Genomic DNA, 57,671 nt, shown 5'->3' on the forward strand with positions numbered 1-57,671 from the left:
CAGCTTGTAGAGAAAGTGGGTGTTTTTTCTCTACAAGCTTTTTTTGTTCTTGTATTTTCGAGATATTCAATTATTTTTTCATCCTAAATAAATGGGAAAAAGACTCCCTTACACCTAGTCCTGTCTGTCCAGGTGTAAGGCAATCTTCTTCATGTTCTGGCAGGCCGTCGTGAGTAGCACCTGCTCGGCTGCCTTTTGTATTCCCCTCAACCGGCAATAACGAAGCCCATGCAGTTCTTTTGAATCTGCGAAGCTTCGTTCAACTTTCTCTTTTCTAAATTTGTATAGTAATTTTCCTTCCGATGATAAGCGGTTCAGACGGATTTGATCTTTATGTTCCTCCCAAACATGGCGGGTGACCACCTTTTGATGATTTTTAGACCGGGTACATTTTTCCAAGAGAGGACAGGCCGCACACTTTTTCCGATTCGATTTATATTCCCTGTAGCCATCACGGCTTGTGGTGGAATAGCTTAATGTTTCTCCATTGGGGCAGATATAGACATTATGTTCTGCGTCATACTTAAACTTCCATTTTGGAAATAACCCTTGTGTTGGATGATACCTGCGATGGGCAATGACCCCGAAAATACTCCGGTCAAACAAGCCTTTACAAATAGGGTTTGTCAGGTATCCAGAGTCTAGTGCTACGGCTTCCACTTCAAATCCAAACCTTTTTATTTGGCGGTCCAAACGTTCAAGATAGGGAACAGAGTCATGAACATTTCCAGGAGTGACAAAGGCATCCGTGATAATATTAAATTTCATGTCTGTCGTACGGTGGTCCAAATAGCAGAACATCTCTTGTTTATTGTCCCGGGACATGAATCCACTGTCAGGGTCTGTATTACTTTTTCGGATCTCTTTTGTTTCCTTCACTTCCCTTCGAGCCTTTAAAGGCTTTTTTCCATGCTTTTTCCGATCTTCTTCTATAGCTTGATTTAAATCTTCTATGTAATCACGTGTCTCCACTTTAACGACTTCTTTTGTATATTTATGTTTGTTCGCACTGGCCTTTAAGTGGGTAGAATCAGTAAATAGCGCTCTCCCGCCAACCATACGGTGGTTGATCGCTTGAAGAACGATTTCATCAAAGACCTCTTGGAAGATGTCTGTATCTTTGAAACGATTACACCGGTTCCAACTGATAGTAGAGTGATGAGGAACAGGGTCGGATAACCTCAATCCCAAAAACCAACGGTAAGCAACATTCGTTTGAATTTCCCTTTCCAGCTGGCGTTCCGAACGAATACCAAAAAAATAGCCGATGAACATCATTTTAAACAGGATCAATGGATCTAACGAGGGACGGCCGTTATCTTCACAGTAGTAAGGTCTAACCTTCTCAAGAATAAAAGAGAAATCAATATGCTTATCAATTTTTCTCAGCAGATGGTCTTCGGGAACTAAGTCTTCAAGACAAACAAATTCCATCTCATTTTGAATACTCGATCTTGTATGAAGCAATTTCATCACCGCCATTTTTGTTATCTACATTATAACAAATTAACATGACAATATTTATATAATTCAAAATATCGAAAAAGCTGTCGAGGGTTTCTCGACAGCCTGAGCAGCCTGACAAGGCTGCTTTTTTTAGTGGAAAACGCTCACAAATCATGTATAATGGAATTATCGGAATGAACAGGAAGTGTATGGAAATGTTGTCAATTGGAATGGATTTGACTATTGAAGCGGATAAAAGCGGGATTGCAAAAAAATTCAAGAGTAAAGTGGCCGATTTGCATGAGCAGAAGCTGTTCATCTACTATCCTCTAAGTATTGCGGATAACAAACCGGTGTTTTTGCCTGTTGGGTCAAAGGTCATGGTAAATTTCACTTGTGAAAACTCAGATGTATATTCGTTTGAATCGGAAGTCATGGGTCTGCAAAAAAACACTGTTCCATTACTTGAATTATTTTTGCCTGAGGAAAAATTTTTCAGTAGAGTGCAGCGCCGTGAATATGTCAGAGTGTATGCGGCGGTCCGTGCCACCCTCGATTTTCCAGAATCATCCCAAAAATTCACCTCAGTAACAAGCGATATCAGTGCTGGAGGGTGTGCAGTCACTTTGCCGCCTGATACCGAAATAGAGCCTGGTGAATCCGGGACTATTGGACTCTCACTTCAGATGGAATCTGGGGAACAATTTCAATTAACTCTTTTATGTAAAGTAATTAGAATATTCCAGAAAAACAAAATTGACCTTATTTCTCTCAAATATATAGAGCCATCCCATGCAGACCAGCAGCTGCTTACCCGTTTTTGTTTTGAAAAACAGCTGTCCGACCGAAAGAAAGGCTTGCGTAACTAAACAGGAATAAAATTCCCGTTTTTTTACATACTAAGAAAAAAACGAGGAATGAACTATGCTTGAAAGAATCCTTTATAAACTGATCGTTTTCCACCTTGTTATCCTCATTATTGTTCAAGGTTTTTTTAAGCAGACCCCCATTGTGAAAAGTTTGAATAAAATTTACTTGTATGAAGGGGTAGGTGCAGACATCGAAGAAAAAAAGCTGGATGTTTTTGACCATCAATGAAGGCAATTCTCCTGTATTCATTTTTATTTGAATAAGAAAATCAATGCCATAGTCTGTTTCCAATTATGGTAGAATAAGTGGTGGTATATAAACAGACAAGCAGGTGAAAAGTTTGACAAAGAAAATTAGTATAGCCATTGATGGACCGGCAGCGGCCGGCAAAAGCACTGTGGCGAAAATTGTCGCAGAAAAACTCTCATACATATATATTGACACAGGAGCCATGTACAGGGCATTCACCTTAAAGGCATTGATGGAAGGGACGGATATCCATGATGAAGCGAATCTGTTCCTACTTCTAAAAGACACTAATATAGAGTTGATGCAGGAAAGCGGCAGCCAGTCGGTCTTCCTTGACGGGAAAGATGTCACTAAAGAAATTCGTGAATCGAATGTGACGAACAGTGTTTCCGTTATAGCTGCTCATGGATCAATTCGTGAAAAAATGGTTTACCGGCAGCAACAACTGGGTAAAAAAGGCGGAGTGGTAATGGATGGCAGGGATATAGGCACGAAAGTATTGCCGGATTCCGAGTTGAAAGTTTTTCTTTTGGCAAGTGTTGATATACGTGCTGAGCGCCGTCACAAGGAAAATTTGGAAAAAGGCTATCCTTCTGATCTCGCTCAATTGAAGGAAGAAATTATCCTTCGTGATAAAAGTGATTCAGAAAGGGAAGTATCTCCACTAAAAAAAGCAGATGATGCTATTGAAATAGATACTTCATCACTCTCTATCGACGAAGTGGCAGCACGTATCATTGCCTTGGCGGAAGAAAGGATCGAAAAGCTGTGACATTTTATCATTTTGCTAGATCAGTGGTTAAAACCATCATAAGACCACTCTACAGAATTGAAGTGATAGGGCTAGAAAACTTTCCGGAATCTGGTGGAGTCCTTTTGTGTACGAACCACATTTCTAATTTGGATCCCCCTGTTGTTGGCATCACTTGTCCACGTCCGGTTTCTTTTATGGCAAAAGAAGAGTTATTCAGGGTGCCAGTCCTTAAAACGATCCTGCCTAACGTCAAGGCTTTTCCGGTTAAAAGAGGCATGAGTGATAGAGGGGCCTTAAGGAAAGGATTGTCTTTGTTGAAAGAGGGGGAAGTCCTAGGCCTGTTTCCTGAAGGTACACGCAGCAAGACCGGGAAAATCGGAAAAGGACTTGCTGGTGCAGGATTTTTTGCCTTACGGTCCGATGCTAAAATCGTACCGTGCGCAATCATAGGTCCTTATAAGCCATTCAGAAGGTTGAGAGTCGTTTATGGCAAACCGATTAATTTTACAGAGATAAAAGAAGAAAAAATCTCTGTAGAGGATGCCACCCAAATGATAATGGATGAAATAAAAAAATTAGCCGACACTCATCAGGACTGACGTGTATTGCTTGACAAAGAACCTTATTTGTAAGAAGTTAATAACAAGATGAATTTATAAAATGTGAGGCTTTTTCATTTCTTTCCAAATGAATTTGAGAGGAATGGATTCTTGCACGATTTCATTAGCTGGATAGGAGGAGTAAACAGTGTCAGAGGATATGAACAATATTGAAGTGGAAACATTTACTGAAGGTGAAAAAGTAAAAGGAACTGTTACTAAAATCGAAGAAAAGCAAGTGCTTGTGGATATTGAAAACAGCAAGCTGAATGGAATAATTCCAATAAGCGAACTTTCCAGTCTCCATGTGGAAAAAGCATCTGATGTAGTGTCCGAAGGAGACGAACTTGATTTGATTGTTACAAAGGTGGAGGAAGATCTCCTTGTCCTTTCCAAACGTAAAGTAGATGCTGAAAATGCATGGGAAACATTGGAAAAGCGCTTCGAAAATAATGAAGTGTTCGAAGCAGAAGTGAACGAGGTGGTCAAAGGCGGCCTTGTTGTTGATTTAGGGGTTCGCGGATTCGTTCCTGCCTCTTTGGTGGAAGACTATTATGTCGAGGATTTCAGCGGCTACCAAGGAAAGACGCTCTCCTTTAAAATTGTGGAACTTGAAAAGGACAAAAATCGGCTAATCCTTTCCCACCGTGCGGTTATTGAAGAAGAGAAAGAGAAAGAGAAAAAGGATCTTCTTGAAAAATTGGAAGTCGGACAAACAATGAAAGGGACCGTTCAAAGAATTACGGATTTCGGTGCGTTTGTTGATATCGGCGGAGTCGATGGATTGGTGCATATTTCCCAGCTTGCCCATCATCATGTTGAAAAACCTTCGGATGTTGTAAGCGAAGGTGATGAGGTAGAGGTTAAAGTCCTTTCTGTAGACCAGGACAATGAAAGAATTTCCCTCTCCATCAAAGAGACTCTTCCTGGCCCATGGACTGACATTGCAGAAAAAGCCCCCAGAGGAGCGATTCTGGAAGGGACTGTGAAGAGGCTTGTATCATTCGGTGCATTTGTGGAGGTCTTTCCTGGAGTAGAAGGGCTTGTTCATATCTCACAAATTTCCCATAGACATATTGGAACGCCTCATGAGGTTCTCCAAGAGGGGCAGACTGTGAAGGTAAAGGTGCTTGATACGAACGAGCAGGAGCAGCGTATGTCCCTAAGTATGAAAGAACTGGAAGAGGATCATTCACAGCAGGAATACGAAGCTCCGGAAGAAACAAAAGGATTCCAGCTTAGTGATATGATTGGCGATAAGTTGAAAGACTTTAATAAAGAGTAAAAAATCCGACCTTCCGTTTTTGACGGAAGGTCTTTTTCTTGATATAAACATTTTAAGTAAATGTTCAGATTCGAAAGCGGATTTTGTTCGCAGGCCGAAATGAATCTAGGAACTGTACTATTGCAGCTTGACTCTCCGGCATTCATATGATTAAACTTTCATTTTATTTCCCATAATGGAAAAAATGGAGGTGATTTTTATGCCGGGTATTTTATTTTTATTTATGGCTTGGGGAGTATGGATCACAGCTACATTTATTTTAGATAAAAAGGAACCTTTACGCCTTCCTGCTGCAATGGTGTCATTGATGCTGATCATCCTTCACCCCAAAACACTAACAATATCTTTTTTTCAAATCGGCGCGTCTTCTTTTATTCTTATGTGTTCGGCTTATTTGCTCGTATATCAGGGAACATGGTTAAAAAAGATTTATTTGTTTTTTTCTGTTATGATCATAATGTTTGGATATGTTGGATTTTATCTCCTGGAACTCTATGACCCGGTATGGGTGCTGGTTGACCGGAAATTCTTGCTGTCCATAGGACTATTCTGTATTGGATGGATATTGTATCCTGCCTCCATTCAATATAGGTGTGCCGCTATTGTTATTGGATCGTTGCAGGGAGAAGTGTTCTTATCAATTTTTTTATCTAAGTGGAAGATCCCCTATACGATAGGTTCAAATGATTACTTAGATGTATTTGCCTTAACAGTTTCTGCTTTTTTTACAGTCCATACGGCGGGAAAGATTCTACTTGCAGTCAAACGGAGTATTGAGGGAAAATTCAAGGGGAAAAAGCAAATGGTTCATTAACAGTGCATGATAATTGCTTATTTAGCTTAAGCTTTTTAAATAAACGAAGAAACGTCCTTTTCTACGATCAAGTTTCATACCTTTTGTTATTGGCGCATGGTATTACACTGTGATACGATTAAAAAGAATTATAGAGGGATATATGCCTGGCTTAATACCGGCATGAATGTATAGATGATTAAAATGTTTGAAGCGAGTGATGAAAATGGCATTACCGACAGTGGCTATTGTCGGCAGACCAAACGTTGGAAAATCAACTATTTTCAACAGGGTAGTCGGCGAAAGAGTTTCTATAGTAGAAGATGAACCCGGAGTAACGAGGGATCGTATATATGGGACTGGAGAGTGGTTGACAAACCGGTTTCATGTCATAGATACGGGCGGAATTGATATCAGTGATGCCCCTTTTCTGGATGAGATCCGACAACAGGCTGAGATTGCAATCGAAGAGGCGGATGTTATCATCTTCATTGTTAATGGTCGTGAAGGAGTCACTTCTGCCGATGAAGAAGTGGCAAAGATCCTGTTCCGCTCAAAAAAACCGGTCGTGTTGGCGGTGAACAAGGTAGACAATCCAGAAATGAGAGCTGATATTTATGAATTCTACTCATTGGGTTTTGGAGAACCATATCCTATATCAGGCTCCCACGGTTTGGGGCTTGGTGACATGCTGGATGAGGTAGTTCATAAATTTCCTGAAAGTAAGGGAGAACCGTATGAAGAGGATGTTGTGAAATTTTCCCTGATCGGCAGGCCGAATGTTGGGAAATCATCCTTGGTGAATGCTCTTCTTGGAGAAGAAAGGGTGATTGTCAGCCCGGTTGCGGGAACAACCCGCGATGCCATTGATTCGGTTTACAGATATGACGGACAGGATTATGTCATTATCGATACCGCGGGCATGAGAAAAAAAGGGAAGGTTTACGAAAAGACGGAAAAGTACAGCGTATTAAGGGCTTTAAAGGCTATTGAGCGTTCCGATGTTGTGCTTGTTGTTTTGGACGGGGAAGAAGGGATACGTGAACAGGACAAAAGAATAGCGGGCTATGCACATGATGCAGGCAGAGCGATTATAATTGTCGTTAATAAGTGGGATGCAGTCGAAAAAGATGATAAAACGATGAGGAAGTTTGAACAGGAGATCAGAGATCAGTTCCAATTCCTTGATTATGCGCCAATCGTCTTTTTGTCGGCAAAAACACGCCAGCGTCTTGGAACGTTGTTACCGGCTATCCACATGGTCAGCGAAAACCATTCCATGAGAGTACAATCGAGTATATTGAACGAAGTGATTTTGGATGCCGTATCAATGAATCCTGCGCCTTCTGATAAAGGACGGAAGCTTAAAGTCTATTATGCAACCCAGGTTGCAGTGAAGCCTCCTACTTTTGTTGTTTTTGTAAATGATCCAGAACTCATGCATTTTTCATATGAGAGATTTCTTCAAAATACTATCAGGCAAGCTTTCACTTTTGAAGGCACTCCTTTGAAGATTATTGCACGGAAGAGAAAATAATCAGGAAACGGGTGAAAGATTTGGCAGAATATAAAAAGAAAATTGCCTTAATTGGTGCTGGGAGCTGGGGGACGGCATTGGCACTGGTGCTCGCCGATAATGGTCATCAAGTCAATTTGTGGATGCGTTCCAAAGAACAACAGGCTGAAATAAATAATCGCAGGACCAACCATAAATACTTGCCTGGAATTTCCCTCTCGGACAATATTAGAGGCTTTAACGCTTTGGAAGAGGCCCTCGAAGGTACTGATACTGCAATCATTGCAGTCCCGACCAAGGCAATCAGAGAAACGATGAGGAATATCATCAAGTTGATCAACGAACCAATGACGTTTGTTCATGTCAGCAAAGGCATTGAACCTGATTCACTTAAAAGAATATCAGAAATGATTGAAGAAGAGGTTCCGGCAGATCTGTTAAAAGCTGTTGTCGTCTTATCAGGCCCAAGCCATGCCGAAGAAGTTAGTCTGCGTCATCCGACAACCGTTACGGTTTCTTCAAAAGACATGGCTGCTGCGGAAAAAGTTCAGGATTTGTTCATGAATCAGCACTTTCGCGTATACACAAACCCCGACTTGCTTGGCGTGGAAATAGGGGGAGCGTTGAAAAATATCATTGCTCTTGCGGCGGGCATATCTGACGGTCTCGGTTATGGGGATAACGCTAAAGCTGCTCTGATCACAAGAGGATTGGCTGAAATTTCACGTCTCGGTACGAAAATGGGAGCGAACCCGTTAACATTTTCTGGCTTGGCGGGAATCGGGGATTTAATTGTTACATGTACAAGCGTACATTCCCGAAATTGGAAAGCCGGCAATATGCTTGGAAAAGGGCATAAACTTGATGAAGTCTTAGAAAGTATGGGGATGGTTGTTGAGGGAGTCCGCACAACGAAAGCTGCCCATCAGCTTGCTCAAAAATTTGAAATAAACATGCCCATTACAGAGGCGCTGTATCATGTATTGTTCAATAGTATAAATCCGAAAGAAGCAGTTGATCAATTGATGCAGCGTTTAAAGAAGAACGAAATGGAAGATTTGGTGGATATATTGAGTGAACAAATGGAACAAAAATAATCAACTAGGCATACGATGATGCGTTATTTATAAAATTCCATATGCTGTTAGAGAGAACATTCGCATAACCGGGGGACAGGGTATTCATTGTCTTCATTTCTTTTTTGAAGCAAAAATATTGCTTCATTTTTTTATGGAGGATAGCTATCAGCGTGAATGTGCTATAATAATTTCGATTGTTTACTCGGTAATGGAGGGGAAAAAATGTCTGTATCAATGCAAAAAATGTGGATTTCCATAGTGGCAATGGGACTGTTGGCTCTTGCAATGTTGACTATCTACATAAGCCGTTTCAAGTTGAAAAACGGTTTTTTTAAGGTGACAACGGCCCTGGCTGCCTGGGCATTTATGATAATTGGCGGGCTACTCATGCTCTTTGTTGTTTTGACAGGACCGACGAATTGAATTGAAGCTGCCGCCATAATAGACAGATAAGGAGTGGATCACTCAATGAAAAGATGGATGGCAGGATTATATTTTATATTAACTGCATTGCTATTAAGCGGATGTTTTTATCCGCAGGATCGGAAAGTTGAAAATAACATACCATATGAAGAACAAATCTCAAGTGTTCAAAAATCCGTAGAAAAATTCCAGGAGGACAGTGGAGGATTACTGCCGATAAAAACAAAAGAAGCGGACACGCCTATATATCAAAAATACCCGATCGATTTTAATAAACTGACTCCGCAATATTTGGAGGCGCCTCCGGGCAACGCTTATGAAAGCGGCGGAGTATTTCAATATGTCTTAATTGATGTGGAAACTAACCCGACGGTGAAAGTTTTTGATTTAAGGCTGGCGGAAAAAATCAATGAATTTTATATACGGATCAAGGCACAGGGCTACCCGCCATTTAAAGAAGAAATTGCGGATAATGTGTATTCGCTTGATCAAAAAAAATTGGGTTATAAAGAGGAACAGTATTATATTTCACCATATACAAACAATAATTTGCCTTTTGTGATTAACGGTAAAGGTGAAATATATGTTGATTATATTACTGATCTCTATCAAGCTCTGAAAGATGAAAAAAATAAAAAGTTTTCACCCGGGGATGATATAAGAAAGGCACTCTATGAAGATTCCCCTATTGTGCCTGCGTTTTCGATGCCCTATACAGTCGATGAAAACAATGAACCTGTTTATATGGGGAAATAGTCATAATCCTTCTTCTGCAAAATATACTGTGGAAGAAGGATTTTTATTATTGAAGTTATATTTGATTAGGACAACATCATACAAATATATTGACTTTGTAATATACGGGCATGGGATTATGTTGTCCCTTGAACTTAAAGTTAGGAGGGAATCTCTTGGAAAAGGTGGATATTTTTAAAGATATCGCAGAAAGAACGGGCGGGGATATTTATCTGGGGGTCGTTGGGGCCGTCCGAACAGGTAAATCCACGTTCATTAAAAAATTTATGGAGCTCGCCGTTTTGCCTAATATAAAAAGCGAAGCAGACAGGGCCAGGGCACAGGATGAACTGCCTCAAAGCGCAGCCGGAAAAACAATCATGACGACTGAACCTAAATTTGTTCCGAATCAAGCAGTTGCCGTCCAAGTGGATAACGGATTAGAAGTGAATGTCCGGTTGGTTGACTGTGTCGGATATACTGTACCCGGTGCTAAAGGATATGAAGATGAAAATGGACCGCGGATGATTCATACACCATGGTACGAAGAGCCAATCTCCTTCCATGAAGCAGCCGAAATTGGTACGCGAAAAGTAATTCAGGAGCATTCAGTTCTGGGAATTGTGATTACAACCGATGGTACAATTGGGGAAATACCAAGAAATGACTATGTAGAGGCAGAAGAGAGGGTGATTGCTGAACTTGATGAAGTCGGGAAACCATATATTATGGTCTTGAATTCTTCAAGGCCGCATCATCCAGAAACTGAAACTCTACGAGTTCAACTTGCAGAGAAATACGATATTCCCGTTTTAAGCATGTCGGTGGAAAATATGAGGGAACAAGACGTGCTGAACGTACTAAGAGAAGCGCTCTATGAATTTCCTGTGCTTGAAGTTAATGTGAACCTGCCAAGCTGGGTAATGGTACTAAAGGAAAATCATTGGCTCAGGACTGATTATCAGGAGGCGGTAAAAGAAACTGTCAAGGATATAAAAAGACTCAGAGATGTCGACCGCGTTGTCCAGAGCTTCAATGATTTTGAGTATATTGAAAGTGCCGGGTTGGCAGGAGTTGATATGGGCCAGGGGATTGCTGAAATAGATTTATTTGCACCAGATGAGCTCTATGATCAGGTGTTGACAGAAATTGTCGGGACAGAAGTGAGAGGTAAAGATCACTTGCTGGAGATGATGCAGGAATTTGCCGATGCCAAAAGGGAATATGATCAAATATCCGATGCTCTAGTCATGGTAAAGCAGACAGGTTATGGGATTGCCGCTCCTTCCCTGGAGGATATGAGTCTTGATGAACCGGAAATTATTAGGCAGGGGGCACGATTTGGAGTTCGGTTGAAAGCGGTCGCTCCTTCTATTCATATGATTAAGGTCGATGTCGAATCCGAATTTGCTCCCATAATAGGGACTGAAAAACAAAGTGAAGAGCTTGTCCGCTATTTAATGCAGGATTTTGAGGACGATCCCCTTTCTATTTGGAATTCTGATATATTTGGTAGAAGCCTAAGTTCACTTGTACGAGAAGGCATTCAGGCAAAACTTGCCATGATGCCTGAGAATGCACGCTATAAACTAAAGGAAACATTGGAAAGAATCATCAACGAAGGGTCCGGCGGTTTAATCGCCATTATTTTGTAAAGATATTCTATGAAAATGATCAGAAAAATTCAGAAAAAATGCTTGTAAATATGGAAAAAGACGCCGAAATGAAAGTAATTCGGTGTCTTTTTAATTATTCCGCTGTTTATTCTTGCTATCATTATTTGATTATGATAATCTTTTAAGCAGAAATGCTCCTTGAGCATTGATTCAAAAGCATTTCTTACGATTTCTGGCATGGATAATGTTTAGAAATCTGAAAATTTGATTACACATGTAATAGAAGTGGTAAAAGTAGTTTATCCTTTTGGAGGAGGTGAACAGAATGAACAAAACAGACTTGATCAATTCAGTAGCTGAAGCAGCAGAGCTTTCTAAAAAAGATGCAACAAAAGCTGTAGAAGCTGTATTCCAATCTATTCAGGATACACTGTCAAATGGCGACAAAGTTTCCTTGATCGGTTTTGGCAACTTCGAAGTACGTGAGCGTGCTGCCCGTAAAGGCCGCAACCCTCAAACAGGTGAAGAAATTGATATCGCAGCAAGCAAAGTGCCTGCATTCAAGCCAGGTAAAGCTCTTAAAGACGCTGTGAAATAATTACATACATTGTTTGAGTGTCTAAAAAGGAATTGCCTAATGGCGATTCCTTTTTATTTACCCATCATATATGTTAATATTGCTCTATTAGTGTTTTATTTTAGCGGGAGGCTTATACATGGGTAAATTTGATCGTAAGCAAATTGAAGAAGCGGTTCGAATGATATTGGAAGCCATTGGAGAAGATCCCAACAGAGAAGGATTGCTTGATACTCCGAAGCGGGTAGCTAAAATGTACGAGGAAGTTTTTGCAGGAATCAACATTGATCCGGAACAATATTTTGAGACAATTTTCGGAGAGGATCATGAGGAACTAGTACTTGTAAAAGATATACCATTTTACTCATTATGTGAACATCATCTTGTTCCCTTTTTTGGCAAGGCACACGTAGCCTATATACCAAGGAACGGTCGGGTAACTGGATTAAGCAAACTGGCACGTGCCGTTGAAGCGGTGGCGCGCCGTCCACAGCTGCAGGAACGCATCACCTCGACAGTAGCGGATGCCATTATGAAAAAGTTGGAGCCTCATGGTGTTATGGTCATCATAGAAGCAGAACATATGTGTATGACAATGCGCGGTGTGAAAAAGCCTGGTTCCAAAACAGTTACATCGGCTGTGAGGGGGATCTTCTTGAAGGACAACCAATCCCGCAATGAAGTTCTGTCATTGATTAAGCAATAATTTTTGAGGTGAAGGAATGAAAAAGCCGAACAATCAAAATGAGTATGTTGTAATCAAAGCAATCGAGAACGGGGTAAACGTGATGGGATTGACAAGGGGAACTGACACTCGCTTCCATCATGCAGAGAAACTTGATCAAGGGGAAGTGCTCATTGCCCAGTTCACGGAGCATACTTCAGCCATAAAAGTCAGGGGAAACGCAAAAATTTTTACAGCATTTGGCGAAGTGGACAGTGAAAAAAGCAATTGATATTGAATTCATTGCATAAATACAAAAGAGCGCTTGCGCTTTACTTATGATATAATGAACAAATTGATGTGGGAATTAAAATGCAAAGAAATGGGGATTACGGAAATGGCTCTATGTTTGTATGAACAAAAGACGGATTCGATAAGAAAAATGGTAGAAAGTAAAATGTACAACCATTTTCTTTTTAATCATATCGAATCACCGAAAATAGACGATGACCGTATCCTTATGCTGTTAATTGCTATGGAAGATACAGGGATCCCCGTTGAGAGATACAAGCATCAAATCACTTCTGCCATCCTTGTTCAAATAGCGCTCGATATACACGACAAGGTTACACTTCAGCAGAAAACACTAACGGAAAGGCAGCTGTCTGTGCTTGCGGGAGATTATTTCAGCGGTTTGTATTATCAAACCCTTGCGGAAATTGAAGATATGGATTTGATCAGGACCCTTGCCAATGCGATTAAACTGATTAATGAATATAAAATTTCAGTCTATAGGCTGGATGTGTCTGATATAAATGCGTTTATGGAAGCTTTCAAAAGGATTGGAACTACTGTCATCGATAAATTTTGCCATCATTTCCAATCAACTCGGTACATACAACTTTTTGTAGAACTTTTATTTTTAAAACATCTGCTTGCGGAGATGCAGAAATTTAGCAAGGGCCGGTACTCAATACTTTTTGAAGGCCTTAAACATTTCTGTCTGCCTCAAAAAAAGTCCATTCCTCTATCTGATCTGTCCCAGCGCGACCAACATTCCCTAAGAGAGATATGTTCGCGCTTCATAGACCAAAGTAAAAAAACGATGATGGAAGAATTGTCACGTGCTCCAGAGCTGCCGGGCATTCTTTCTGGGCGCATAAGGGAATTAACTATCAATTATAAGCATTTAGCAACATAATCAGTCGGAAGAAGGTCTCGAAAATGCAGTCTAAAGAAGAACGAGTACATAATGTATTCGAGAAAATACACAAAAATTATGACAAGATGAACTCAATCATCAGTTTTCAACAGCATAAAAAGTGGCGGAAGGTTACAATGGAAAAGATGAACGTCCAAGAAGGAAGCAGTGCTCTTGACGTTTGCTGCGGAACCGGTGACTGGACAATTGCCCTTGCAGAGAGAGCAGGGAAAGAAGGCCGTGTTGTAGGGCTTGATTTTAGTAAGAACATGCTAGCCGTTGCCAAAGAAAAAATGGAACAAAAGGGCTTGGAACAAGTAACTCTGATCCAGGGTAATGCGATGGAGCTCCCATTTGATGATGACAGTTTTGATTTTGTAACGATAGGCTTCGGACTTCGTAACGTACCTGATTACATGCAAGTGTTGCAAGAAATGTTCCGTGTAACAAAACCGGGCGGAATGGCTGTTTGCCTGGAAACGTCCCAACCGACCCTCCCGGTATTCCGGCAAGTTTATTATACATATTTCCGTTTTCTTATGCCGCTGTTCGGAAAAATCTTTGCCAAAAGCTATGAAGAGTATTCATGGCTTCAAGAGTCTGCACGGGACTTCCCTGGTATGGACGAGCTTGCTCAAATGTTCTGGCGTGCCGGATTTGTCGATGTCATTTATAAGCCTTTCAGCGGGGGAGCTGCTGCAGCGCATATCGGCATCAAGCAGAAATTAGATTAACTGGGTGGAAATTTTATGAAACTGACTTGGCTTTATAGGAATTTTAAATCTGATCTGGATTTAATTGAAAACGAGTTGGAAGAAGCTGTCTCTTCTAATTCTGAACTGGTGCAGAATGCATCACTCAAGCTGCTTAAAGCAGGCGGCAAACGGATACGCCCGGTGTTTGTATTATTGTCTGCGAAATTCGGGGATTATCGTATTGAGACAGTCAAGAATGTAGCACTTGCTCTTGAATTGATTCATATGGCATCTCTCGTTCATGATGATGTTATCGATGATGCCGATATGAGACGAGGACTGCCTACGATCAATTATATATGGGATGATCGAGTTGCCATGTATACCGGGGATTACATTTTGGCAAGGTCATTGGAATATATGACGGACATACCCAATCCGTTGGTACATAAGAAATTATCCAAAACTATTGTTGAAGTTTGCATTGGGGAGATCGGGCAGATAAAAGATAAATACCGGTTTGATCAGTCGTTAAGGGATTATTTAAGAAGAATCAAAAGAAAAACCGCCCTTCTGATTGCTGTCAGCTGTGAACTCGGCGCCATTGCAGGACAGACCGACGCATCTATATATCGCCGACTGTACAGGTTCGGTTATTTTATTGGAATGTCATACCAAATAACAGATGATATTTTGGATTTCACTTCTAGTGAAGATGAGTTGGGTAAGCCCGCTGGTGAAGATTTGCGCCAGGGAAATGTAACTCTTCCAGCTTTATATGCTATGCGTGATCCGCATGTGAAGGCGGAAATAGAAAAAGTCAACCATGAAACCAGCAAGGAAGAAATGTACCGTATCATCAGGATGATCAAAGATTCAGGGGCCATAGAGCAGTCACATCGACTAAGTAGGAGATACTTGGTCAAAGCTCTTGACATTTTGGAAGAGCTTCCTGAAAGTAAGGCCAAAAGGCCGCTGAAAGAAATAGCAAATTATATAGGTAAAAGAAGATATTAAGCATCTTTTCAATATTTGCCAGCAGAATAAAAAAATGATATTATCTTTCTTGAGTTTTGGAAAAAAGATACTGATATTATGGCAGGAGTGACATTCATGGAAAAAACATTTTTAATGGTAAAACCAGACGGAGTTCAAAGAGAGCTGATTGGTGAGATTGTTTCAAGATTTGAAAAGAAAGGCTTCCAGTTGATCGGGGCAAAATTGATGAATATATCAAACGAGTTGGCAGAGGAGCATTACGGTGAACATAAGGAGCGTCCGTTCTTTGGCGAATTAGTAGAGTTCATCACTTCAGGACCAGTTTTTGCAATGGTATGGCAAGGTGAGAATGTGATTGCAACTGCCCGCCAAATGATGGGATCAACAAATCCTTCAGATGCTGCTCCTGGTACTATTCGTGGAGACTTCGGTGTAACTGTAGGAAAAAATATCATTCATGGATCCGACTCGCCTGAAAGCGCGAAAAGGGAAATCGGTTTGTTTTTCAATGAAAGCGAGCTTGTCGAATATTCCAAACTGATCAATAACTGGATTTATTAATATTTTACAACCGCCTGCTTCGTGGCAGGTGTTTTTTTATTTCAAATTTTGCCGGAAAGTCGTAAAATAAAGAGAACGATCGAGGTGATCCGAATGGAAATTACAGTTCAAACAGCATCAAAAAGCTATCCAATTTTTATCAAATCCAATGCTTTGGATGAACTTGCAACAGTGATCCAAAAAAACAAATTCACAAACCTTTTGATTATTACAGATGAGACAGTTGGGCGCCTGCACTTGGACACGCTGCGTTCTGCTTTGAAGGACACTGTTGATTATTCGGTGTTTACAGTCCCATCAGGAGAAGAAGCAAAACAGATGTCCGTCTTTGAATCATGTTTGACTTTTGCGCTTGAACAGGGGCTTGACCGAAAATCATGCTTCATTGCTTTTGGAGGCGGTGCAGTGGGAGATCTGGCCGGGTTCGTTGCAGCTACTTATATGAGGGGCATTTCTTTTATCCAGGTTCCGACAACAATTTTGGCTCACGATAGTGCCGTCGGAGGAAAGACTGCCATCAACCATCCACTCGGGAAAAATATGATTGGCGCATTTCACCAGCCCGAGGCCGTCATTTATCATACAGAGTTTATCAAGACCCTTCCGGACCATGAAGTGCGGTCTGGATTTACCGAAGCGGTGAAGCATGCATTGATTGCAGATCCTGTCCTTTTAAGCATGCTCATGGATAACATAATAGATTTGCATGAAATGACAGACGAGCAGTTGATTCATGTTTTGCAAAGAGGGATGGAAATAAAGGCAAACATTGTATCAATAGATGAAAAAGAGAGCGGGCTTCGAGCTGTTTTAAATCTAGGCCATACACTGGGCCACGTTATCGAATCCCACCTCGGTTATGGAAAAACGACTCATGGCGAGGCTGTCATGATAGGAATCATTTATGCTCTTCATGTCAGTAAGGAGATGCTTGGTCTATCTTTTCCCGTAGACCGGTTTGAAGAATGGGTGAAAAGGCTCGGTTATAAAATTGAACTCCCGCAAGATTTAACTTTTGAAAAAGTGTATGAGGGCATGCAGAGGGATAAAAAGACAATTGCAAAATGTCCGAGATTTATTTTGTTGGAAGCTCCGGGGAAACCTGTTTTAAAGGAAGTGGAAGAAAATTTGCTTGAAAAAGTGTATGAAGTGATGATTGAACAATCTTGAAAAAATTAATGTTCGTTATTTAACATGATTTTCAATAATAAAAAGAGGATATTTCACTTATGTTGTAGAAATATTATTAAACATTCACTTTCCCTGAAAGGACCATTTGAATGAATGATGCCGAATTGGTGATCAAATATATTGAATTACAGGATTTATCAAAGGCTGATAAAGCTTTTAACAAGGTTAAGGAATCTGGATCTCCCGAAGAAAAATTCTATCTGGCAGAGAATCTGTCACAGTATGGATTTTTGGAGGAAGCGAAGGAACTTTACGAGAGGCTGCTTGATGAGTTTCCAGAGGAAAATGAATTAAAGATCCTGCTGGCGGAACTGCTGATAGAATTGGGGAAAGATGAGGAAGCTTATCCTTATCTGGAATCGGTTGATGCGGCCGACCCGAATTATGCAGCCGCATTACTTCTGGAAGCAGATTTATATCAATCACAAGGGCTTTATGAAGTGAGTGAACAGAAGCTGCTCAAGGCAAAAGAGTTGTATAATCAAGAACCTGTGATCGATTTTGCACTGGCTGAATTATACATGTCGCTTGGCCGGTTCCTTGAAGCAGTCACTTCCTATCAAAGATTGTTAAAAGCAGGAGAGGAAACGGTAGCCGGCAATGATATATATGCAAGATTGGCTGAAGCCTATAGTGCCGGAGGCGCTTTTGATGACTCCATCCCATATTATGAGAAGTCTTTGGAAAACCATAAAGATCTGAATGTGTTGTTCGGATATGGATTGACTTCTTTTCAAGCAGGCCTTTACAAAAAAGCAAAGGATGCCTTCGAAGAATTAAAAGCGATGGACCATGAATATCACGCGCTCTATCTATATTTGGCAAAATCCCATGATCAGCTGGGGGATCTGGATAAGGCAATTGAAACAGCCGAGCAAGGATTGGCTGCTGACGAATACAATGTTGGTTTATACATTTATATTGCCGGGCTCTTGATGAAAGCTGGCCGGACAGAGGAAGCAGAAAACGCCCTTCGCCAGGCGTTGGCTGTAGACCCCGAATCAACGGAAGCAGCCAGCCTGCTTAACAAACTTCTTTTGCATCAAGAGAGGTACGATGACATCCTTGATGTCCTATCGAATCTCAGGGATGTCGATGATCCCCAGCTTCACTGGGATGCGGCATATAGTTACCAGCAGACGGAACAGTATTCAGAGGCATTAAATGAATACAAGCTTGCATATAATGAACTTAAAAACAATCCTGATTTTTTAAAGGATTATGGATTTTTTCTGATGGAAGAAGGTAAGAGCCGCGAGGGGGCAGCAGTATTCAAACGTTTAAGCTCGTTGGACCCTCTAAACGAAGAGTGGCATGAAATTATTGATCGACTTGAGGAGTAGACGTGGAATAAAAATCGCAGAGGAGGGATTATGATGGCCACCCCTGTATCTGTCAACGAGAAAAAAGATTTTATTCGCTGGTTTTTAAATCGGTATCAATTAAAAAGAAGGGAATCTGTCTGGATTCTGAACTATCTGATGAGTCACGATCAGCTTATGGAAAAAGTCCACTTTGTCGAGGAAGCGCAATTTTGTCCGCGGGGTCTGATTATGTCTACCCATTGCACAAAAGAGGTTCCATTCCGTTTTTACAAAGATAATATCATGACGACAGACGCGGAGAAATCGTTCCATGATATCCGTTTGAACAGGGATGAGGACATTTATATCCAGATTAATTTTCGCTCATCCAATACAAGCCATCAATACGCCGCAGTTTTGGAAGAAAATCCATTCGTTAAGAAAACGGTTTATATCAGTGAGAAAGATAAATCGATTGCAGAACAGTTTTTAAAAGAAAGCCTGAGAAAATATCAGGAAAACAAACTGTTAAAAGCAATTGATGAAGCGCTCGATCAATATGATAAAAAGAGCTTTGATGAATTGTCATTAAGGCTGAAGGAATTAAGAGAACAGCAATAAATCCTCCGGTGTAACTGGAGGATTTATTGCGTTCTAAAAGAAAAGCGAAAGCGCCTGTCCATCGACGTATGTGCTGGACTGAGACGAGTGAGATAAAGGAGAGCCGAAAGACGACAGTCTTTCGTTCTCGACTTATCGTAAACGAGTTGAAGGAAGCACACTAGTCGATAGGCGCTGTAGCTGGACAAAAGAAAAGCGAAAGCGCTCGTTTAGCGACGTACAGACTGGACGAATCCTGACGAGATAAAGGAAACACGGTGAGCCAAAGGCGAAACGATGTTGACTTATCGTAGGAAGGAAGAGGAAGTCTGCTAGTCGCTGAGCGCTGTAGCTGGACAAAAAGAAAAGCGAAAGCGCACGTTTAGCGACGTACAGGCAGAAATGCGTAAACGCCTTGTTCAGCCCCGACAAGCATAAGGCGATTCCCGAGGAGGCAGTTTTTCAGCCACCACAGGGAAAAGGCTTATGACCTCGAGGGGCTAGGCGTTGTAGCTAGACATGGACGAATCCTGATGAGATAAAGGAAAAAGAAATGCGGAGAGTGCCTGCTTATCGGCGACAAGCATAAGATGAACGCAGAAGAAGGCGTAGTTTGCCTTCAACAGCGTTTGGCTTATGACCTCGAGCCGATGGCACTCGAAGCTGGACAACACGGTGAGCCAAAGGCGAAACGATGTTGACTTATCGTAGGAAGGAAGAGGAAGTCAGTCGTTTAGCGCTGTAGCTGGACAATAGAAAATCTTAAGCACTTTATTTGAACAGCTATGAACTTTTGAAACATGCTCCATTCCAAAAGCACATTGCTTTTTTTGTTTCATATTTATATTTCTGTTAGAATGATAAACAGTAATCAAGAGCATACTAGGGAGTGTGGAAAATGTTATGGAAGGCAAAAGACATTGATGTCTATCTGGAAGAGAAGGAATATATCGATACAGCTGTTATTCCGCTCATTCCAATTTCGTTTGGCCGGAATATGAAGCAAACAGTTGAAAAAGGGGAGTTCGTTCAGCTGCTTTCTTTGCACCTTGAAAGACAGTTCAAGGGCAGGATGCTCTTTCTGCCGGCGTATACATATCTCAGCGATGAAGATGAATTCAAGAAAACCTCAAATCTGCTTGAATGGGAAAAAACCATTAAGGAAAGCGGGTTCAAATATGTCTTTTTTCTGACATCTGATCCGGTTTGGCGAAATATGGAGCAAATTGCGTCCGAATCATTACTGTTCATCCCATCCATTCCGCTTCATGACATGGATGAACAATACAAGCAATCCATCATGGAAGATCAGGTTAAACAACTGATGAAAGGGATTGTCAATGGCTGGCAGGCATCCGTATAGGGTAATCGCCACATAGTTGACAAGTATTGCAATGGTATTTTATTGACCTTCCTGTAGTATTGATATATCATAATTATGTCCCAGTTTGTAAATGTGCGCAATATATTGTCCGATGGACTTACCTTACTGACAGAGGGGGGAAAAGGATGAGCAAGAATCCTGTAACAAGACGCCAATTTCTTAGCTATACACTGACTGGAGTGGGCGGATTTATGGCAGCAGGCATGTTGATGCCAATGGTTCGTTTTGCAGTGGATCCTGTATTGAAAGCGGAGGCTTCAGGCGATTTTAAAATGACTGACAAGAAAGTTGCCGATATTACTGATGAGCCTGTCCGAGTTGACTTCAGTTATGAACAAAAGGATGGATGGTACACTTCCGACGTTACACAATCAGCTTGGGTATATAAAGATGCGAAAGGTGAAATCGTTGCCCTTTCTCCGATTTGTAAGCACTTGGGCTGTACTGTTAACTGGGAAGGCAGTGAGGATCACCCAGATATGTTTTACTGCCCATGCCATAACGGTCTCTACACAAAAGACGGCAACAACGTCCCAGGAACACCGCCGAGAGGGCCGCTTGACGCTTATCCGGTCAAGGAAAAAGACGGCTTTTTAATGTTGGGTAATCCGGAAGAAAACCCATTTGTAAGAAAGAAGTAAAGGAGGCGTAATCATTGCTGAACAGAATGTACGACTGGATTGACGAGCGATTGGATATTACGCCGATATGGAGAGACATCGCAGACCATGAAGTGCCAGAGCATGTTAATCCGGCACACCATTTTTCTGCGTTTGTTTACTGTTTTGGCGGATTGACATTCTTTGTTACAGTCATCCAAATTCTATCAGGCATGTTCTTGACGATGTACTATGTGCCTGATATTAAAAACGCATGGGAATCAGTATATTATCTTCAAAATGAAGTGGCTTTCGGCCAAATCGTTCGCGGGATGCATCACTGGGGTGCCAGTCTTGTTATCGTTATGATGTTTTTACATACGTTGCGTGTGTTTTTCCAAGGAGCATATAAGAAGCCTCGTGAACTTAACTGGGTCGTAGGAGTCCTTATCTTTTTTGTCATGTTGGCCCTTGGATTAACAGGCTACTTGCTTCCATGGGATATGAAAGCATTATTTGCAACGAAGGTTACATTGGATATCGTTGAATCACTTCCATTTATTGGAGTACCTATGAAAACTTTAATAGCAGGAGATCCAACAATTGTTGGGGCTCAAACATTGACTCGATTCTTTGCGATTCATGTTTTCTTCCTTCCTGCTGCATTGCTTGCCTTAATGGGTATCCACTTTGTATTAATCAGAAGACAAGGGATTTCCGGTCCTTTGTAAAAAACGGCTCATTATTGCAAATTAATATTATCGATGTTTTAAGGAGGGGACAATGTGAAACGAGGAAAAGGGATGAAGTTCGTCGGCGATTCCCGTATTTCTGCGGAACGTAAGCCGAATATTCCTAAAGACTATTCCGAATACCCGGGTAAAACCGAGGCATTCTGGCCTGACTTCCTTCTAAAGGAATGGATGGTCGGTGCTGTATTCCTTATCGGCTTTTTATGTTTGACGGCTGCTCACCCAGCACCGCTTGAACGTATTGCCGATCCGACGGATACAGGTTATATTCCAATGCCTGACTGGTATTTCTTGTTTCTTTATCAATTAATCAAATACCAATTTGCTTCGGGGCCATATAACATCATTGGTGTTGCAGTTATTCCTGGCCTTGCATTCGGTGCCTTATTGCTTGCACCATTTTTGGATCGTGGTCCAGAACGCCGTGCGTCAAAACGCCCGTTTGCTACCGGATTCATGTTATTAGGTATTGCTGCGGTTTTTTATCTAACATGGGAATCCGTTGTGACCCACGATTGGGCTGCTGCTGAACAGCAAGGAAAGATCGTTGAAGGTCCAGAGGTTGAAATTGATCAGGAAGCGGAAGGCTATCAAGTGTACGCCGGACAAAGCTGTATTAACTGCCATGGTGAAAACCTGGAAGGCGGTCCAGCTGCACCACCTTTAGTCAATCTGGATCTTTCTCCCGATGAGATTAAAGACATCGCCCATAATGGTGTTGGAACGATGCCTGCTGATCAGTATCAGGGATCTGACGAAGATCTGGACAAACTGGCAGAGTTTATCACCTCATTGAAACCTGAGGAATAATATGGAAAGTGCAGACGCATCGGCGCTGCACTTAACCAAAATAGAAATTTACAAAAGCCGGCATCATGCCGGCTTTTATTTTTTCGGGAGCCGATATATGAACTATCTTACTGCTTATTTAATGGATCGCCGCTTTTTATGGCTGTTATTAATTGTAAACATAGTTGGAACAATTTACGGTTATTATTGGTACCTGCCACAGTTGGATGTCACACCTTTGATTTTTGTTCCGTTTGTGCCTGACAGTCCAACGGCAAGCTTATTTTTTGTCTTTGTATTGATCGCCTTTATTCGTTATAAAAACTATCCTCTTATTGAAGCGCTTGCATTGATCACACTGATTAAATATGGAGTTTGGGCGGTTGTGATGAATCTTCTTACACTAAAGGTAACCGGCTACCTACCGTGGCAAGGTTATATGCTGATCGCTTCTCATGGAGCGATGGCTGTCCAAGGAGTTCTTTATGCAAAATTTTATAGATTTAAACTCTGGCATGTCCTTGCGGCAGCTGCATGGACGCTTCATAATGATGTGATAGACTACGTCTTTATGCAGTACCCAAAATATCCTGGCCTTGAGTTGTATGTTAGAGAAATTGGTTACTTCACGTTTTGGTTAAGCCTATTTTCAATAGGTGCAGCTATGTATGTCTGTCTAAAAGCGAAGCGTGAATCCGAATGAGTTAACAAGTTGGGACAGGTCTATTCTTGTCCACTTCCTCATACCTTATTAACAGGAGTATGAGGAGGGGGGACCCTTATGAAACCATTTGCCGTTATTCTACTATTTTTTTGCTTAACCTTTGGCGCATGTTCTGCATACGCATCATCCGATTCCACACTAGCCGAGTTGGACCAAATGGCTGATGAAGCTTTGCAGTTGACTAAATTCTCGCGGCTGGAGGAAGCTAAGTCCATCCTTGAAAGATTTGCTGTACGGTTTTCAGAACAGGGAGTCAAAGACGGCAAATTTACAATGGATGAGCTGAGAGTGCTCACAGCCTCCCATCATGAAGCGTTGAGAGCAGTAACGAATATTAATATGAATGTAGATGAGAGAATTAGACTGGTCACTTCTTTCCGGCTGGCTGCAGATGCCATTTCTTCCACTCATCAACCGATGTGGATTGAAATGGAAGCCTCAGTCATGAAAGACTTTCAGGAGGTCAAAAACGCAGCGTTGGAAGGAGACAAGCAGGCCTACAATCAAAACCTTAACTCGTTTCTAGCGACTTATACCGTCATTCAGCCTAGTTTAAAAATCGATCTGGCTGCTGATAAGTTACAAAAACTCGATTCAAAAATAACTTTTATAGACCGGTACAGGTCCGATTTTTCCGAGCAAGAATGGGCGGAGCACCTGGATTCACTGGAACAAGACCTTCAAAAAATATTCTCCAATCCCGATGAGGATGAAGCTGATCCTTCTCTTTGGTGGGTCATCTCTATGACCGGAAGTATTATCGTTTTGACTCTTTCGTATGTCAGCTGGAGAAAGTACAAAGGAGAGAGACAACGAAGGAAACGGAAAGACTCAAATAATTGACCATTGCATTGAAATGAAATAGAATAAATAGTAGAGAAACAGTTACTGGAGGGTGAAAATGGGAGGTTATTTAATCTACTTTCTCATCATCATGATTGTCCCAATTTGGGCACAATTCAAGGTGAAAAATACTTACAATAAGTATGCGAAGGTTGCAACTGCAGAAGGAATGCCTGGAGCTGAAGTTGCAAGAAGAATATTGGATGCAAACGGCTTGTACAATGTCCAAGTCAAAGAGACACCGGGAGTACTGAGCGACCATTACAACCCGATGACAAAAACAGTAAACTTGTCTTCGGAGAACTTCCACCAGCCATCCGTTGCAGGTGCAGCTGTTGCAGCCCACGAGGTAGGGCATGCCATTCAGGACCAGCAGGGATATGCAGCGCTCCGTTTTCGTCATGCATTGGTTCCAGTGGCCAATATCAGCTCAAACGTGGCATGGATTTTCATTATTCTTGGTTTGATTTCATCGGCAATGTCTAATATGCTTTTGATTGGGATAATCCTTATGGCAGCCGGAGTTTTGTTCCAGGTTGTCACCTTGCCTGTTGAATTTAATGCTTCATCCAGGGCTATGGATCAGATGGTGTCTCTGGGATTGATCGACAATAGAGAAGAACGGGACGCAAGAAAAGTATTGAATGCAGCAGCCATGACATATGTTGCGGCAGCGGCAGTGGCAGTATTGGAACTGCTTCGTCTCATTTTGATTTTTGTCAATAGGGATGATTAAAAACGAGGAAAGTTCCTTACAGTAAAAATAAAAAAAGCCTAAACAGTCCTATTGATTGTTTAGGCTTTTCTCATGGTATAGGAATAGATGGAATCATATTATGGATAATATTATCTCGTTAGGAATCGTCCCATTTGTTTCGCTAGACAAGCGCCTTAAAGTCAATGAAATTTCCTGTGGGAGCTCAACAGCTGCTTCTTCGGGAATTGGCTTAAAAGTTGCGGTGATGAAAGGTGCTTCTATATATCAATCGGACGCTTGTTTTCATCCAGTGTGAATCCCTCCCCCATAACATCATGAACGACAATGACCGAAACGAAAGCATGTGGGTCAATGGAATGGATGATTCTTTTTAAATTCACTATTTCATTTCGGCCGACAACACAATAGAGAACCTCTCTATTCTCTTTTGTGAACGAGCCATACCCTTTCAGCATGGTGACTCCTCTACCCATTTCTTTCATGATGGCAGCTGCCAATTCGTCATAATGCTTCTCAGATATGACCATAGCCCCTCTTGCAGCGTAAGCCCCTTCTTGCATAAAGTCGATTACTCGGGCGCCGACAAAAACAGCAACCAGGGTATACATAGCTTCCTTATGATCCAAATAAGTTAAAAGGGAGACAAGAATAACGGTCGCATCAAATGTAAACATTGTCCTTCCCATGCTAATTCCTTTATATTTAAAGATGAGTCGTGCGATAATATCTACACCGCCGGTTGTTCCACCAAAACGAAAAATGATTCCAAGACCGATACCGGCGAATACTCCGGCGAACAAGGCTGCAAGAAAAAGATCTCCTTCTAACGGAATGGCGATTTGAAATCTTTGAAAGATGAAGAGGAATATAGAAACCGCTACGGTTCCTATTACTGTATATAGAAAGGATTTTTTTCCAAGCAGCTTCCACCCTATCGCAAAGAGAGGAATGTTCAATACTAAGTTACTATACGAAGGGTCAATTTGGAATAAGAAGTACAAAAGAAGGGTAATTCCTGTAAATCCGCCTTCGGCTAAGTTATTTTGCATATTAAAATGTACTAGTCCAAATGCAAAAATTGCTGCTCCCAAAAGAATCAAAAGAATATTTTTTATTTTTAATTGGAAAAGCACCACTACGCCCCCTGGCCAAAATGTTTTTGGAATTCTAATTATAACCAATACAGGATTATATCAGCAACTTCCACCAATTGAGCGCTTTCGTTTGTATATGAAAAAAGAATTAGCTAACATATGGTAAGAAGGTGAGGAAAATGAAAGAAAACAAAACAGTTAGGCAACTCCAAAATGAAGTGGATGAATATATCGGACAGTTTAAGGAGGGGTACTTTAGCCCGCTCGCAATGACTGCCAGGTTAACAGAAGAACTTGGTGAGCTAGCCAGAGAAGTCAACCACTATTATGGAGAGAAGAAGAAAAAAAGCGACGAAAAAGAAAATACAGTTCAAGAAGAACTGGGAGATTTGCTTTTCGTCATCATTTGCCTGGCGAATTCGCTTGATATTGATCTGCAGACAGCTCATGATCAAGTGATGCATAAATTTAAAACTAGAGATAAAGACAGATGGACAAAAAAGGATGAAGGTGATTTTGATGAGTGAAACGATCCGAGTAATAGTAGCGGGCCCGCGCGGCCGTATGGGAAAAGAAGCTGTTCAGCTTGTAAAAGAGACACCAAATTTTGAACTTGCGGCAGTGATTGATAGAAAAAATGAAGGCAAACTCCTTTCAGAAGTGGAAGGTTTTACTGGTTTGGATGTTCCTGTATATACAGATCCACAGGAATGCTTTCAACATGCGAATGCGGATGTATTGATTGATTTGACAACTCCTGAAAGAGGATATTTACATACAAAAACGGCACTGGAACATAATGTACGCCCTGTTGTCGGTACAACAGGCTTTTCTTCCGAGCAGCTCGACGAATTAAAGGGAATGGCTGAACAAAGGGGGATTGGATGTATCATTGCCCCAAACTTTGCAATCGGCGCCATATTGATGATGAAGTTTTCAGAAATAGCGGCTAAATATTTTGATGATGTTGAAATAATAGAGTTGCATCATGATCAAAAGCTTGATGCACCATCAGGTACAGCAATAAAGACTGCAGAAATGATTGCTAAAAACAGAGAAGCGAAAAAACAGGGCCATGAAGATGAGAAAGAAACGATTGCAGGAGCAAGAGGCGCGGATTTTGAAGGCATGCGCATCCACAGTGTAAGGCTTCCCGGATTGATTGCCCATCAACAGGTCTTGTTCGGTGCAGGGGGACAGACATTGACTATCAGGCATGACTCATATAACCGTGCTTCTTTCATGTCCGGGGTAAAAGTATCCGTCGAAACAGTCATGGCATTGGATACCCTAGTTTATGGACTTGAATCTATTTTAGATTAAGGTGGGATCCTGTTGATTCAAGAGAAAATTGATGTACTTGCCTTTGGAGCTCATGCCGATGATGTGGAAATCGGAATGGCCGGATCCATACGCAAATGGACAACTTCCGAAAGGAATGTAGTGATTTGCGATTTAACAAAGGCGGAGCTTTCCTCAAACGGAACAGTCGAGACAAGATTGCAGGAAGCTTTAACAGCTGCGAAAAAACTGGGCGTAATGGAAAGAGTGAATTTGCAATTGCCTGACCGTGGACTATTCCTTAAAGATGAATATATCCGGCAGATTGCGGGTTTAATCCGAAAATTTAGACCTACTCTTGTGTTTGCCCCTTTCCCTGAGGATCGGCATCCAGATCATGGACATTGTGCCGAACTCGTCAAGGAGGCATTTTTTTCGGCTGGAATTAGAAAATACGAGACTTCTGGCGACTATGCTGCTCATAAGGCAAGAAATCTGTTTTATTATTTTATAAACAGCCAACCCCCTCCGGATTTTGTAATAGATATATCCAAATTCATGGATTATAAGCTGGCTGCTCTTCAGGCGTATCGGACGCAATTTCTTCCAGGTGAATCGGGTGTTCAAACACCGTTGACGGAGGGATATTTGGAAAGGATAGAAGCAAGGGAAAGGATATATGGCTTGGAGGCCGGAGTCACCTTTGCAGAAGGATTTAAAACAGATCGTCCGCTTTTAATTAATCAAAACATTTTTGGGGAAGAATTATGAAACTAAAAATTGGCATTACCTGTTATCCAACGGTAGGGGGTTCCGGTGTAGTGGCAACGGAACTTGGAAAGCTCCTTGCAGAAAAAGGACATAAAATTCACTTCATATCTTCAAATATACCGTTTCGACTGAACCTGTGGCATCATAATATTTTTTTCCATCAAGTGACTGTCAATCAATATTCGCTTTTTCAGTATCCTCCTTACGATATTGCATTAGCCAGTAAAATGGCGGAGGTTATAAAAAGAGAAAAACTTGATATATTACATGTGCATTATGCTATTCCACATGCGGTCTGTGCTATTCTGGGAAAGCAGATGGCAGGAACAGATGTAAAGGTTGTGACTACCCTGCATGGAACAGATATTTCCGTTTTGGGATATGATTCAACCTTGGCAGAAGCCATTAAGTTCGGAATCGAGAAATCAGACAAGGTTACCGCTGTTTCTTACGCGTTGGCCGATCAGACAAAAGAATTGGTGGCGCCCGAACAATCAATAGAAGTGATTCATAATTTCATCGATGACAGGATCTACCAAAAGGTAAATATAGAAGGTCTGAAAGAAGCTTATGGTATTTCTGGCGAGGAAAAAGTGCTCATTCACGTATCCAATTTTAGAAAAGTGAAAAGAGTTCAAGATGTTGTGATGGCTTTTTCCAAGATAGCATCTAAAATAAAAGCAAAATTACTCCTTGTAGGCGATGGTCCGGAAATGACGGATATTTGCGGGCTTGTAGAAAAGCTGTCTCTTGAGGAAAATGTGTTGTTCCTTGGCAGGCAGGATCATCTGGAAGAACTTTATTCCATGAGTGACCTGATGCTTCTTTTATCGGAAAAAGAAAGCTTTGGTCTTGTAGCCCTTGAGGCGATGGCATGTGGTGTCCCTTGTATTGGAACACGGGTTGGAGGTATTCCTGAAGTGATTGAAGACGGATATAACGGCTTTTTATGCGAACTTGGCGATATAGATGATGTTGCGGAAAAAGCACTGATTTTACTGCAAAACGATAAATTGCTTGAACGTTTTTCCACTCAGGCAATGTCTGTTCCTGCACAACGATTTGATTCCGAAATGATTGTTTCTCAATACGAAGCTCTGTACGAATCCGTCCTAGGCGGTAAGAAAGAAGGCTGAAATCATGAAGGAACCATTCTTATCGGCACTGCCGATTATCGAGGAGATCGAAAACGCAGGATTTGAGGCTTATTTTGTAGGAGGATCAGTAAGGGACTATTTGCTAGGAAAAGAAATCCACGATGTTGATATCGCCACCTCTGCTACACCTGCAGAATTGAAAACCATATTTTCAAAAACCATAGATGTCGGGATTGCTCACGGTACAATTATTGTAATAAGACAAGGGCAGGGTTTTGAGGTTACAACATACAGGACAGAGGCTGAATATAAAGATTACAGGCGCCCTGAATCGGTGTCATTTGTCCGTCATTTGGAAGAGGACTTGAAGCGCCGTGATTTTACAATGAATGCGATAGCAATGAATAAAACTGGTTCAATTGTTGATCCGTTCGAGGGACGTCATGCTCTGAAAAATAAAGTGATTGAAACCGTCGGCTCAGCTGATGAGAGGTTTCAAGAGGATGCTTTGCGGCTGATGAGGGCAATCCGTTTTGTAAGCCAGCTCGGATTTCATCTGGAAATGGAAACGGAAAAGGCAATTGACTCCAATGCCCATCTTCTCCTACATATCTCTGTGGAGCGAATCATGGCTGAAATGGTCAAAATGCTCGAAGGGCCTTACAAATCAGAAGCATTTAAAATTCTTTTGAGAAGCGGGTTATATAAGTATTTGCCTGCCTTATTCAACAAAAGGGAGGTCCTCCTTGCTGCGCTTGATTATAGAATTTCTCCATTGAACGAAAATCAGATGTGGCTTCTGTTTTTGTATCTTTCGCAAACGACCTGCACTGACAGGGAGCTTAAGAAATGGAAGCTGCCTACCAAAAAAATCAAGGCTTTGACCCGAGCTTTAGATTATTTAAAGCTGAGACTTCTTCATGAATGGACAGCTTATGAATTGTTCAAGGCAGGTAGGGAAACAGGTGTCCTTGTCGAAACAGTTTACGAAACCATTCAACATAGGCCAATCGGAAGTGCCGCTGAGCGGATATATGGCCATTTTGATAAGCTTGTCATCAAAGCGAGGAATCAGCTCGCTGTTACAGGCAATGATCTGTTAATATGGGCGGGTGAACCAGGCGGCCCCTGGGTTAAAGAGTTGTTGGAAGAGATTATTAAAGCTGTTTTGAACGGAGATATTCCCAATGATAAACAAGAAATCAGGAGGTGGGTAACGGCTTGCGGACTACTATAAGACAGCAATTGATTGAAGCACTTTCCGATGCGGAAGGAGAATTTTTGTCCGGGCAGGCTCTGGCAGAAATCATCGGTTGTTCCAGGACAGCCATTTGGAAACATATCGAGGAGTTAAGGAAAGACGGTTTTGTACTGGAAGCTGTAAGGAACAAGGGCTACAGGATTGTCAGCACCCCGGAAGAAATGACAGAAAATGATATTCTTTACGGGCTTGAGACAGAGCGGTTTGGAAGAAACATACACTATTATGAATCTCTTGGATCTACTCAAAAGGCGGCCCACCAACTTGCACATGACGGTGCACCCGAAGGTACACTCGTGATCGCTGAAGAGCAAACTTCCGGGAGGGGAAGGCTTGGTAGGGAATGGCATTCCCTTAGCGGAAAAGGTATATGGATGAGCCTTATTGTAAAACCTGATCTTCCACCCCAAAAAGCCCCTCAATTCACATTGATCTCCGCGGTCGCTGTAGCCCGTGCCGTCGAAGAAATAACGGGGATCACACCGGAAATCAAGTGGCCGAACGATGTATTGATACGTGGAAAAAAAGTGGTTGGAATATTGACTGAACTGCAAGCGGAATCCGACAAAATTTCTTCTTTGATCATTGGGATCGGAATGAATGCCAATCACGGGCAGGAGGATTTTCCGGAGCATGTTGCACATACAGCTACTTCACTTTTTATTGAAAAAGGAGAAAAGATTTCACGTGCAGCCCTTATTCAATGCTTTTTAAAATATTTTGAAAGATATTATTCAATCTATATATCTGATGGGTTTAAGCCAATCCGTCTCTTATGGGAAAGCTATGCCATCAGTATCGGAAAGAGAATCAGGGCAACAACGGTATCGGGAGTGATTACCGGCCGTGCAATTGGGATTACCGATGAAGGGGTCTTGAAAATTGAGGATGATGAGGGAATCATTCATCATATTTATTCTGCCGATATACAACAGACTTGAGTTCCTTTAGTGAGGTGAGTGTTTTCACTTTTGTTGGTCATTCGGCGAAATATTTGCTATACTTTTTTTGGGCGGTATCATTTTTGAGCTGCACCACAAATTATTAGGAAAAACAATTAATTCTGCCTTGATCCTCTAAAAGGACGGGGACAGAGGACCGGAACGAACGAGTGACAGTTGCGGAGTCCTTCTGCCTTTTTTAGGGAGGACTCCTTTTGGTTTTATAACTGCCGCTCTGATTCATTTCGTCTCCTCTAAAGAGATAGGAGGATGAACAAAATGAAGTCGACAACAGATTTTTTGAAAATGAAACAAGCTGGGGAAAAGATTGTCATGCTTACCGCATATGACTATCCACAAGCAAAACTTGCTGAAAAAGCCGGGGTGGACATGATTCTTGTCGGTGATTCGCTTGGAATGGTTGTGCTGGGCTATGACTCTACGGTACCTGTCACAACCAATGATATGATTCATCACACAAAAGCGGTGAAACGTGGAGCGAAAGATACTTTTATTGTCACGGATCTCCCTTTTATGACTTTTCATATAAGCAAAGAAGAGGCTCTGAGGTCTGCAGGGAAAATCATGCAGGAGAGTGGAGCACATGCCGTAAAGATTGAAGGCGGGGGAGAAGTGGTAGATACGATCAGGGCCTTGACAAATGCCGGTGTGCCTGTCATGGGACATCTAGGATTGACACCGCAGACTGCGGGGGTGCTTGGCGGTTACAAAGTACAGGGGAAAACGGCGGAAGCGGCAGTCAAACTGATTGAAGAGGCAAAAAAATGTGAAGAAGCAGGTGCTTTTGCCATCGTATTGGAGTGTATTCCTCACCAGCTTGGCAAAGAAGTCTCTGCCAAAATAAACATACCGGTAATCGGAATTGGCGCGGGTCCTGAAACAGATGGACAAGTTCTCGTATTTCATGACGTTGTTACATTTGGAGTTGACCGTGTCCCTAAGTTTGTCAAACAGTTTGCAGATATAGATTTTGCAGCATTATCAGGTATCGGGAAGTACGTGGAGGAAGTTAAAACAGGCACGTTTCCCGATCCGCAGAAACATACATTTAATATGAAGCAGGAAGAACTGGCTTCTTTGTACGGAGGAAAGTGAATTGATCACAGTCACAACAAAGCAGGAAATGCAACAATTGGTGATACAACATAAATCAAGCGGAAAATCCATAGGCTTTGTTCCGACAATGGGTTACTTGCACGAGGGACATTTGACGCTTGTCAAGGAAGCCAGTAAACAAAATGATATCATTATCATGAGTATTTTTGTCAATCCTTTACAATTTGGACCTGGAGAAGATTATGATTCCTATCCCCGAAATTCTGCAAGGGACAAAAAGCTTGCTAAAGAGTCCGGGGTTGACATTTTATTCATGCCAAGCCCGGAAAATATGTATAACAGCCAAAAATCAATAGGGATGACAGTCTTAAATAGGACTGATATCCTATGTGGAGTCAACCGGCCGGGCCACTTTGACGGAGTTGTCATGGTATTGTCGAAGCTTTTTAATATTACAATGCCTGATCGGGCTTATTTCGGCTTAAAAGATGCACAGCAATTTGCGGTTGTATCCGGTCTTGTTGAAGATCTTGATTTCCCGATTGAGCTCATTCCTATCGAAACGGTCAGGGAATCTTCCGGATTGGCAGTCAGCTCAAGAAATGTCAAATTGACGACAGAAGAAAGAAAACAGGCGCCTGCCTTATACAGAAGCTTGCAGAAGGCTGAAGATTTAATAAAAGAAGGCGTTCAAGATATTGATGCCATCAAAGGTGTAGTTGAAGATCATATGAGATCCCAAATGCAGGCTGAGATTGATTATGTGGAGATATTGAGTTTCCCCGAACTGGCGCCGGTTTCCATCCCCAATGGAAAGTTGATCGTCGCTGCCGCTGTCAAGTTTTCAAAAGCAAGACTTATTGACAATATCATCATTGAAGTTTAATTGCTCTTATTTTCGGGTGGAAAGAGGACTCATATGTGGTAAACTAACTAAGAGTAGCGATTGTTTATTGGATTAAAGGTGTGAAGAGGATGGCAGGCAAATATGTCGTTGTAGATGTTGAGACAACAGGGAATTCATATGTTAAAGGATCCAGGGTGATACAAATTTCTGCAGTTATTGTAGAAAACTCCCGTATCACGGATCAATATACTTCTTTTGTCAATCCCGAAGTGCCCATCCCGTCTTTTATAAAAGATTTGACAGGCATCGGTGAGGAAGAGGTAGCCAAAGCGCCCCGATTCGGAGAGATTGCTGGTGAGATCCATTCCATATTGGATGGATCGATTTTTGTGGCTCATAACGTAAAGTTTGACCGCAGTTTTGTTGCAGGGGAATTGGAAAATGCCGGTTTTGTTAATCCCATTGAAAAGACCTTGGATACGGTCGAGCTGGCGAACATTCTCCTACCGGAGGCGAACAGCTATAAATTGGAAGAACTTTCGGATCAAATGGAGCTTGAGCATATCACCCCGCACCAGGCGGACAGTGATGCCCTTGCTACAGCGGAATTGTTTTTAATGCTGTTGGAAAAAGCAAAAAATCTTCCTGTAGCGACATTGCAAAAACTTTGTAAATTATCCAAAAACCTTAACGGAAGCATATTATCTTTTTTTGAGTCGATTTTGAAGGAAAAAGAGGGCCGTATGGAAAGTATTCCAGATGAACTTGAATTCTATCGTGGCATCGTGTTGAAGAAAAAGCAATTTTCAGACAAAGAGGCCCCAATTCAATCACTGGCTTATCCTAAAGGAACAGAAGATAAAATCGAACTCCTGCAGCCACTGATTAAAGAGTTTGAGTCACGGAACGGGCAGTTCGAAATGATGGATACAGTTTATGAATCATTCCGGACTAATACCCATGCTGTTATAGAGGCAGGAACAGGCGTCGGCAAGACCATCGGATATTTGCTTCCAAGTATATATTTTTCAGTTGACCTTAAGGAAAAAATCATTATTAGTACTCACACGATTCAATTGCAGCATCAGATACTGGAGAAAGAAATAAAAGTCTTAAAAGATGCTGTTCCTTTTTCCTTTAGGACAGCTTTAATCAAAGGCAGAGAGCATTATATTAATATGCTTAGGTTTGAGCAGACGCTTTGGGAACCTGACTCCTCGTATGATGAAACGATCACCAAAATGAAAATATTGGTTTGGCTGTTGCAGACGGAAACTGGGGATATGGATGAATTGAACCTGTCAAGCGGAGGAAAGCTTTATTGGAAGAGAATATGCAATGACGGATCTTTTGTCGATAAGGGCAATGATCCTTGGACTTATCATGATTTTTATTTGCATTCCAAAAATCTTGCAGCGAATGCGGATATTATTGTAACCAATCATTCCATGCTTGTCGCTGATTTGAAACATCATGTACTGCCAAAAAGCCCTTACATTGTTATCGATGAGGCTCACCATCTGGAAAAATCAGTAAGGACTAAACTCGGAAGGATGCTTGATTATAATCATATAAAGTTTTTGCTGGGGAAATTGGGAACAACCGAGAAAAAGAAAAAATTTTACATCCTTGACAGGTATACTGCTAAAGTTTCAGAAGTTCCTTCTGTTCATTCCTTCATAGTGGATAATGCTATAGATGGTCTCGAATCAGAAACAGATGATTTATTCATCTTGCTGAGCCAAATGCTTAAGAGTACCCGGTCGTCGAATAAAGTGAAGAATAGAAGAGCCAAGTTAAGGGTTTCTGACCAAATCAGATCCGGGGCAGGCTGGCAGAAAGTCATGCTGTGCGCCGAGCGCTTTTTGGATTTTCATAAGCTGATCTCCCAGGGTGTTGAGGAACGGCTTGCGCTTATCAATAAAAACCAGTCTTCACTTTCGACTGCCGAATTGGCATTCCTTGAAGAAATGACAGGCTTTCATGAAGAATGGAGTGAAATGGGCTCTCAGGTCAAACATTTGCTTTCAACAAAGGAAAACAGTGAAGTGACATGGCTTGAGAGTGATCACCAATGTATGGCAAACAGAACGAGTGTTCATAGACAGCCGTTGAATATTAACCAGTTTTTATCCGAAAGGCTTTTTAAAGAACACAAGAGTGTTGTTTTGACGTCTGCATCGCTTACTGCCAATAATACATTCAAATTTTTTAACGAGGAGATTGGAATTAATTCTTTTGAACGGATTGAAAAAAGATATGACTCTCCTTTTTCTTATGAAGAGCAGGTTAAGCTGCTTATTCCGACAGATCTTCCGGAAATCAATTCTGTTTCCATGGAGGAATATACCGAGTCGATTGCCTGTCACTTAATCGCTGTTGCAAATGCTACAGAAGGGCGGATGCTTGTGCTGTTCACTTCCCATGAGATGCTTCGAAAAACCTATGAATTACTTGATGACAGTAATGAACTCAGTGATTTTATCCTGCTGGCTCATGGTGTTTCTTCAGGCAGCAGAAGTAGGCTTGTAAAAAGCTTTCAGCAGTTTCAAAAGGCAATCCTGCTGGGAACAAGCAGCTTTTGGGAAGGAATCGATATCCCGGGAGAAAACTTATCCTGTCTGGTCGTTGTCAGGCTCCCATTTTCTCCAATAGATGATCCGGTTACGAGTGCAAAATTGGAATCCGTTCAGAAAAGCGGAAGAAACCCATTTTCAGCTTTCTCTCTCCCAGAAGCGATTATTCAGTTCAAACAAGGATTCGGACGTTTAATCAGACAAAAGACAGACCGTGGTGTTTTTTTCGTATTTGACCAGAGAATCATTACATCCGTATATGGAAAAGCTTTTCTAAGGTCTATCCCTTCCATAAAGGTTGAAAAAGGTCCTTTGGATGATCTAATCCCTTCGGTTGAAAATTGGCTGAGGAAAAAGTAAAACGCCGCAAGAAGCGACGTTCACAATGTGGACTAGATTTTTTTAAAAACAACGGCCTCACCATCATGTTATAATGAGGGTACCGCGTTACTTACTTATATTGTGGCAAAAAACAGATCGGTTATAAGTAACAAAATATGTGTATTGAGGAACGAGTGCACAATAAAACGAAGATTTTCTGCATTAACGAGGGATGTACATGTATAAATGGCTCGCGGTTATTCTTGCTTGCATTTTAATTGCTGCGGGGATAACCGGATGTGTGTATAGCAAGGCAATGACGCCAGTGAAAAAGGCAAGGGATGCCGCCGAGGCAAGGCTAAAGTCGGAGACGGATATAAAAAGCGTGGACGAGTTTTATTTATATAATGGTTCTAGCACGTATTTTGTAGTGATTGGAAAAAACAGCAAAGGCAAGGAAACTGCTGCATGGATACCAGAAAATAAAAAAGACGAAGTCCACGTAAAGAAAATGTCAGATGGTGTCTCGAAACAGGACGCAGTCAATAAATTACTTAGCGAAAAAAAGCCTAAAGAGATTCTTGGAGTTAGACTTGGAATGGAAAAGGAACTTCCTGTATGGGAATTGTCCTATCTGGATGAAAACTCAAATTTGAATTATTATTACATCCATTTTGACTCAGGAAAATGGTGGAGAAAAATAGAAAATCTATAGAGGAAGAAGGGATTGCAGATGATTGAATTATCAAATCGGGTATCCAAAGTTACACCTTCATCCACGCTGGCGATAACAGCAAAAGCAAAAGAATTAAAAGCGAGCGGTCTTGATGTGATCGGGCTGGGAGCGGGTGAACCGGATTTTAACACACCGGAAAATATTATTCAGGCGGCATACCGTTCCATGGAAGAAGGACATACAAAGTATACACCTGCGGGCGGTCAGGCTGAATTGAAGAAGGCAATCATCGGAAAATTCAAAAGGGATCAAGGACTTGATTATAATGCTTCAGAAATTATCGTTACAAACGGTGCAAAACATGCCCTTTACACACTTTTCCAAGTAATACTGAACGATGGCGATGAAGTGATCATTCCGACACCATACTGGGTAAGTTATCCTGAGCAGGTAAAGTTGGCAGGGGGCGAGCCTGTGTTTATCGACGGTGAAGAAGCAAATCATTTCAAAATCACCGGCAGACAGCTTGAAGAAGCTATAACATCCAAAACAAAGGCTGTTATTATCAACTCACCCAGCAACCCGACTGGGATGATTTATTCGAGAGAAGAACTGGCCGAGATTGGGGAAGTTTGTAAAGTACATAATATACTGATCATCTCTGATGAAATATATGAAAAACTTCTATACGATGGTTACGATCATGTTTCAATAGCTCAACTATCGCCTGAACTTAAAGAGTTAACCGTCATCATCAATGGTGTGTCAAAATCACATTCCATGACTGGCTGGAGAATTGGATATGCAGCAGGAAACGAAAGAATTATTAAGGCCATGACGGATGTCGCGAGTCATTCAACTTCGAATCCAACAACAACATCCCAATACGGAGCGATTGAGGCTTACACGGGAACTCAAGAGCCTGTTGAAAAAATGAGACAGGCATTTGAAAAAAGAATGAACATCATCCATGAAAAACTTACGAACATTCCAGGTGTATCATGTCTGAAGCCACAGGGCGCATTCTATTTATATCCGAACGTGAAAGAAGCCGCCGAAAACTCTGGTTTTGATGATGTAGACAGTTTTGTACAGGCATTGCTTGAAGAGGCGCTTGTAGCTGTTGTACCGGGCTCCAGCTTCGGCTCTCCGGAAAACATCAGACTATCCTATGCCGCATCTCTTGAATTGCTGGAGGAAGCGGTCAACCGCATTCATTCATTTGTGGAGTCCAAAAGACAATAATTCATTTTGAAAATAAAGGCCACGTGCAATCTGTGCGTGGTTTTTCCATCGAAAGACACAGCGGTTTCCACGCTAGTAAAGAAGAGGTGCTGAATATGGATAAAAATATAATAGTGTCATGGATGGAAGCCGGTATGATTCAAGTCCCAAATCTGTTAATGCAAAAGTATAAGCAAATCGGGTTAGACGAAAAAGAATTGACACTGCTATTACAAGTCCTATCGTTTATTGAGACAGGTAACGAGTTTCCTACACCTGAACAATTGGCTGAAAGAATGACAATAAGCAGCGGTGAATGTTCCGGGGTGTTAAGAAAACTGGTTCAAATGCAGTTTCTTTCGATAGAAGAAGGTGTTTCGGAGGATGGAATCCGTTTTGAAAAGTATTCGATGAGCCCATTATGGATAAGGCTTGCCGACGAATTGAAATTCGAGAAAAAGCAAAGCGACTTGAAACTTACATTGCTCGAGGAACATGACCTATATTCCCTTTTTGAGCAGGAGTTCGGAAGACCGCTATCACCAATGGAATGTGAAAACCTAGCCATGTGGCTTGATGAAGACGGACAAGACCCTGTTATCATCAAGGCTGCATTAAGGGAAGCAGTTTTAGCTGGTAAATTGAGCTTTCGTTACATAGATCGCATTTTATTCAATTGGAAGAAAAATGGGGTCAAAACTCTCGAACAGGCACGAATGCAGGGGATACAATTTAGGCAAAAAACGAAGCAGCCAACACAGCCAACAACGGGAACATCGTCAAAGACCATTCCGTTTTATAATTGGCTTGAACCGTGACTTTGACAACTGGAGGTGAGGTATATGTTGAATAAGCAGGAAATCCAACTTTGTATTGACACAATGGGGGAAATGTTTCCGGAAGCCGAATGTGAATTAAATCATTCGAATCCGTTTGAACTTGTCATCGCTGTTTTACTATCTGCCCAATGTACCGATGTCCTTGTCAACAAAGTAACCAAATCCCTTTTTAAAAAGTATAAAACACCTGAAGATTATCTTAATGTGCCTATTGAGGAACTTCAGCAGGACATACGTTCCATTGGTCTTTATCGTAATAAAGCGAACAATATTCAAAAACTGTGCCTAATGCTATTGGAGGATTACGGGGGAAAAGTGCCATCCGATCGTGATGAGCTTGTCAAGCTTCCAGGGGTTGGGCGCAAGACTGCCAATGTAGTTGTATCTGTGGCTTTCGGCGTTCCTGCTATTGCAGTTGATACACATGTGGAAAGAGTCAGTAAGCGTTTGGCTTTCTGCCGGTGGAAAGACAGTGTATTAGAGGTTGAGAAAGCATTGATGCGTAAAATTCCGAAAGAACTTTGGTCCATCAGCCATCACAGAATGATCTTTTTCGGAAGATACCATTGTAAAGCGCAAAATCCTCAATGCCATATTTGTCCTTTACTCGATTTGTGCAGAGAAGGGAAGAAAAGAATGAGGAAGAAAGATGCTGCTTCAACAAAATAGCTAAAAAAATGGATGACCTTTTTGGTCATCCATTTTTATTATATCAGTTATTTTCCCTTCGGCCTTCAGGATTGTCATCGGCTGGTGGAGAAGCAGGGGTATCAGGGTTTTCCTTCTTATCATCATTGTCGTTATTTCCAGGATCTTCATTTCCGGAATTTCCATTCCCGTCATTCCCAGGCTGCTGCCCATTGTTATTATTTTGCTCATTATTATTTTGATCCTGCCCCTGATTCTGATCCTGATCCTGATCATTTTGTTGATCATCGTCTTTGTTTTCCTGGTCGTCTTGGTTTTCAGAATCCTGATCCTCGTCTTGAAGTTCTTCCTCTTCTTCATCCTCATTTTCTTCCTGAGAAGGGACTGATACGCTGGCAGATCCCGGAGCGCTCTTTTGAGAGCCTGATACGGCAACAACTTGAATTCCGTATGTTTCACCAGGTTCAACTTCATTAATGGTATAGCTTGTATCTGATGTTGAACCGATATCTTTTTGTTTGCCGCCTCCAAGGTTGACTTTCACTTCAAATTTCATATCACCTTTATCCATGTCCGGATGGCTCCACGAGAAGACAATCTGGTTTCCTTCCTCCTGATATTTACCGGATACTGAAGGGGCATCCAGTTTGTCATAGGCCTGCGATACTTCTTTCGGTTCAGTACCTGCGACAAACAATTCATAAACAATATTGCTTTCAGGAGTATGCTTACTTGGTTTTTTGGCAGGATTGGATCCTTTTTCGACTGCAGCTCTTACTACACTCTTGGGCATAGTAAAGTCAGGTGTTTCAATATCTGCTGACACATGGGTCATCAGATTTTTGAATAACTGCTGAGAAATGGTCAAATCCTTTGGTAGGACTGGATTTTTTCTGTTCTCATAGCCTGTCCAAACGGCAATGGTATAGTTCGTAGTATAACCGGCGAACCAAGAGTCTGGGGAACTTCCATCAGGAATGTTATTTTCAAGCATCTCTTCTTGAGTATAATTCGTTGTTCCCGTTTTGCCGGCAACAGGGAGTCCTGGAATAGCTGCTGCGCTGCCTGTTGCACCTGCTTTGCCTGAGAGTACGTCTTTTAGCATATCTGTCACCATATAAGCTGTTGAATCTTTCATGGCAACTTCCGGTTCCACTTTATTTTTGATTTCCGTTTCGCCGTCCATGAGAACAATCTTTTTCACGGTATGCGGCTTATTGTACATCCCGTTATTGCCGAAGGCTGCATATGCACCGGCAAGCGTCATAGGGGAGGGGTGCTGTTCTCCGCCTCCAATTGCATCAGATTCCACTATTTTAGGGTCATCCAATCCCAGTTTTTCCGTAAATTCTTTGACTTTTTCTTGTCCTACTTCATGGAACGCTTTTAAAGCTGGAATGTTTCTTGAACGATATAATGCTTCCCTAATCGACATTTGTCCCAAATGAGACCTGTCGAAGTTATTGATCGGTGTACCGGTATGATATGAGTATGGCTCATCTTTGACTTGTTCATATGTCGACCAATTTAAATATTCAATTGCAGGACCATAATCAAAAATCGGTTTTGCCGTAGAGCCTGGGGTTTTGTCTTTCAGCTGAGTAGCGAAATTTCGCCCGCGTTTGACATCCTGGTTCCGGCTTCCGCCAATTGCCCTCACTTCACCGGATTTTGTATCCATCAAAACAATTCCTGCCTGGAATTTTTCATCCGGATATTGGACAACTTCATCCGTAAAGAGCATATTTTCGGTGTATTTCTGTGCATCCGGATCAAGTGTTGTATAAATTTTTAATCCGTCTGCAAAGACATTATAGTCTCCCATTTCTTCAACTTCCCTAATGACTTGATCCACAAAAGAATCATATTTATAAGATTCTTTTTGGTTCTCATCTTGAGGGACGAGTGTTTCGGAAACTGAAATTTTCTGTGCTTTTTCCATTTGTTCTTTACTGATCTTGCCATGCTGATGCATTAGGGATAAAACGATGTTTTTTCTTTTATCCGCTTTTTCTAGATGTTTATATGGATTATAATTGTTCGGACTCTGCGGAAGCCCCGCCAAAAATGCTGCTTCCTGTAATTCCAATTCATCCAGTGTTTTATCAAAATAGAACTTTGAAGCTGTTTCAATCCCGTGAATGCCATTGGAATAATATATTTTATTCACATACATTTCAAAGATCTGGTCTTTCGTGAAATTATTCTCAAGCTGGATGGATAACCATGCTTCCTGTGCTTTTCTTTTCAACGTTTTTTCGTCGGAAAGGAAAGAGCGTTTAACCACTTGTTGAGTCAAAGTCGAAGCACCTTCAGAACCGAAACCGCGCGAAACATTGGCAAGTACTGCTCCGGCAAGTCTTTTGACATCAATCCCGTGATGTTTATAAAAACGGACATCTTCGGTAGCCAAGACAGCATCTTTTACCTGCTTGGGAATATCATCAAATTCAACATAGTCACGCCGCTCCGCTCCCAAAGTCGTAAACACTTCGCCGTTAATATCCAATAATTCCGAAGCGACGGGATCAACAAGCAGCTTTTTGTCAAGCTTGGGGGCATCTTTTACATACCAGGCAAACGTACCGGCACCTGCCGCCAAACCTACAAAAGCAAGAACTAAAAAAAGTACCACTATTTTTTTGAACAGGCTGTTTTTCTTGCCCTTTTTTTGTTTTTTATCGGCACCCAGTTTTCGGCGCCGTTCTGTACGAGATTGATAGTTCTCTCCCATGAAAAATCCTCACTTTCCATACCGCAGTTTCTATTTCATCATTAAAATGAATATAGATTCCGTATGACTTTTAAATAATCGATCCTAGGTGCCCATCCTATTTCGATGGAATGCCCGTAGGTTGCCAATTCTTCTTTTGTGATTGATTTACGACCGCCATTTTCCATGCGGTCCCAATAGCGAAATAAATACTCGCCTTCAAGCAAAAAAATCTCCTCAGATGTTGAAAAGCGGATGATGACAAAGGCAATCCCATTTTGGTTTATTACATTTTTCATATGCTCTATCTGATGCACATGAAAATTTTTCAATGGGAAGGATGTTGGATTTTTTGTCTCTTTCGCTTCAAAATCAATATATCTGCCATTGGATATCCCATTGTAATCTGTAGTTGATGCCTGGCGGAAGTATGCTTCTTTTATGACTGCCGTGCTCCTCTTTGCATAATCGACATGGACGATTTGGACAGGCGTGGGCTTCTTATGGATGACAGCCAGTCCATTGGCTAAATAATATTGATTTGTTTCATTTAAATCCTCTTCAAGAGTCATCCCCCTATTACTATATATAATCTCTTTATTAGGTGAATCGGCTTTTTTTTCTTTTTGAGGCCGTGCCACATATTTCCGGCCTGTAGGATAATGAAATTCCATTTTTTATCCCCCTTATGAATCTAAATTATATCACAGGCTTTGAATAAAAATGTGGAACTTTAGTACATATTAAAGAGAAAATGAAGTAGGAGCGCAATGTGATGAACCTCAGCAGCTCGTTTTGCAGGATCCAATCCAAAGAATATTTTATTATAAATCGGATTCGACAGGAAGAGTTTAAAGGCAATAAAGATAACATTTCAAGGACAAAATGTTACCAGCGCTTCTTTTTGCAAAACCCGGAAATCGCATGGTCTTTTTTGGCATCCATGGTTTCAAGAAATACGGGTTGGAATATGAGTGATCTTTTCGGAGAAATAATCCCCGAAATCCTTGATGAGGAGACAAGAAAAAGACTTTTTCTGACACTTGAAAGGGGAAATTGGCTCATCTTTAAAGATGCCTATCCCCAGTTGTTACTATACCAATATTCCAAAAAGCTGCAACGGCCGATGTTCCATTTGCTGGGTCACTTTTTTGTTTCAAATTTCATGCAATCCGAATGGAGACATTTTTGGGAAAATGGGGATAGGAAAAGACTGTTATATGCATTGATCGTCAATGAACAGCATGTGATTCAACAATCGGTTGTTTCGCATCCATTTTATAAAAGTAAAATTTTTCAATCCGCATTTTTTGCATTTCATGAGTTCCTTCACTTCAACTGTATTGTTTTTCCTACAATGAACGGTGAGCTATATGGAGAAAGCGTCGTTCAGTTTAAAAAGGTGTGGAAGAGGATTGATTTGGGTAAACGTCTATCATCCATTTTGTTTGATGAAGACTTGTATCCACACTTTTTGTATTTTGCAGTTAATACAGAACCAACAGGATCACGCCTTGATTATGAACGTTATGCATATGCCTCGAGGAAGCGAAAGAGCCCCTTTATCAGGGCTGTTTCGCCCATTATTGAGCATAACGAAAGGCCGGTGGAAGATTGGTCTTTGAAGGCCCCTCCCAAACTTGGATGGATGGAAACTCCCTGCCTGAAAAAACCGGCTGCTCTAACGCACTGGTTTTATCAAAAACAGGATCAACTCCGACTTTATTTTCTCTTAAGGAAGATGCTTTCAAAAGGAAGTTGACAAAATGTCGAATTGAAGTGCTGGTAAAAAAGATTATACACTTTGTTTGCCGATTCGCTTCTAGTTTTGTCAGCATAGCAGGAAGTTCTTTCAGAAGAGAGAATACGTTATCAAATAAGTCGGACGGAGGAGATAACGATGAACAAAAAAGACTGCCTCGGAAGACTGGCGGAAATTAAGGCCCAATTGGATCTGCTGGAAAGGCAAATTGCTGAAAGAGTCAAAGACGAAGAATCTAGTGAAGCAGCTAAAATGACTCGTGAAAGCAAGGACATGGACAGAAAACTTGCTCAATTGGAACTGAAAGATGCAAGGGAGAGAATAAGACATTATCATGTTTCTTAAACTTTATCATTAAGACCTCTTGATAAGCTGCTTATAAGGATATAAGATGATTATTGCAGTTAGAAGATCAGACAGCAGCTTTATATTCAGCTGTTTTTTAATAGAGGGGCTGTAGAATGATGGAGTATAGTCAATTAAAGGAAATGACAAGGGAATTGCTCGAATGCAATCGCCAAGCAGCTGAGTCTTTCCGTTATTGCCGGAAGACAGGCAAACAGGGAGATTTCTATACTGAGGTGAAGCCTTTTGCCGATAAAGTGAAGGTATTGAGTGAGGAATGGGAACCGACAGCTGTCAAATGGGTGACTGATATCAGGCCAAAAAACCTGTATCCGCTGCAGATTAAAAATACCGCGGAAAACATACAGATGGTCTCCATCAGGGCATTTTTTCCCGATACAAGCATAAAAAGATTCAAGAGTCACATTCAATCGATTGAGTATGTACTGGAGCGGATTCTGGAAGAAATAGAGCAAAACAAATCCCCGGATCAATAATCCGGGGATTTGTTTTGCTCTAGGCTTCAGTTTTTATAGCGCTTTCAAAGAACACATCAATGTTTTGGGCTCCAAGTGCTTCCAATTCACGAATAACGTTCCGGAATTCTTTCAGGGATATTTCATTATTGATATAAGTCTGTTTAGCAAAGTCCAGCAATTGACAAGTGTCTTCAATTGAATATGATCTTTTCTGAAAAAACCTTTCCTTTAATTCGTGAATTGTCATGAACATACCTCCCAGGCTTTTTTTACATATTACCATAGATTTTTTGATTTCCTTTTTAATAGAAAAGTGAGACTTCCGACAAAGGAAGAGAAAAATCGACAATTTTTGTATGCGCTTTCAACTTATGACTTTATCACCTTTGCCAGCAATCACCATATTTTATATGTAGAGTAATTTTGATGAAGGAGGAAACATGGATGTATCACATGAGAAGGGTTACAAGTTATGTCCCTCCTTATCCCAACACGCCCCCGCTTTATCACTCGGGCTTTGGGATGTATCCCCCCAATGGAATTTACCAGGCTCCAATGCAAATAAGTCATATGCATCCTCAACACCTTATGAGTCCGCCGTACGGAGGAAATAACATGCCCAACCAGTTATTTCATAATCCTCTTCAGACAGAGGAAGATCATTTGCAGAATCAATATAATGATGGTTATGCTCAGCCTTATCAAATCCCAAATTTGCCCAAACTGCCGCAAACAGGGCATTTAAACTCATTTGTCAATTCATTCAAATCTCAAAGCGGCTCTTTTGACTTAAATAAAATGATGGATACTGCAGGCCAAATGATGAATGCTTTAACACAGGTTTCCAATATGGCAAAAGGGCTTGGAAGTCTTTTCAAAACTTAAAATAGGTATCGGTCTTTTAAGGCCGATACCCTTTTTTGGCTCCAACTTGGCGAATAGGATGTCCAATGCAATTGGACGGATGGCGCCATAAGTGCTTTATGGCGCAGCTTGTTGCAATTTGCAGAAAATTTAGTTGAAAATTATTAACATAAAGATGATTCGGGGGGCAACTATAAATAAAAAGGCATGTAAATTTTGCTCTGCCGAAACAAGAGGAGCTTGTGCTGCTATTACGTGATATCGATTCTTTTTCCTTTCAGTTTATCGATGGAGACTGTCAATAGGCCGTTTTCATACACAGCCTTTACGTTTTTTGTATCAATGGCTTTTGTCAGCGGAATGGTTCTTGAAGTTCTTCTCATAGTGTCTTTATGTTGATATAAATCCTGTTGCTTATTTTCGGTAGTGATTGTTTCGCGATGTCTGACCGTGATTGTGATGTATTGCTGTAAAACGTCAATTTCGATTTGTTCCTTTTTAATTCCTGGCAGCTTAGCCTGAACGATATATTTCGAATCAGTTTCTTTTAACTCTACTGGAAAGCTGCCAGCAAAAGGCGAAGACATAAATAATTCATCCAAATTTTCCAAAAAACCTTTGACTGGACGATGTTCGAAAAAGTCATTCATCGCTTTCATTAATTGATTAATGGGCTCCGGACTTTTATCATTTGATTTGTCCTTTGAAAAATTTTCCGACATTACAGGTCTCCCTCCCAAGATGAATATATGGTATAGTATGTATGAATAAAATAAAAAGTTCGCATGGCACAACCCTCTTTTCACACCAATTAAGGTTCAAGGGCCATTTATCAGAAATAATTTTGGTAAACATTTCCCGGGCAAGCGCAACATTCGACTTCATTAAAGAGTCAAATAGCGCAAATTGTTTGGAAATGTCGTATATTATACAAATATTTTTGCCTGCGGCCAATCAGCAAAATAGGTATTTGTATTAGTACATGTATGGTTATTTTACATAGGTTGTTAGTGTAAAGAATCTTTTGGTGGAAAGGAGTATAATAAAATGTATATAAACTGTGGTACAAAGGTATGTCCGCCAGTAGTGCACCCGACTAAATGCTGTGTAGTCAACAAATGTTATAATGTCGTTGTACCTGAAATTCACCCATCTCACACAACTACAGTTAATCACATTAATTATAATCATGTGCACAGCTTCCCGCACACTGAATCATGTGCTACTGAAGTGACGAATACCGAATCGATCGCTCCTCCTGGAATGGGATATGGAATGCCTCCAGGACCGGGATTTGGCCCTGGTCCGGGACCAGGACCAGGAATGGGTCCGATAGGTCCGATGGGTCCGATGGGTCCAATGGGAGGGCCGATGTTTCCTTATTAATTATCTGGAACAAGGATGAAAAGCACAGGAATCATCCTTGTTTCCGTACATAAACAATTACTGAACTGATTATTTTAAAGGTTAAATTGACAAATAACCAATATTTTGAAAGAATGATATTAATGTCGTTTGAATTTGAGGTGGTCTCGAATGTTGGCTGAGAAATTGAAACTTACTGCTAAGGAAATATTAGAAAAAGAATTTAAGACAGGTTTTCGAGGATACAAACAAGAAGAAGTAGATAAGTTTTTAGACTTGATTATCAAGGATTATGAATCCATGCATTCCATCATTGATGAGATGCAGCAGGAAAATATGAGGTTGAAAAAACAGTTGGAAGAGAGTTCACGCCGTCAGCAGATCCAGCCGGCAGGCACGACTAACTTTGACATTTTAAAACGGCTGTCGAACTTGGAGAAACATGTATTTGGAAGCAAACTTGATGAAAATGTATAAAGTTCCTTTAATTGCTACTTGTAAAAATATCAATAAAATATTATAATGATCATCCAGTTAAATAACATTCGGGTAATCGCTGCCCTTTTTTCAGAGTGGCAGAGGAAAGTCCATGCTCGCACGGTGCTGAGATGCCCGTAGTGATCACGCCTGGTGAAACAATAAGCCAGGGCAGCCGGATCCCGGCTGACGGCAGGGAAAACATCTACGTCTAACCGGATATGATGTGAATACCTTGAAAGTGCCACAGTGACGAAGCTTTGCCGGAAACGGCAAAGGTGGAACGAGGTAAACCCCGTGAGCGAGAAACTCAAATTATGGTAGAGGCACTCTTATAGCGGAAATGAACGCAGCAAGAGGCAGACAAAACGTCTGCAGATAGATGATTACCGCCCGAGTACGAGATCGCCTATGATCGCCTGTAGTACAAAGGTACAGAACATGGCTTATAGAATGTTATTTATAGGTAAAGCAAAGAGTTATGCCTTCCAATCCAGGAAGGCATTGATTTTTGCTTATTATGAAAGCCTTTACAAACCAGAATATAATTTTCGGTTTTGGAATATACTTTTGTTATAAATTCTATAAGGGAGTGATTTACCGTTATGCCGCATGTGATGAGCGATTTCAAAAGGATATTCGAAGCATTGTATTCCTCCAATGAAATGCTGCGGAAAGAGCACTTGCCCGATAAAGCGAAAAGACGGCTTCAAGAGGCTGAACAAAGTTTGAGCAAGGCGATTCATCATGCTCTATCGGAAAAAAGGAATATCGCCCAGAAATGAGACGCAGGTGTATTGATTCACTTGCGTCTTGCTATGCTCAGCCTGACAATATTCTGGAATAGTCTATTCAGGTAGTATAAGATTGATATATTCATACATATTGGAGGCGTTTACATGCAAATGAATCAAACAGAGACTGCTTTTATGGAATACGTAAAAAAGATGGAGTCATTCAATGAAGCGCTCCAGCTTATTTACTGGGATTTGCGGACGGGCGCGCCAAAAAAAGGGGTAAAACAGAGGTCTCAAGTGATCGGCATGCTGTCCAACGAATACTTTCAAATGTCAATTTCCGAAGAAATGGCTGCTTTTATTGCGAATTTATCCGGAAAGAAAAGCGAGTTGCCTGAACTGGTCCAAAAAACATTGGAAGAGTGCAAAAAGATTTATGACCGCAACAAAAAGATACCGCCTAAAGAGTATAAAGAATATGTCATTTTACAAACAGAAGCGGAGAATATATGGGAGGAAGCCCACAAGAAATCTGATTTCGACATGTTTAAGCCATACTTGGAGAAGCTCGTCAATTATAATAAAAAATTTATTGAGTATTGGGGTTACGAAGGCAACAAATATAATACATTGCTTGATCTGTACGAACCAGGTGTAACAGTGGAAACGATTGATAAAGAATTTGAAACCTTAAAAGAGGAGATCGCACCCTTAATCCAAAAGATTCAAGAATCCGGAAATAAGCCTGCAATGGATTTCCTTTTTCATCCTTTTCCAAAGGAACAGCAGAAGAAATTCAGCCTGAAAATCTTAGCACAGATGGGTTATGACTTTGAAGCCGGGCGGCTTGATGAAACAATTCATCCATTTGCCACGGGCCTAAATCCGGGGGACGTGCGTATTACAACAAGGTATCACGATAATGATTGGAGAATGGCTGTTTTCGGAACGATTCACGAAGGTGGCCATGCTTTGTATGAACAAAATATATCAGGTGAATTGATCGGAACACCACTTTGCACCGGAACTTCGATGGGAATACACGAATCACAATCATTATTTTACGAAAATATTTTGGCGAGGGACAGATCCTTTTGGGAATACAACTTTGAGATTCTAAAAAAATATTCCAACGGTCAATTCGATGATGTCAGGCTGGATGAATTTTACCGTGCAATCAACAAAGCCGAGCCATCCTTGATCAGAATCGAATCTGATAACCTGACGTATTCCCTGCATATTATCATTAGATATGAAATCGAAAAAGCACTGTTCAATAACGAAATCAACATTGACGAGTTGCCGGATATATGGAATGACAAATATGAACAATATTTGGGAATTCGGCCAAAGAACGATTCCGAAGGAGTCTTGCAAGATGTACACTGGGCCGCCGGTAACTTTGGTTACTTCCCTTCTTATGCGCTTGGGTATATGTATGCTGCACAGATCAAAAATGCCATGATTGGAGAGATACCGGAATATGATCAGCTTTTAAAGACGGGGAACCTCCGTCCGATAAGAGAATGGCTTACCAAACATATCCATCGTTATGGAAAAACGAAAAAACCCCTTGAGCTTATCAAAGAAGCAACAGGGGAAGGGTTATCAGCTAAATATTTAACTGATTATCTTGTTGAAAAATATTCCATCCTTTATAATCTAGAGTAGCAGGCTCTAATAACTATAGTTGGCAGTTATATATATTATTTTACAATAGATAAGGGTGGCTTTTAGCCATCCTTATCTATTGGTCTGATAGATTGCTAGAAAAGGGAAGTTGTAAAGTTGGCCAGGCATACAGTTGTGTCGGGGCATTATTATGGGGGACCCTTGCGATAATTGTTAAGAAGCTGTCCTATTATGATTTTTCGGAAATGGAGATTGTTACAATACATGTTTTTGGTGCATTTATATTTCTTATACCTTTTGCACTCGCGACGAATTCAATGGGCCAATTTAAAATACGATGAATCGGGACAAGACTTTTAAGTATTGTATTTTTCTATTGGTCATATTTTACCGCTATGAATATGATGTCTATTTCAATTGCCGTTATGCTGCTTTTTTATACCGGTCCTGCCTTCGTTGCAGTCTTATCAGTTATATTTTTAAAAGAGAAGTTCACCCTGTCACAGGTTGTGCTGTTATAGCCTTGTCTGGTGATATCAGCTCAGGGAAATGGATAGTACCTGGATTCATTATCGGTTTATGCTTAGGATCGGGGTATGCCCTGTATAGTATTTTCGGAAAAGTGGCTTTGAGAAATTATCATTCAATGACCGTTACCCTGTATACATTTTTCACCTGCTCGGTTTGCCTGCTGCCATTTTTCCGGTTTTGGAAAAAGGCTGCATTGCTGCGGCTTGAAGGCTGGCTTTATATGATAGGTTTAGGTTTGTTTCCAACCGTATTCGCCTATTTACTTTATACTTATTGGCTGAATAAAGTGGAAACGAGTACGGCCTCCATTTTGGCCGCAGTGGAACCTGTGGCAGCGGCAATTGATTGGCACTATCCTTTCATGAACAGCTTCAAGGAGGACAATTGGCAGGGGCCATTATGATTGTGTCCTCCATTTTGGTCATCAGTTATGAAAGAACAAAAAGGGGACCAATTACTATATAAAAAAAACGATTCAATTTCGATAATCGAAATTGAATCGTTTTTATTAGGCATTCGCAGCTTCTTTTTCAATTTTGCTAGCGAAGGCTTTTACTTCGTCCATATATTCGTTGAACTGTTGAATATCCATCTGTTGGGCAGAATCCGAAAGAGCCACAGCAGGATCTGGATGGACTTCTGCCATAACAGCATCCGCACCAATGGCGATTGCCGCTTTTGTAGCAGGGAGAAGAAGATCTTTCCGTCCGGTTGAGTGGGTTACATCAACAACAACTGGAAGATGGGTTTCTTTCTTCAAAATAGGAACGGCAGAAATATCAAGTGTATTTCTAGTCGCTTTTTCGTAAGTGCGTATGCCTCTTTCACAAAGGATGATTTGATCGTTTCCTTGTGCGTGAATGTATTCGGCGGCATACATGAACTCTTCGATGGTTGCTGCAAGCCCGCGTTTTAAAAGAACTGGCTTGCGAACCGCACCAGCAACCTTCAATAACTCAAAGTTTTGCATGTTGCGAGCACCTATTTGAATCACATCTACATAATCAAGTGCCGCTTCCATATCGTACGGATTCAATATTTCGCTGACTACAGCCAATCCCTCTTCATCGGCGACCTGTTTGAGTATCTTCAGTCCGTCCAAGCCGAGACCTTGGAAATCATAGGGAGATGTCCGAGGTTTGAATGCACCTCCGCGCAATAGCTTCAATCCTTGTTTTTTCAGTGCCTGAGCCACAGCTTTAACCTGATCGTAGCTTTCAACGGCGCAAGGTCCCATGATAAAATGAGCTTTTCCATCACCGATGTTTTCGCCATGAATCGATACAATTGTATCATCCGGTTTTTTCTTTCTTGAAACGAGCAGTGCCTGACGATGGTCATCTTCCTGTAATTCAAGGCTTGCTTTAAAGATTTGTTTGAATATGTGTTGTACAGTTGATGTAGTAAATGGGCCCTCGTTGTGATCAGCAATCATATTCAACAGCTTTCGCTCTTGGACAGGGTCAAAACGTTTCACGCCCTGCATTTCTTTTAATTTACCAATTTCTTGAGCGATCCGGCCTCGTTCGTTTAACAGATCTAAAATTTGCAATGTGGTTTTCTCAATTTGAGAACGTAAACTTTCCAATTCTGACAACGATAAGCCCTCCTTGATTTATTCACTGCTTCACAGTCATTGAAATTTTATAAAAAAATAAACTTTAGGACTTCAACGCTGTAAAGCATGTGTGTTATAATTTTTATTGATAGCTCAACACATTAAACCGTATTTGTTTCATTGTCAAGAGGATTTTTTAAATTGTTTGCCTATTTTTAATTATATCATTGCTAATCCATGACAACTGCCGGAAAATCTGAACATTTTCCAGCATAACAGTAAAAATGTAAAAATTGGCTTTACAATGATATCTTTATGTGGTAAAAATTAATGTTAAATAACTTTGAAAATAGCTATGACAGGACAAAGTAGTGTTCATCTCCCTGTTTTAATAGAGAGCTGATGGCAGGTGAAAATCAGCACAAAGATGAATGCGAATTACTTCCTTGAGCTTCTTTTAGGAACGCTTGAATCGATTATCAAGCCAGTATGAAAAGACGGGAGCAGCCGTTATCTGTTTGAGTGGCGGAAAATTATTTCCGCAATGAGGGTGGTACCGCGATAATGATCGTCCCTGCTATATGCAGGGGCGTTTTTTATTTTAATTAAACAATTGGAGGGCTTTACGAATGAGATATTTGACAGCTGGAGAATCACACGGTCCGCAGTTGACCGCAATTTTGGAAGGCGTTCCTGCAGGCTTGACGCTTACTGAAGAAATGATAAACGAACAATTATCCCGACGGCAAAAAGGCTATGGCCGTGGAAGAAGGATGCAAATAGAAAAGGACAATGTGCAAATATTAAGCGGAGTACGCCACGGGAAAACGATAGGTTCGCCAATTACACTGGTCATCGAAAATCGGGACTTCAAACATTGGACTAAAATAATGGGGGCAGCACCGCTCGAAGAAAATGAAGAGCAGGAAGTGAAGAGGCAGATTACACGCCCGCGCCCTGGCCATGCTGATTTAAATGGGGCTTTGAAATATGGCCATCGTGATATGCGAAATGTGCTGGAGCGCTCTTCAGCTAGAGAAACAACGGCAAGAGTGGCCGCAGGAGCTGTCGCCAGAATCATTCTATCACAGCTCGGAATCAAGGTTGCCGGACATGTATTGGAAATTGGCGGAATCCGTGCTGAAAACACAGATTATGGATCAATTGAGGAATTACAGGAGAAAACGGAAAACTCTCCGGTTCGTTGCCTTGACGAAACAGCTGCGGAAAAAATGATGCGGGCAATTGATGAGGCCAAGGAGCAAGGAGATTCAATCGGAGGAATTGTAGAAGTGGTTGTTGATGGAATGCCTGCCGGTGTCGGCAGCTATGTTCATTACGACAGGAAGCTGGACAGCAAATTGGCTGGAGCTGTAATGAGCATCAACGCATTCAAAGGAGTTGAAATCGGTATCGGTTTCGAAGCGGCACACAAACCTGGAAGCCAGGTGCATGATGAAATCTTGTGGGATGAGGAAAAAGGCTATACAAGAGGGTCCAATAATGCTGGTGGTTTGGAAGGCGGCATGTCGACGGGAATGCCTATTGTAGTTAGAGGTGTCATGAAGCCGATTCCTACACTCTACAAACCTCTGCAAAGTGTTGATATTGATACAAAGGAGCCTTTTAAAGCAAGCATCGAAAGATCCGATAGTTGTGCAGTCCCTGCAGCAAGTGTAGTTGCCGAGGCGGTGGTTGCGTGGGAATTGGCGGCAGCAGTATTGGAGCATTTCGGACACGATCGTATGGATGCAATAAAGGATCACGTTGAAGAATACAAAAAATATACAAGAAACTTTTAATTTAGGAGAGGCGCTGCTCTGCCAATCGACCAGATGCCGAACCATACTTATAAAAAATTAAAGGTGGGAAAAATGATGAATGTAAAGGTGAGGCCACAACTTTTGACAATGAAAGCATATGCCCCGGGAAAATCAAGTGAAGAGGTGCAACGTGAGTACGGCTTGGATAAAATCGTGAAGCTTGCTTCGAACGAAAATCCTTACGGAACTTCTCCGCACGTCAGTAAAGTAATCTCCAGTATGGAGAACTTTGCAATTTACCCCGATGGAGCAGCAACTGTTCTAAGAAAAAAAGTTGCAAAGTATACAGGGGTCAAAGAAGATCAATTAATCTTTTCCAGCGGATTGGATGAATTGATTCAGATTATCAGCAAAGCTCTACTGGACGAAAATTCCAATACAGTTATGGCAACTGGGACTTTCCCACAGTATCGCCACAATGCAGTTGTTCAAAATGCGGAAATCCGTGAAGTGCCTTTACAAGACGGCCGGCATGATTTGCAGGCAATGGCAAAAGAAGTTGATGATGATACCAAAGTGGTTTGGATATGTAACCCTAATAATCCGACCGGGACGTATGTGAACGATAAAGAATTAGGTCAATTTCTGCAGTCTGTTCCATCTCATGTTCTCGTTGTCTTGGATGAGGCCTATTACGAATACGTAACAGCCCAAGATTATCCTGAAACAATTCCGCTTCTCGACCAATACGACAATCTTATGGTATTGCGGACCTTCTCAAAAGCTTTCGGGCTTGCTGCGTTCCGAATAGGATATGGGATTGGAGCGGCCTCCTTCATACAGCAATTGGAAGTTGTAAGATTGCCGTTTAATACATCAATGCTTGCCCAAAAAGCAGCTATTGCGGCATTGGAGGATTTGGATTTTGTTGATAGAAGTGTGAGCTCAAATGCACATGAGCTTCAGAAATTCTACGAGATCTGTACGCGGCATAATATAAATTTTTATCCTTCACAAGGCAACTTTATATTTATTTCAATCCCAGGAAAAGAAAGTGCGGAAGTCTTTCAATATTTATTGGAAAGAGGCTATACAGTCAGGCCGTTTCCGAATGGGATTCGCATTACAGTCGGAACAAAAGAAGAGAATAGCGAGCTCTTTGACATAATAGAAAAAATGGTGCTGGTCAAACACTAGATTTAGCAGAGAGGAAAATACAGCTTGGATAAAAGAGTTTTAATCATAGGGGTGGGGTTGATCGGTGGCTCTATTGCCTTAGCGATCAAAAAGGAACATCCCGGTGCTTATATTATCGGCTATGACCTGAATGAAGAAAATTGCAGGCTTGCCGAGAGAATGAACATCATCGATGAATGCTCTCCATCCTTTGAGAAAGAAGCGGTAAAGAGTGATTTAATCATTCTTGCCTGCCCTGTTGAAGAAGTAGAGCAAAAAATCTGCCAATTGGCGGAACTGCCCTTAAAGCCGGAAGCCATCATTACTGATGTGGGAAGTACAAAAGTTAAAATAATGGAAAAGTCAGCGGTATTACGGAAAAAAGGGGCAGTTTTTATCGGTGGCCATCCTATGGCTGGATCCCATAAATCCGGGGCCGGCAGCGCAAGGAAACATTTATTTGAAAATGCTTTTTATATTTTGACACCTGCTAAAGATACAAACGAAGAAATAGTATGTGAACTGAAAGATTGGCTGAAGGGGACAGGTGCAAATTTCGTGATCATGGAACCGGAAGAACATGATATGATTACCGGGGTTGTCAGCCACTTGCCCCACTTAATTGCCGCAGGTATAGTCAGTCAGGTGGAAAAACACTCTGGGATTAATGAACGTGTCCGCTGGCTTGCGGCAGGCGGATTCCGAGATATCACCCGGATTGCCTCCAGCAGCCCCGCTATGTGGGGAGATATTGTCAAACATAATCAATCCAGCTTACTCTCCTTGATTGATGAATGGATCGATGAGATGAAACATATAAAGGAGCTAGTGCAATCCGGGAATAAAAATAACATTTACAACTATTTTGCCAATGCAAAAAAGTTTAGGGATTCTCTTCCTGTAAGAGCAAGAGGAGCAATCGATGCTTTTTATGATCTGTACGTCGATGTTTTGGATAAGCCAGGGGTCATCTCTCATGTTACAACCATATTGGCCGAGAAGAAGATCAGTTTGACAAATATTCGGATTCTGGAAGCACGGGAAGATGTTTTCGGGGTACTTCGGTTAAGCTTTCAAACAGAGGAAGACAGGCAAAAGGCAAGAGATTGCCTGAATGAAAACGACTATGAGACGTATTTAAATATGTAGGGGGAAATCCTGTTGACAATTACATTGAAAACAGAAGGAGACATTCAATTGAAGGGCACAATCAAGGTGCCCGGTGATAAATCAATTTCCCATAGGTCAGTCATGCTTGGTGCGATTGCCGAGGGTAAGACGAAAGTCTATGGGCTGCTAACAGGTGAAGATTGTCTGAATACAATCGATTGTTTTAGAAAGATGGGAGTTCAAATCAAGCGGGAAGGGAATTATGTGGAAATTGACGGAACTGGATTTAATGGCTTAAAAGAGCCAGATGAAATCCTTGATGTTGGAAACTCCGGAACCACTATACGCTTAATGCTCGGAATTTTAGCCGGAGCCCCTTTCCACACTTGTCTTATAGGGGATGATTCCATTGCGAAAAGGCCTATGGATAGGGTGGCTCGTCCTTTAAGGCAGATGGGGGCTAGAATCGACGGCCGTAAAAATGGAAGCTTTACACCGATTAGCATCAGGGGCGGAGGTCTTAAAGGAATTGAATATTCATCTCCGGTTGCCAGCGCACAGGTCAAATCGTCGATTTTATTGGCGGGACTTCATGCAGAAGGGATGACAACAGTTATTGAACCCCAATCATCGAGAGACCATACGGAAAGAATGCTGAAAGCCTTTGGCTGCGAGGTGGAAATTGATGGATTAAAAACGGCAATCAGGGGAAAACAAGCTTTAAAAGGCACAACAATTAAAGTTCCAGGAGATATTTCTTCGGCCGCATTTTTTCTTGTTGCTGGAGCCATTGTCCCCAATAGTGAATTGACTATCAAGAATGTAGGAATAAACTCAACAAGAACTGGAATAATAGACGTACTGAAAGAAATGGGTGCGAATATTATAATAGAAGAAACTGAATCAGGCGAAATTGAACCAGCTGCGGATATCTCCATTAAAACATCGAATCTAAAAGGTATTGAAATTGGCGGGGACATGATACCCAGGCTGATAGATGAAATACCGATTATAGCATTGGCAGCGACTCAGGCTGAAGGAGTAACCATCATAAAAGATGCGGAAGAGTTAAAGGTCAAGGAGACAAACCGTATTGACACAGTGGTGCGGGAGCTTTCTAAAATGGGAGCAAGGATAGAAGCCACCGACGATGGGATGATCATTTACGGTGGAACTGATCTGCGTCCTTCGCTTGTTGATAGCCATGGAGACCACCGTATCGGAATGATGCTGGCGATTGCCTCGTGCCTTGCCAAAGGAGAGACCGTCGTTGAAAACAGTGAGGCCATTTCCATTTCTTACCCCAATTTCTTTCAACATTTAGAAGAACTGAAGTCTTAATCTTACCATTACAATCGCCCGAGGGGAAAGAGAAGGGGGATATTCAATTGCCGTACATTTTATCAGTCGGAACAGGAGTCCCTGAGAATAAAATTTCACAAAAAGATGCCATGGAGTTTGCCAGGCATCTTTTTTCCACGTCAGTTGACCATATAGATCGATTGCTGAAAGTTTTTCACAATGGTGAAATCGAAAAGAG

At 41.4% G+C, this 57,671-nt stretch carries 62 protein-coding genes, 1 other RNA gene and 1 other annotated feature (1 of these 64 running past the window's edge); of the genes, 56 read left to right on the top strand and 7 right to left on the bottom strand.

Annotation, left to right across the window (positions count from 1 at the left end):
- Positions 1-114 precede the first annotated feature (114 nt).
- On the bottom strand, positions 115-1,473 hold the full coding sequence (locus C509_RS0111840) for an IS1182 family transposase (protein ID WP_083934562.1): 1,359 nt from the start codon (positions 1,471-1,473) through the stop codon (positions 115-117).
- A gap of 146 nt (positions 1,474-1,619) precedes the next feature.
- Here C509_RS0111840 and C509_RS0111845 point away from each other — a divergent pair, with 146 nt between their 5' ends.
- From C509_RS0111845 to C509_RS0111980, 28 genes are all read left to right on the top strand, one after another.
- Complete coding sequence (locus C509_RS0111845; RefSeq protein ID WP_083934585.1) at positions 1,620-2,315, top strand: flagellar brake protein; 696 nt, start codon at positions 1,620-1,622, stop codon at positions 2,313-2,315.
- Positions 2,316-2,370: 55 nt separating this feature from the next.
- The gene (locus C509_RS26125; RefSeq protein WP_018707147.1) at positions 2,371-2,544 is read left to right on the top strand and encodes a DUF5359 family protein; all 174 of its coding nucleotides are present in this window, start codon (positions 2,371-2,373) and stop codon (positions 2,542-2,544) included.
- A 112-nt stretch (positions 2,545-2,656) separates the two neighbouring features.
- Complete coding sequence (cmk, locus tag C509_RS0111855; RefSeq protein ID WP_018707148.1) at positions 2,657-3,337, top strand: (d)CMP kinase; 681 nt, start codon at positions 2,657-2,659, stop codon at positions 3,335-3,337.
- Positions 3,334-3,918 carry a lysophospholipid acyltransferase family protein gene (locus C509_RS0111860; protein WP_018707149.1) on the top strand — a complete coding sequence of 195 codons (585 nt, stop codon included), beginning with the start codon at positions 3,334-3,336 and terminating at the stop codon, positions 3,916-3,918. The genes cmk and C509_RS0111860 overlap by 4 nt, the downstream gene beginning before the upstream one ends.
- Before the next feature lie 148 nt (positions 3,919-4,066).
- On the top strand, positions 4,067-5,203 hold the full coding sequence (gene rpsA, locus C509_RS0111865; protein WP_018707150.1) for a 30S ribosomal protein S1: 1,137 nt from the start codon (positions 4,067-4,069) through the stop codon (positions 5,201-5,203).
- A gap of 199 nt (positions 5,204-5,402) precedes the next feature.
- The gene (locus C509_RS0111870) at positions 5,403-6,017 is read left to right on the top strand and encodes a YphA family membrane protein (protein ID WP_018707151.1); all 615 of its coding nucleotides are present in this window, start codon (positions 5,403-5,405) and stop codon (positions 6,015-6,017) included.
- A gap of 205 nt (positions 6,018-6,222) precedes the next feature.
- Positions 6,223-7,533 carry a ribosome biogenesis GTPase Der gene (der, locus tag C509_RS0111875; RefSeq protein WP_018707152.1) on the top strand — a complete coding sequence of 437 codons (1,311 nt, stop codon included), beginning with the start codon at positions 6,223-6,225 and terminating at the stop codon, positions 7,531-7,533.
- 11 nt (positions 7,534-7,544) lie between these two features.
- Positions 7,545-8,609 (top strand): NAD(P)H-dependent glycerol-3-phosphate dehydrogenase, encoded by a 1,065-nt coding sequence (locus tag C509_RS0111880; RefSeq protein ID WP_018707153.1) that lies wholly within the window; start codon positions 7,545-7,547, stop codon positions 8,607-8,609.
- 204 nt (positions 8,610-8,813) lie between these two features.
- Positions 8,814-9,014, top strand: coding sequence for a DUF2768 domain-containing protein (locus tag C509_RS0111885; RefSeq protein WP_018707154.1), 201 nt, complete (start codon positions 8,814-8,816; stop codon positions 9,012-9,014).
- Between the two features lie 45 nt (positions 9,015-9,059).
- Positions 9,060-9,770, top strand: coding sequence for a hypothetical protein (locus C509_RS0111890; protein ID WP_018707155.1), 711 nt, complete (start codon positions 9,060-9,062; stop codon positions 9,768-9,770).
- 155 nt (positions 9,771-9,925) lie between these two features.
- Positions 9,926-11,404, top strand: coding sequence for a stage IV sporulation protein A (gene spoIVA, locus C509_RS0111895; protein ID WP_018707156.1), 1,479 nt, complete (start codon positions 9,926-9,928; stop codon positions 11,402-11,404).
- A 286-nt stretch (positions 11,405-11,690) separates the two neighbouring features.
- The gene (locus C509_RS0111900) at positions 11,691-11,963 is read left to right on the top strand and encodes an HU family DNA-binding protein (RefSeq protein ID WP_018707157.1); all 273 of its coding nucleotides are present in this window, start codon (positions 11,691-11,693) and stop codon (positions 11,961-11,963) included.
- A gap of 118 nt (positions 11,964-12,081) precedes the next feature.
- On the top strand, positions 12,082-12,648 hold the full coding sequence (gene folE / locus C509_RS0111905) for a GTP cyclohydrolase I FolE (RefSeq protein ID WP_018707158.1): 567 nt from the start codon (positions 12,082-12,084) through the stop codon (positions 12,646-12,648).
- A 16-nt stretch (positions 12,649-12,664) separates the two neighbouring features.
- Positions 12,665-12,898 (top strand): trp RNA-binding attenuation protein MtrB, encoded by a 234-nt coding sequence (gene mtrB, locus C509_RS0111910; RefSeq protein ID WP_018707159.1) that lies wholly within the window; start codon positions 12,665-12,667, stop codon positions 12,896-12,898.
- A gap of 54 nt (positions 12,899-12,952) precedes the next feature.
- Positions 12,953-13,807, top strand: coding sequence for a heptaprenyl diphosphate synthase component 1 (locus tag C509_RS23865; protein ID WP_018707160.1), 855 nt, complete (start codon positions 12,953-12,955; stop codon positions 13,805-13,807).
- A 23-nt stretch (positions 13,808-13,830) separates the two neighbouring features.
- Entirely contained in the window at positions 13,831-14,541 is a 711-nt protein-coding gene (menG, locus tag C509_RS0111920) for a demethylmenaquinone methyltransferase (protein WP_018707161.1), read from the top strand.
- A gap of 15 nt (positions 14,542-14,556) precedes the next feature.
- Positions 14,557-15,519, top strand: a complete 963-nt coding sequence (gene hepT / locus C509_RS0111925) for a heptaprenyl diphosphate synthase component II (protein ID WP_018707162.1) — start codon at positions 14,557-14,559, stop codon at positions 15,517-15,519.
- A gap of 96 nt (positions 15,520-15,615) precedes the next feature.
- Positions 15,616-16,062 carry a nucleoside-diphosphate kinase gene (gene ndk, locus C509_RS0111930; protein WP_018707163.1) on the top strand — a complete coding sequence of 149 codons (447 nt, stop codon included), beginning with the start codon at positions 15,616-15,618 and terminating at the stop codon, positions 16,060-16,062.
- Between the two features lie 93 nt (positions 16,063-16,155).
- Positions 16,156-17,232, top strand: coding sequence for a 3-dehydroquinate synthase (gene aroB, locus C509_RS0111935; RefSeq protein WP_018707164.1), 1,077 nt, complete (start codon positions 16,156-16,158; stop codon positions 17,230-17,232).
- A gap of 110 nt (positions 17,233-17,342) precedes the next feature.
- Positions 17,343-18,596, top strand: a complete 1,254-nt coding sequence (locus C509_RS0111940; RefSeq protein ID WP_018707165.1) for a tetratricopeptide repeat protein — start codon at positions 17,343-17,345, stop codon at positions 18,594-18,596.
- Positions 18,597-18,629: 33 nt separating this feature from the next.
- Positions 18,630-19,178 carry a ReoY family proteolytic degradation factor gene (locus C509_RS0111945; RefSeq protein ID WP_018707166.1) on the top strand — a complete coding sequence of 183 codons (549 nt, stop codon included), beginning with the start codon at positions 18,630-18,632 and terminating at the stop codon, positions 19,176-19,178.
- Positions 19,179-20,055: 877 nt separating this feature from the next.
- Positions 20,056-20,520 carry a YpiF family protein gene (locus C509_RS0111950; protein ID WP_018707167.1) on the top strand — a complete coding sequence of 155 codons (465 nt, stop codon included), beginning with the start codon at positions 20,056-20,058 and terminating at the stop codon, positions 20,518-20,520.
- A 146-nt stretch (positions 20,521-20,666) separates the two neighbouring features.
- Positions 20,667-21,182 (top strand): QcrA and Rieske domain-containing protein, encoded by a 516-nt coding sequence (locus C509_RS0111955; protein WP_018707168.1) that lies wholly within the window; start codon positions 20,667-20,669, stop codon positions 21,180-21,182.
- Between the two features lie 14 nt (positions 21,183-21,196).
- Entirely contained in the window at positions 21,197-21,871 is a 675-nt protein-coding gene (gene qcrB, locus C509_RS0111960; protein WP_018707169.1) for a menaquinol-cytochrome c reductase cytochrome b subunit, read from the top strand.
- A gap of 54 nt (positions 21,872-21,925) precedes the next feature.
- Positions 21,926-22,702 carry a menaquinol-cytochrome c reductase cytochrome b/c subunit gene (locus C509_RS0111965; protein WP_018707170.1) on the top strand — a complete coding sequence of 259 codons (777 nt, stop codon included), beginning with the start codon at positions 21,926-21,928 and terminating at the stop codon, positions 22,700-22,702.
- Positions 22,703-22,799: 97 nt separating this feature from the next.
- Positions 22,800-23,384 (top strand): lipoprotein heptaprenylglyceryl N-acetyltransferase LhaT, encoded by a 585-nt coding sequence (lhaT, locus tag C509_RS0111970; protein WP_026319824.1) that lies wholly within the window; start codon positions 22,800-22,802, stop codon positions 23,382-23,384.
- A gap of 78 nt (positions 23,385-23,462) precedes the next feature.
- The gene (ypjB, locus tag C509_RS0111975) at positions 23,463-24,248 is read left to right on the top strand and encodes a sporulation protein YpjB (RefSeq protein WP_018707172.1); all 786 of its coding nucleotides are present in this window, start codon (positions 23,463-23,465) and stop codon (positions 24,246-24,248) included.
- Between the two features lie 58 nt (positions 24,249-24,306).
- Positions 24,307-24,984 (top strand): zinc metallopeptidase, encoded by a 678-nt coding sequence (locus C509_RS0111980; RefSeq protein ID WP_018707173.1) that lies wholly within the window; start codon positions 24,307-24,309, stop codon positions 24,982-24,984.
- 239 nt (positions 24,985-25,223) lie between these two features.
- On the opposite strand, the gene C509_RS0111985 is transcribed toward C509_RS0111980, so the two are convergent.
- A complete protein-coding gene (locus C509_RS0111985; protein WP_018707174.1) occupies positions 25,224-26,099 on the bottom strand; it encodes a YitT family protein in 876 nt (291 codons plus the stop codon).
- A 140-nt stretch (positions 26,100-26,239) separates the two neighbouring features.
- On the opposite strand from C509_RS0111985, the gene C509_RS0111990 reads away from it, so the two are divergent.
- From C509_RS0111990 to nth, 13 genes are all read left to right on the top strand, one after another.
- Positions 26,240-26,587, top strand: coding sequence for a nucleotide pyrophosphohydrolase (locus C509_RS0111990; protein ID WP_018707175.1), 348 nt, complete (start codon positions 26,240-26,242; stop codon positions 26,585-26,587).
- Positions 26,580-27,383, top strand: a complete 804-nt coding sequence (gene dapB / locus C509_RS0111995) for a 4-hydroxy-tetrahydrodipicolinate reductase (RefSeq protein WP_018707176.1) — start codon at positions 26,580-26,582, stop codon at positions 27,381-27,383. The genes C509_RS0111990 and dapB overlap by 8 nt, the downstream gene beginning before the upstream one ends.
- A 12-nt stretch (positions 27,384-27,395) precedes the next feature.
- A complete protein-coding gene (gene bshB1 / locus C509_RS0112000) occupies positions 27,396-28,112 on the top strand; it encodes a bacillithiol biosynthesis deacetylase BshB1 (protein WP_018707177.1) in 717 nt (238 codons plus the stop codon).
- Positions 28,109-29,248, top strand: coding sequence for an N-acetyl-alpha-D-glucosaminyl L-malate synthase BshA (gene bshA, locus C509_RS0112005; RefSeq protein ID WP_018707178.1), 1,140 nt, complete (start codon positions 28,109-28,111; stop codon positions 29,246-29,248). The genes bshB1 and bshA overlap by 4 nt, the downstream gene beginning before the upstream one ends.
- A gap of 4 nt (positions 29,249-29,252) precedes the next feature.
- Positions 29,253-30,446 carry a CCA tRNA nucleotidyltransferase gene (locus tag C509_RS0112010; RefSeq protein ID WP_018707179.1) on the top strand — a complete coding sequence of 398 codons (1,194 nt, stop codon included), beginning with the start codon at positions 29,253-29,255 and terminating at the stop codon, positions 30,444-30,446.
- Positions 30,431-31,411 (top strand): biotin--[acetyl-CoA-carboxylase] ligase, encoded by a 981-nt coding sequence (locus tag C509_RS0112015; protein ID WP_018707180.1) that lies wholly within the window; start codon positions 30,431-30,433, stop codon positions 31,409-31,411. The genes C509_RS0112010 and C509_RS0112015 overlap by 16 nt, the downstream gene beginning before the upstream one ends.
- 279 nt (positions 31,412-31,690) lie before the next feature.
- Positions 31,691-32,527 carry a 3-methyl-2-oxobutanoate hydroxymethyltransferase gene (panB, locus tag C509_RS0112020; RefSeq protein WP_018707181.1) on the top strand — a complete coding sequence of 279 codons (837 nt, stop codon included), beginning with the start codon at positions 31,691-31,693 and terminating at the stop codon, positions 32,525-32,527.
- A 1-nt stretch (position 32,528) separates the two neighbouring features.
- Positions 32,529-33,374, top strand: a complete 846-nt coding sequence (panC, locus tag C509_RS0112025; protein ID WP_018707182.1) for a pantoate--beta-alanine ligase — start codon at positions 32,529-32,531, stop codon at positions 33,372-33,374.
- 89 nt (positions 33,375-33,463) lie between these two features.
- Positions 33,464-36,271, top strand: a complete 2,808-nt coding sequence (gene dinG, locus C509_RS0112030) for an ATP-dependent DNA helicase DinG (protein ID WP_018707183.1) — start codon at positions 33,464-33,466, stop codon at positions 36,269-36,271.
- A 199-nt stretch (positions 36,272-36,470) separates the two neighbouring features.
- Positions 36,471-36,947, top strand: a complete 477-nt coding sequence (locus C509_RS0112035; protein WP_018707184.1) for a cell wall elongation regulator TseB-like domain-containing protein — start codon at positions 36,471-36,473, stop codon at positions 36,945-36,947.
- 21 nt (positions 36,948-36,968) lie between these two features.
- Positions 36,969-38,153 (top strand): pyridoxal phosphate-dependent aminotransferase, encoded by a 1,185-nt coding sequence (locus tag C509_RS0112040; RefSeq protein WP_026319825.1) that lies wholly within the window; start codon positions 36,969-36,971, stop codon positions 38,151-38,153.
- Between the two features lie 95 nt (positions 38,154-38,248).
- Positions 38,249-38,950: a DnaD domain-containing protein gene (locus tag C509_RS0112045; RefSeq protein WP_018707186.1), complete on the top strand. Its 702-nt coding sequence runs from the start codon at positions 38,249-38,251 to the stop codon at positions 38,948-38,950.
- 24 nt (positions 38,951-38,974) lie between these two features.
- Complete coding sequence (gene nth / locus C509_RS0112050; protein WP_018707187.1) at positions 38,975-39,640, top strand: endonuclease III; 666 nt, start codon at positions 38,975-38,977, stop codon at positions 39,638-39,640.
- 43 nt (positions 39,641-39,683) lie between these two features.
- On the opposite strand, the gene C509_RS0112055 is transcribed toward nth, so the two are convergent.
- Both C509_RS0112055 and recU read right to left on the bottom strand, forming a co-directional pair.
- Positions 39,684-42,353 (bottom strand): penicillin-binding protein 1A, encoded by a 2,670-nt coding sequence (locus tag C509_RS0112055; protein WP_018707188.1) that lies wholly within the window; start codon positions 42,351-42,353, stop codon positions 39,684-39,686.
- A gap of 41 nt (positions 42,354-42,394) precedes the next feature.
- Positions 42,395-43,006 (bottom strand): Holliday junction resolvase RecU, encoded by a 612-nt coding sequence (gene recU / locus C509_RS0112060; RefSeq protein ID WP_018707189.1) that lies wholly within the window; start codon positions 43,004-43,006, stop codon positions 42,395-42,397.
- 101 nt (positions 43,007-43,107) lie between these two features.
- On the opposite strand from recU, the gene C509_RS0112065 reads away from it, so the two are divergent.
- The 3 genes from C509_RS0112065 (at position 43,108) to C509_RS0112075 (ending at position 44,936) form a co-directional block, all read left to right on the top strand.
- On the top strand, positions 43,108-44,094 hold the full coding sequence (locus C509_RS0112065) for a DUF2515 family protein (protein WP_018707190.1): 987 nt from the start codon (positions 43,108-43,110) through the stop codon (positions 44,092-44,094).
- A 138-nt stretch (positions 44,095-44,232) separates the two neighbouring features.
- Positions 44,233-44,439, top strand: coding sequence for a hypothetical protein (locus tag C509_RS0112070; protein ID WP_018707191.1), 207 nt, complete (start codon positions 44,233-44,235; stop codon positions 44,437-44,439).
- Positions 44,440-44,555: 116 nt separating this feature from the next.
- Positions 44,556-44,936, top strand: coding sequence for a YppE family protein (locus tag C509_RS0112075; protein ID WP_018707192.1), 381 nt, complete (start codon positions 44,556-44,558; stop codon positions 44,934-44,936).
- Positions 44,937-44,955: 19 nt separating this feature from the next.
- Here the strand turns inward: C509_RS0112075 and yppF are convergent, their stop codons facing one another.
- Positions 44,956-45,165 (bottom strand): YppF family protein, encoded by a 210-nt coding sequence (yppF, locus tag C509_RS0112080; RefSeq protein ID WP_018707193.1) that lies wholly within the window; start codon positions 45,163-45,165, stop codon positions 44,956-44,958.
- A gap of 323 nt (positions 45,166-45,488) precedes the next feature.
- Between yppF and C509_RS27020 the strand changes: the two genes are divergently transcribed.
- Complete coding sequence (locus C509_RS27020; protein ID WP_483852524.1) at positions 45,489-45,803, top strand: YppG family protein; 315 nt, start codon at positions 45,489-45,491, stop codon at positions 45,801-45,803.
- A 230-nt stretch (positions 45,804-46,033) separates the two neighbouring features.
- On the opposite strand, the gene C509_RS0112090 is transcribed toward C509_RS27020, so the two are convergent.
- Positions 46,034-46,504 carry an Hsp20/alpha crystallin family protein gene (locus C509_RS0112090; RefSeq protein WP_018707195.1) on the bottom strand — a complete coding sequence of 157 codons (471 nt, stop codon included), beginning with the start codon at positions 46,502-46,504 and terminating at the stop codon, positions 46,034-46,036.
- Between the two features lie 325 nt (positions 46,505-46,829).
- On the opposite strand from C509_RS0112090, the gene C509_RS0112095 reads away from it, so the two are divergent.
- The 6 genes from C509_RS0112095 to C509_RS27520 all read left to right on the top strand — a co-directional run bounded on the left by C509_RS0112095 (position 46,830) and on the right by C509_RS27520 (position 50,927).
- Positions 46,830-47,168 (top strand): CotD family spore coat protein, encoded by a 339-nt coding sequence (locus C509_RS0112095; RefSeq protein WP_018707196.1) that lies wholly within the window; start codon positions 46,830-46,832, stop codon positions 47,166-47,168.
- Positions 47,169-47,318: 150 nt separating this feature from the next.
- Positions 47,319-47,624, top strand: coding sequence for a cell division regulator GpsB (gpsB, locus tag C509_RS0112100; protein WP_018707197.1), 306 nt, complete (start codon positions 47,319-47,321; stop codon positions 47,622-47,624).
- A gap of 64 nt (positions 47,625-47,688) precedes the next feature.
- Positions 47,689-48,078: RNase P RNA component class B (gene rnpB, locus C509_RS25570), an RNA gene on the top strand.
- A gap of 151 nt (positions 48,079-48,229) precedes the next feature.
- Positions 48,230-48,409, top strand: coding sequence for a hypothetical protein (locus tag C509_RS0112105; protein WP_018707198.1), 180 nt, complete (start codon positions 48,230-48,232; stop codon positions 48,407-48,409).
- A 114-nt stretch (positions 48,410-48,523) separates the two neighbouring features.
- Positions 48,524-50,032, top strand: a complete 1,509-nt coding sequence (locus C509_RS0112110) for a carboxypeptidase M32 (RefSeq protein ID WP_018707199.1) — start codon at positions 48,524-48,526, stop codon at positions 50,030-50,032.
- Between the two features lie 298 nt (positions 50,033-50,330).
- Complete coding sequence (locus C509_RS27520) at positions 50,331-50,927, top strand: EamA family transporter (RefSeq protein ID WP_051088695.1); 597 nt, start codon at positions 50,331-50,333, stop codon at positions 50,925-50,927.
- Positions 50,928-51,032: 105 nt separating this feature from the next.
- Here C509_RS27520 and C509_RS0112120 read toward each other — a convergent pair whose 3' ends face one another.
- Positions 51,033-52,121 (bottom strand): bifunctional 3-deoxy-7-phosphoheptulonate synthase/chorismate mutase, encoded by a 1,089-nt coding sequence (locus C509_RS0112120; RefSeq protein ID WP_018707201.1) that lies wholly within the window; start codon positions 52,119-52,121, stop codon positions 51,033-51,035.
- A 307-nt stretch (positions 52,122-52,428) separates the two neighbouring features.
- Positions 52,429-52,661: a binding site (T-box leader), on the top strand.
- A 50-nt stretch (positions 52,662-52,711) separates the two neighbouring features.
- Between C509_RS0112120 and aroC the strand changes: the two genes are divergently transcribed.
- The 5 genes from aroC to C509_RS0112145 form a co-directional block, all read left to right on the top strand.
- Entirely contained in the window at positions 52,712-53,884 is a 1,173-nt protein-coding gene (gene aroC / locus C509_RS0112125; protein WP_018707202.1) for a chorismate synthase, read from the top strand.
- A 75-nt stretch (positions 53,885-53,959) separates the two neighbouring features.
- Positions 53,960-55,042 carry a histidinol-phosphate transaminase gene (hisC, locus tag C509_RS0112130; RefSeq protein WP_033370093.1) on the top strand — a complete coding sequence of 361 codons (1,083 nt, stop codon included), beginning with the start codon at positions 53,960-53,962 and terminating at the stop codon, positions 55,040-55,042.
- 24 nt (positions 55,043-55,066) lie between these two features.
- Positions 55,067-56,170, top strand: a complete 1,104-nt coding sequence (locus C509_RS0112135; protein ID WP_018707204.1) for a prephenate dehydrogenase — start codon at positions 55,067-55,069, stop codon at positions 56,168-56,170.
- Between the two features lie 18 nt (positions 56,171-56,188).
- Positions 56,189-57,472, top strand: a complete 1,284-nt coding sequence (gene aroA / locus C509_RS0112140; protein WP_026319828.1) for a 3-phosphoshikimate 1-carboxyvinyltransferase — start codon at positions 56,189-56,191, stop codon at positions 57,470-57,472.
- 47 nt (positions 57,473-57,519) lie between these two features.
- Positions 57,520-57,671, top strand: the start of a protein-coding gene (locus C509_RS0112145) for a type III polyketide synthase (RefSeq protein ID WP_018707206.1). 931 nt of this gene lie beyond the right edge of the window; 152 of the gene's 1,083 nt are visible here — the first part of the coding sequence; it begins with the start codon at positions 57,520-57,522; the stop codon falls past the right edge of the window.

It is taken from the genome of Siminovitchia fordii DSM 16014 = CIP 108821 (assembly GCF_000374565.1).
Lineage (GTDB): Bacteria > Bacillota > Bacilli > Bacillales > Bacillaceae_C > Siminovitchia > Siminovitchia fordii.

Excerpts from the sequence above, each read along its gene's own strand:
- C509_RS0111840 (WP_083934562.1), bottom strand. The coding sequence starts at position 1,473 with ATGAAATTGCTTCATACAAGATCGAGTATTCAAAATGAGATGGAATTT.
- C509_RS0111845 (WP_083934585.1), top strand. The coding sequence starts at position 1,620 with ATGTATAATGGAATTATCGGAATGAACAGGAAGTGTATGGAAATGTTG.
- C509_RS26125 (WP_018707147.1), top strand. The coding sequence starts at position 2,371 with ATGCTTGAAAGAATCCTTTATAAACTGATCGTTTTCCACCTTGTTATC.
- C509_RS0111870 (WP_018707151.1), top strand. The coding sequence starts at position 5,403 with ATGCCGGGTATTTTATTTTTATTTATGGCTTGGGGAGTATGGATCACA.
- der (WP_018707152.1), top strand. The coding sequence starts at position 6,223 with ATGGCATTACCGACAGTGGCTATTGTCGGCAGACCAAACGTTGGAAAA.
- C509_RS0111885 (WP_018707154.1), top strand. The coding sequence starts at position 8,814 with ATGTCTGTATCAATGCAAAAAATGTGGATTTCCATAGTGGCAATGGGA.
- C509_RS0111890 (WP_018707155.1), top strand. The coding sequence starts at position 9,060 with ATGAAAAGATGGATGGCAGGATTATATTTTATATTAACTGCATTGCTA.
- C509_RS0111900 (WP_018707157.1), top strand. The coding sequence starts at position 11,691 with ATGAACAAAACAGACTTGATCAATTCAGTAGCTGAAGCAGCAGAGCTT.
- folE (WP_018707158.1), top strand. The coding sequence starts at position 12,082 with ATGGGTAAATTTGATCGTAAGCAAATTGAAGAAGCGGTTCGAATGATA.
- mtrB (WP_018707159.1), top strand. The coding sequence starts at position 12,665 with ATGAAAAAGCCGAACAATCAAAATGAGTATGTTGTAATCAAAGCAATC.
- C509_RS23865 (WP_018707160.1), top strand. The coding sequence starts at position 12,953 with ATGAACAAATTGATGTGGGAATTAAAATGCAAAGAAATGGGGATTACG.
- menG (WP_018707161.1), top strand. The coding sequence starts at position 13,831 with ATGCAGTCTAAAGAAGAACGAGTACATAATGTATTCGAGAAAATACAC.
- hepT (WP_018707162.1), top strand. The coding sequence starts at position 14,557 with ATGAAACTGACTTGGCTTTATAGGAATTTTAAATCTGATCTGGATTTA.
- ndk (WP_018707163.1), top strand. The coding sequence starts at position 15,616 with ATGGAAAAAACATTTTTAATGGTAAAACCAGACGGAGTTCAAAGAGAG.
- aroB (WP_018707164.1), top strand. The coding sequence starts at position 16,156 with ATGGAAATTACAGTTCAAACAGCATCAAAAAGCTATCCAATTTTTATC.
- C509_RS0111940 (WP_018707165.1), top strand. The coding sequence starts at position 17,343 with ATGAATGATGCCGAATTGGTGATCAAATATATTGAATTACAGGATTTA.
- C509_RS0111945 (WP_018707166.1), top strand. The coding sequence starts at position 18,630 with ATGGCCACCCCTGTATCTGTCAACGAGAAAAAAGATTTTATTCGCTGG.
- C509_RS0111950 (WP_018707167.1), top strand. The coding sequence starts at position 20,056 with ATGTTATGGAAGGCAAAAGACATTGATGTCTATCTGGAAGAGAAGGAA.
- C509_RS0111955 (WP_018707168.1), top strand. The coding sequence starts at position 20,667 with ATGAGCAAGAATCCTGTAACAAGACGCCAATTTCTTAGCTATACACTG.
- lhaT (WP_026319824.1), top strand. The coding sequence starts at position 22,800 with ATGAACTATCTTACTGCTTATTTAATGGATCGCCGCTTTTTATGGCTG.
- ypjB (WP_018707172.1), top strand. The coding sequence starts at position 23,463 with ATGAAACCATTTGCCGTTATTCTACTATTTTTTTGCTTAACCTTTGGC.
- C509_RS0111980 (WP_018707173.1), top strand. The coding sequence starts at position 24,307 with ATGGGAGGTTATTTAATCTACTTTCTCATCATCATGATTGTCCCAATT.
- C509_RS0111990 (WP_018707175.1), top strand. The coding sequence starts at position 26,240 with ATGAAAGAAAACAAAACAGTTAGGCAACTCCAAAATGAAGTGGATGAA.
- dapB (WP_018707176.1), top strand. The coding sequence starts at position 26,580 with ATGAGTGAAACGATCCGAGTAATAGTAGCGGGCCCGCGCGGCCGTATG.
- bshA (WP_018707178.1), top strand. The coding sequence starts at position 28,109 with ATGAAACTAAAAATTGGCATTACCTGTTATCCAACGGTAGGGGGTTCC.
- C509_RS0112010 (WP_018707179.1), top strand. The coding sequence starts at position 29,253 with ATGAAGGAACCATTCTTATCGGCACTGCCGATTATCGAGGAGATCGAA.
- panB (WP_018707181.1), top strand. The coding sequence starts at position 31,691 with ATGAAGTCGACAACAGATTTTTTGAAAATGAAACAAGCTGGGGAAAAG.
- dinG (WP_018707183.1), top strand. The coding sequence starts at position 33,464 with ATGGCAGGCAAATATGTCGTTGTAGATGTTGAGACAACAGGGAATTCA.
- C509_RS0112035 (WP_018707184.1), top strand. The coding sequence starts at position 36,471 with ATGTATAAATGGCTCGCGGTTATTCTTGCTTGCATTTTAATTGCTGCG.
- C509_RS0112045 (WP_018707186.1), top strand. The coding sequence starts at position 38,249 with ATGGATAAAAATATAATAGTGTCATGGATGGAAGCCGGTATGATTCAA.
- nth (WP_018707187.1), top strand. The coding sequence starts at position 38,975 with ATGTTGAATAAGCAGGAAATCCAACTTTGTATTGACACAATGGGGGAA.
- C509_RS0112055 (WP_018707188.1), bottom strand. The coding sequence starts at position 42,353 with ATGGGAGAGAACTATCAATCTCGTACAGAACGGCGCCGAAAACTGGGT.
- recU (WP_018707189.1), bottom strand. The coding sequence starts at position 43,006 with ATGGAATTTCATTATCCTACAGGCCGGAAATATGTGGCACGGCCTCAA.
- C509_RS0112065 (WP_018707190.1), top strand. The coding sequence starts at position 43,108 with ATGAACCTCAGCAGCTCGTTTTGCAGGATCCAATCCAAAGAATATTTT.
- C509_RS0112070 (WP_018707191.1), top strand. The coding sequence starts at position 44,233 with ATGAACAAAAAAGACTGCCTCGGAAGACTGGCGGAAATTAAGGCCCAA.
- C509_RS0112075 (WP_018707192.1), top strand. The coding sequence starts at position 44,556 with ATGATGGAGTATAGTCAATTAAAGGAAATGACAAGGGAATTGCTCGAA.
- yppF (WP_018707193.1), bottom strand. The coding sequence starts at position 45,165 with ATGACAATTCACGAATTAAAGGAAAGGTTTTTTCAGAAAAGATCATAT.
- C509_RS27020 (WP_483852524.1), top strand. The coding sequence starts at position 45,489 with ATGCATCCTCAACACCTTATGAGTCCGCCGTACGGAGGAAATAACATG.
- C509_RS0112090 (WP_018707195.1), bottom strand. The coding sequence starts at position 46,504 with ATGTCGGAAAATTTTTCAAAGGACAAATCAAATGATAAAAGTCCGGAG.
- C509_RS0112095 (WP_018707196.1), top strand. The coding sequence starts at position 46,830 with ATGTATATAAACTGTGGTACAAAGGTATGTCCGCCAGTAGTGCACCCG.
- gpsB (WP_018707197.1), top strand. The coding sequence starts at position 47,319 with ATGTTGGCTGAGAAATTGAAACTTACTGCTAAGGAAATATTAGAAAAA.
- C509_RS0112105 (WP_018707198.1), top strand. The coding sequence starts at position 48,230 with ATGCCGCATGTGATGAGCGATTTCAAAAGGATATTCGAAGCATTGTAT.
- C509_RS0112110 (WP_018707199.1), top strand. The coding sequence starts at position 48,524 with ATGCAAATGAATCAAACAGAGACTGCTTTTATGGAATACGTAAAAAAG.
- C509_RS27520 (WP_051088695.1), top strand. The coding sequence starts at position 50,331 with ATGAATCGGGACAAGACTTTTAAGTATTGTATTTTTCTATTGGTCATA.
- aroC (WP_018707202.1), top strand. The coding sequence starts at position 52,712 with ATGAGATATTTGACAGCTGGAGAATCACACGGTCCGCAGTTGACCGCA.
- hisC (WP_033370093.1), top strand. The coding sequence starts at position 53,960 with ATGAATGTAAAGGTGAGGCCACAACTTTTGACAATGAAAGCATATGCC.